Annotated in this window: 68 protein-coding genes, 1 rRNA gene and 1 other annotated feature (2 of these 70 running past the window's edge); of the genes, 2 read left to right on the top strand and 67 right to left on the bottom strand. The window is 49.7% G+C overall.

Translation table 11 applies throughout. The annotated features are described in order from the left end of the window. The 32 genes from ACTID9_RS01780 to rpsJ all read right to left on the bottom strand — a co-directional run. Positions 1–42, bottom strand: the start of a protein-coding gene (locus ACTID9_RS01780) for an energy-coupling factor transporter ATPase (protein WP_441069574.1). The gene continues 837 nt to the left of window position 1, outside the view; only the first 42 of its 879 coding nucleotides appear in the window; it begins with the start codon at positions 40–42; its stop codon lies beyond the left edge, outside the window. Then, entirely contained in the window at positions 18–869 is an 852-nt protein-coding gene (locus tag ACTID9_RS01775) for an energy-coupling factor transporter ATPase (protein WP_441069573.1), read from the bottom strand. The genes ACTID9_RS01780 and ACTID9_RS01775 overlap by 25 nt, the downstream gene beginning before the upstream one ends. Positions 870–993: 124 nt before the next feature. Beyond that, positions 994–1353 (bottom strand): 50S ribosomal protein L17, encoded by a 360-nt coding sequence (gene rplQ, locus ACTID9_RS01770; RefSeq protein WP_122921631.1) that lies wholly within the window; start codon positions 1351–1353, stop codon positions 994–996. A gap of 221 nt (positions 1354–1574) precedes the next feature. Further along, positions 1575–2519 (bottom strand): DNA-directed RNA polymerase subunit alpha, encoded by a 945-nt coding sequence (locus ACTID9_RS01765; RefSeq protein WP_122921630.1) that lies wholly within the window; start codon positions 2517–2519, stop codon positions 1575–1577. Between the two features lie 158 nt (positions 2520–2677). After that, positions 2678–3079 carry a 30S ribosomal protein S11 gene (rpsK, locus tag ACTID9_RS01760; protein ID WP_122921629.1) on the bottom strand — a complete coding sequence of 134 codons (402 nt, stop codon included), beginning with the start codon at positions 3077–3079 and terminating at the stop codon, positions 2678–2680. A gap of 16 nt (positions 3080–3095) precedes the next feature. Then, the gene (gene rpsM, locus ACTID9_RS01755; RefSeq protein ID WP_122921627.1) at positions 3096–3464 is read right to left on the bottom strand and encodes a 30S ribosomal protein S13; all 369 of its coding nucleotides are present in this window, start codon (positions 3462–3464) and stop codon (positions 3096–3098) included. Between the two features lie 25 nt (positions 3465–3489). After that, positions 3490–3603 (bottom strand): 50S ribosomal protein L36, encoded by a 114-nt coding sequence (rpmJ, locus tag ACTID9_RS01750; protein ID WP_003333770.1) that lies wholly within the window; start codon positions 3601–3603, stop codon positions 3490–3492. 50 nt (positions 3604–3653) lie between these two features. Further along, positions 3654–3872, bottom strand: coding sequence for a translation initiation factor IF-1 (gene infA / locus ACTID9_RS01745; RefSeq protein ID WP_003333772.1), 219 nt, complete (start codon positions 3870–3872; stop codon positions 3654–3656). A 36-nt stretch (positions 3873–3908) separates the two neighbouring features. Beyond that, positions 3909–4655, bottom strand: coding sequence for a type I methionyl aminopeptidase (map, locus tag ACTID9_RS01740; protein ID WP_122921626.1), 747 nt, complete (start codon positions 4653–4655; stop codon positions 3909–3911). 6 nt (positions 4656–4661) lie between these two features. Beyond that, on the bottom strand, positions 4662–5306 hold the full coding sequence (locus ACTID9_RS01735; RefSeq protein WP_441069572.1) for an adenylate kinase: 645 nt from the start codon (positions 5304–5306) through the stop codon (positions 4662–4664). Positions 5307–5341: 35 nt separating this feature from the next. Further along, complete coding sequence (gene secY / locus ACTID9_RS01730) at positions 5342–6643, bottom strand: preprotein translocase subunit SecY (RefSeq protein WP_441069571.1); 1302 nt, start codon at positions 6641–6643, stop codon at positions 5342–5344. Next, positions 6643–7083 (bottom strand): 50S ribosomal protein L15, encoded by a 441-nt coding sequence (gene rplO / locus ACTID9_RS01725; RefSeq protein ID WP_441069570.1) that lies wholly within the window; start codon positions 7081–7083, stop codon positions 6643–6645. The genes secY and rplO overlap by 1 nt, the downstream gene beginning before the upstream one ends. 29 nt (positions 7084–7112) lie before the next feature. Next, positions 7113–7301 (bottom strand): 50S ribosomal protein L30, encoded by a 189-nt coding sequence (gene rpmD, locus ACTID9_RS01720; protein WP_122921622.1) that lies wholly within the window; start codon positions 7299–7301, stop codon positions 7113–7115. 17 nt (positions 7302–7318) lie between these two features. After that, complete coding sequence (rpsE, locus tag ACTID9_RS01715) at positions 7319–7816, bottom strand: 30S ribosomal protein S5 (protein ID WP_441069569.1); 498 nt, start codon at positions 7814–7816, stop codon at positions 7319–7321. A 23-nt stretch (positions 7817–7839) separates the two neighbouring features. After that, complete coding sequence (gene rplR / locus ACTID9_RS01710) at positions 7840–8202, bottom strand: 50S ribosomal protein L18 (RefSeq protein ID WP_441069568.1); 363 nt, start codon at positions 8200–8202, stop codon at positions 7840–7842. 33 nt (positions 8203–8235) lie between these two features. Next, positions 8236–8772, bottom strand: a complete 537-nt coding sequence (rplF, locus tag ACTID9_RS01705) for a 50S ribosomal protein L6 (RefSeq protein ID WP_441069567.1) — start codon at positions 8770–8772, stop codon at positions 8236–8238. A gap of 31 nt (positions 8773–8803) precedes the next feature. Beyond that, positions 8804–9202: a 30S ribosomal protein S8 gene (gene rpsH, locus ACTID9_RS01700; RefSeq protein ID WP_441069566.1), complete on the bottom strand. Its 399-nt coding sequence runs from the start codon at positions 9200–9202 to the stop codon at positions 8804–8806. Between the two features lie 26 nt (positions 9203–9228). After that, positions 9229–9414: a type Z 30S ribosomal protein S14 gene (locus tag ACTID9_RS01695; RefSeq protein ID WP_122921617.1), complete on the bottom strand. Its 186-nt coding sequence runs from the start codon at positions 9412–9414 to the stop codon at positions 9229–9231. A 24-nt stretch (positions 9415–9438) separates the two neighbouring features. Continuing rightward, on the bottom strand, positions 9439–9981 hold the full coding sequence (rplE, locus tag ACTID9_RS01690; protein ID WP_441069565.1) for a 50S ribosomal protein L5: 543 nt from the start codon (positions 9979–9981) through the stop codon (positions 9439–9441). Between the two features lie 26 nt (positions 9982–10007). Beyond that, positions 10008–10322 (bottom strand): 50S ribosomal protein L24, encoded by a 315-nt coding sequence (gene rplX, locus ACTID9_RS01685; protein WP_441069564.1) that lies wholly within the window; start codon positions 10320–10322, stop codon positions 10008–10010. 45 nt (positions 10323–10367) lie between these two features. Continuing rightward, positions 10368–10736, bottom strand: a complete 369-nt coding sequence (rplN, locus tag ACTID9_RS01680; protein WP_441069563.1) for a 50S ribosomal protein L14 — start codon at positions 10734–10736, stop codon at positions 10368–10370. Positions 10737–10777: 41 nt separating this feature from the next. Then, complete coding sequence (gene rpsQ / locus ACTID9_RS01675; RefSeq protein WP_441069562.1) at positions 10778–11044, bottom strand: 30S ribosomal protein S17; 267 nt, start codon at positions 11042–11044, stop codon at positions 10778–10780. Positions 11045–11066: 22 nt separating this feature from the next. Continuing rightward, a complete protein-coding gene (gene rpmC, locus ACTID9_RS01670) occupies positions 11067–11264 on the bottom strand; it encodes a 50S ribosomal protein L29 (protein ID WP_122921611.1) in 198 nt (65 codons plus the stop codon). After that, positions 11254–11688: a 50S ribosomal protein L16 gene (rplP, locus tag ACTID9_RS01665; protein ID WP_122921610.1), complete on the bottom strand. Its 435-nt coding sequence runs from the start codon at positions 11686–11688 to the stop codon at positions 11254–11256. Before rplP ends, rpmC begins: the two co-directional genes overlap by 11 nt. 2 nt (positions 11689–11690) lie before the next feature. After that, positions 11691–12353: a 30S ribosomal protein S3 gene (gene rpsC / locus ACTID9_RS01660; protein ID WP_441069561.1), complete on the bottom strand. Its 663-nt coding sequence runs from the start codon at positions 12351–12353 to the stop codon at positions 11691–11693. A gap of 21 nt (positions 12354–12374) precedes the next feature. Then, positions 12375–12707, bottom strand: a complete 333-nt coding sequence (rplV, locus tag ACTID9_RS01655) for a 50S ribosomal protein L22 (protein WP_441069560.1) — start codon at positions 12705–12707, stop codon at positions 12375–12377. 30 nt (positions 12708–12737) lie between these two features. Beyond that, positions 12738–13019 (bottom strand): 30S ribosomal protein S19, encoded by a 282-nt coding sequence (rpsS, locus tag ACTID9_RS01650; protein WP_441069559.1) that lies wholly within the window; start codon positions 13017–13019, stop codon positions 12738–12740. Positions 13020–13069: 50 nt separating this feature from the next. Next, positions 13070–13900: a 50S ribosomal protein L2 gene (rplB, locus tag ACTID9_RS01645; protein ID WP_441069558.1), complete on the bottom strand. Its 831-nt coding sequence runs from the start codon at positions 13898–13900 to the stop codon at positions 13070–13072. Between the two features lie 32 nt (positions 13901–13932). Continuing rightward, entirely contained in the window at positions 13933–14223 is a 291-nt protein-coding gene (gene rplW / locus ACTID9_RS01640; RefSeq protein ID WP_441069557.1) for a 50S ribosomal protein L23, read from the bottom strand. Continuing rightward, complete coding sequence (gene rplD, locus ACTID9_RS01635) at positions 14223–14846, bottom strand: 50S ribosomal protein L4 (RefSeq protein ID WP_441069556.1); 624 nt, start codon at positions 14844–14846, stop codon at positions 14223–14225. The genes rplW and rplD overlap by 1 nt, the downstream gene beginning before the upstream one ends. A 16-nt stretch (positions 14847–14862) precedes the next feature. Then, the gene (gene rplC / locus ACTID9_RS01630) at positions 14863–15492 is read right to left on the bottom strand and encodes a 50S ribosomal protein L3 (RefSeq protein WP_441069555.1); all 630 of its coding nucleotides are present in this window, start codon (positions 15490–15492) and stop codon (positions 14863–14865) included. Positions 15493–15669: 177 nt separating this feature from the next. Then, a complete protein-coding gene (gene rpsJ, locus ACTID9_RS01625; RefSeq protein ID WP_005828858.1) occupies positions 15670–15978 on the bottom strand; it encodes a 30S ribosomal protein S10 in 309 nt (102 codons plus the stop codon). Positions 15979–16279: 301 nt separating this feature from the next. On the opposite strand from rpsJ, the gene ACTID9_RS01620 reads away from it, so the two are divergent. Beyond that, positions 16280–16687 carry a globin domain-containing protein gene (locus ACTID9_RS01620; RefSeq protein WP_441069554.1) on the top strand — a complete coding sequence of 136 codons (408 nt, stop codon included), beginning with the start codon at positions 16280–16282 and terminating at the stop codon, positions 16685–16687. Between the two features lie 13 nt (positions 16688–16700). Here the strand turns inward: ACTID9_RS01620 and ACTID9_RS01615 are convergent, their stop codons facing one another. From ACTID9_RS01615 to ACTID9_RS01490, 26 genes are all read right to left on the bottom strand, one after another. Further along, positions 16701–17654, bottom strand: a complete 954-nt coding sequence (locus ACTID9_RS01615) for a DMT family transporter (protein WP_441069553.1) — start codon at positions 17652–17654, stop codon at positions 16701–16703. 224 nt (positions 17655–17878) lie between these two features. After that, positions 17879–19069 carry an elongation factor Tu gene (tuf, locus tag ACTID9_RS01610; RefSeq protein WP_441069552.1) on the bottom strand — a complete coding sequence of 397 codons (1191 nt, stop codon included), beginning with the start codon at positions 19067–19069 and terminating at the stop codon, positions 17879–17881. Positions 19070–19204: 135 nt separating this feature from the next. Next, positions 19205–21283 (bottom strand): elongation factor G, encoded by a 2079-nt coding sequence (gene fusA, locus ACTID9_RS01605; protein ID WP_441069551.1) that lies wholly within the window; start codon positions 21281–21283, stop codon positions 19205–19207. A 149-nt stretch (positions 21284–21432) separates the two neighbouring features. Then, complete coding sequence (gene rpsG / locus ACTID9_RS01600; protein WP_441069550.1) at positions 21433–21903, bottom strand: 30S ribosomal protein S7; 471 nt, start codon at positions 21901–21903, stop codon at positions 21433–21435. A 53-nt stretch (positions 21904–21956) separates the two neighbouring features. Then, positions 21957–22400: a 30S ribosomal protein S12 gene (gene rpsL / locus ACTID9_RS01595; protein ID WP_441069549.1), complete on the bottom strand. Its 444-nt coding sequence runs from the start codon at positions 22398–22400 to the stop codon at positions 21957–21959. A gap of 120 nt (positions 22401–22520) precedes the next feature. Next, a complete protein-coding gene (locus tag ACTID9_RS01590) occupies positions 22521–22775 on the bottom strand; it encodes a 50S ribosomal protein L7ae-like protein (protein ID WP_122921594.1) in 255 nt (84 codons plus the stop codon). 155 nt (positions 22776–22930) lie between these two features. Continuing rightward, positions 22931–26566, bottom strand: a complete 3636-nt coding sequence (rpoC, locus tag ACTID9_RS01585; protein WP_441069548.1) for a DNA-directed RNA polymerase subunit beta' — start codon at positions 26564–26566, stop codon at positions 22931–22933. Between the two features lie 29 nt (positions 26567–26595). Next, a complete protein-coding gene (gene rpoB, locus ACTID9_RS01580) occupies positions 26596–30135 on the bottom strand; it encodes a DNA-directed RNA polymerase subunit beta (protein WP_441069547.1) in 3540 nt (1179 codons plus the stop codon). Between the two features lie 364 nt (positions 30136–30499). Next, positions 30500–31096 carry a class I SAM-dependent methyltransferase gene (locus tag ACTID9_RS01575; RefSeq protein ID WP_441069546.1) on the bottom strand — a complete coding sequence of 199 codons (597 nt, stop codon included), beginning with the start codon at positions 31094–31096 and terminating at the stop codon, positions 30500–30502. Between the two features lie 87 nt (positions 31097–31183). Further along, on the bottom strand, positions 31184–31546 hold the full coding sequence (rplL, locus tag ACTID9_RS01570; RefSeq protein ID WP_441069545.1) for a 50S ribosomal protein L7/L12: 363 nt from the start codon (positions 31544–31546) through the stop codon (positions 31184–31186). Positions 31547–31597: 51 nt separating this feature from the next. Beyond that, positions 31598–32113 (bottom strand): 50S ribosomal protein L10, encoded by a 516-nt coding sequence (gene rplJ, locus ACTID9_RS01565; protein WP_441069544.1) that lies wholly within the window; start codon positions 32111–32113, stop codon positions 31598–31600. A gap of 25 nt (positions 32114–32138) precedes the next feature. After that, positions 32139–32291 (bottom strand) — a sequence feature (ribosomal protein L10 leader region). A 49-nt stretch (positions 32292–32340) separates the two neighbouring features. Beyond that, positions 32341–33024: a 50S ribosomal protein L1 gene (gene rplA, locus ACTID9_RS01560; RefSeq protein ID WP_441072356.1), complete on the bottom strand. Its 684-nt coding sequence runs from the start codon at positions 33022–33024 to the stop codon at positions 32341–32343. A gap of 170 nt (positions 33025–33194) precedes the next feature. Next, entirely contained in the window at positions 33195–33620 is a 426-nt protein-coding gene (gene rplK, locus ACTID9_RS01555; protein ID WP_122921587.1) for a 50S ribosomal protein L11, read from the bottom strand. Positions 33621–33822: 202 nt separating this feature from the next. Continuing rightward, positions 33823–34359, bottom strand: coding sequence for a transcription termination/antitermination protein NusG (nusG, locus tag ACTID9_RS01550; protein ID WP_441072354.1), 537 nt, complete (start codon positions 34357–34359; stop codon positions 33823–33825). Between the two features lie 46 nt (positions 34360–34405). Then, on the bottom strand, positions 34406–34639 hold the full coding sequence (gene secE / locus ACTID9_RS01545) for a preprotein translocase subunit SecE (RefSeq protein ID WP_441069543.1): 234 nt from the start codon (positions 34637–34639) through the stop codon (positions 34406–34408). Positions 34640–34641: 2 nt separating this feature from the next. After that, positions 34642–34794 (bottom strand): 50S ribosomal protein L33, encoded by a 153-nt coding sequence (gene rpmG, locus ACTID9_RS01540; RefSeq protein WP_281275003.1) that lies wholly within the window; start codon positions 34792–34794, stop codon positions 34642–34644. A 298-nt stretch (positions 34795–35092) separates the two neighbouring features. Continuing rightward, positions 35093–35743 (bottom strand): RNA polymerase sporulation sigma factor SigH, encoded by a 651-nt coding sequence (sigH, locus tag ACTID9_RS01535; protein ID WP_122921583.1) that lies wholly within the window; start codon positions 35741–35743, stop codon positions 35093–35095. Between the two features lie 81 nt (positions 35744–35824). Then, positions 35825–36349, bottom strand: coding sequence for an NYN domain-containing protein (locus ACTID9_RS01530; protein ID WP_441069542.1), 525 nt, complete (start codon positions 36347–36349; stop codon positions 35825–35827). Between the two features lies 1 nt (position 36350). Continuing rightward, positions 36351–37106, bottom strand: a complete 756-nt coding sequence (gene rlmB, locus ACTID9_RS01525) for a 23S rRNA (guanosine(2251)-2'-O)-methyltransferase RlmB (RefSeq protein WP_441069541.1) — start codon at positions 37104–37106, stop codon at positions 36351–36353. After that, on the bottom strand, positions 37103–37513 hold the full coding sequence (locus ACTID9_RS01520) for a Mini-ribonuclease 3 (protein ID WP_441069540.1): 411 nt from the start codon (positions 37511–37513) through the stop codon (positions 37103–37105). The genes rlmB and ACTID9_RS01520 overlap by 4 nt, the downstream gene beginning before the upstream one ends. A gap of 9 nt (positions 37514–37522) precedes the next feature. Continuing rightward, on the bottom strand, positions 37523–38929 hold the full coding sequence (gene cysS, locus ACTID9_RS01515) for a cysteine--tRNA ligase (protein ID WP_441069539.1): 1407 nt from the start codon (positions 38927–38929) through the stop codon (positions 37523–37525). Continuing rightward, on the bottom strand, positions 38910–39575 hold the full coding sequence (gene cysE / locus ACTID9_RS01510; protein WP_441069538.1) for a serine O-acetyltransferase: 666 nt from the start codon (positions 39573–39575) through the stop codon (positions 38910–38912). The genes cysS and cysE overlap by 20 nt, the downstream gene beginning before the upstream one ends. A 301-nt stretch (positions 39576–39876) precedes the next feature. Continuing rightward, positions 39877–41355: a glutamate--tRNA ligase gene (gene gltX, locus ACTID9_RS01505; RefSeq protein ID WP_441069537.1), complete on the bottom strand. Its 1479-nt coding sequence runs from the start codon at positions 41353–41355 to the stop codon at positions 39877–39879. A gap of 41 nt (positions 41356–41396) precedes the next feature. Continuing rightward, entirely contained in the window at positions 41397–41879 is a 483-nt protein-coding gene (ispF, locus tag ACTID9_RS01500) for a 2-C-methyl-D-erythritol 2,4-cyclodiphosphate synthase (RefSeq protein WP_441072352.1), read from the bottom strand. 17 nt (positions 41880–41896) lie between these two features. Then, complete coding sequence (gene ispD / locus ACTID9_RS01495; protein ID WP_441069536.1) at positions 41897–42589, bottom strand: 2-C-methyl-D-erythritol 4-phosphate cytidylyltransferase; 693 nt, start codon at positions 42587–42589, stop codon at positions 41897–41899. 26 nt (positions 42590–42615) lie between these two features. Continuing rightward, on the bottom strand, positions 42616–43713 hold the full coding sequence (locus ACTID9_RS01490; protein WP_441069535.1) for a PIN/TRAM domain-containing protein: 1098 nt from the start codon (positions 43711–43713) through the stop codon (positions 42616–42618). A 286-nt stretch (positions 43714–43999) separates the two neighbouring features. Between ACTID9_RS01490 and ACTID9_RS01485 the strand changes: the two genes are divergently transcribed. Continuing rightward, positions 44000–44395, top strand: coding sequence for a DUF1573 domain-containing protein (locus ACTID9_RS01485; protein WP_441069534.1), 396 nt, complete (start codon positions 44000–44002; stop codon positions 44393–44395). Between the two features lie 105 nt (positions 44396–44500). Here the strand turns inward: ACTID9_RS01485 and pssA are convergent, their stop codons facing one another. The 9 genes from pssA to ACTID9_RS01440 form a co-directional block, all read right to left on the bottom strand. Beyond that, positions 44501–45232 carry a CDP-diacylglycerol--serine O-phosphatidyltransferase gene (pssA, locus tag ACTID9_RS01480; RefSeq protein ID WP_441069533.1) on the bottom strand — a complete coding sequence of 244 codons (732 nt, stop codon included), beginning with the start codon at positions 45230–45232 and terminating at the stop codon, positions 44501–44503. Between the two features lie 73 nt (positions 45233–45305). Beyond that, complete coding sequence (disA, locus tag ACTID9_RS01475; RefSeq protein WP_441069532.1) at positions 45306–46385, bottom strand: DNA integrity scanning diadenylate cyclase DisA; 1080 nt, start codon at positions 46383–46385, stop codon at positions 45306–45308. Positions 46386–46388: 3 nt separating this feature from the next. Beyond that, complete coding sequence (gene radA, locus ACTID9_RS01470; protein ID WP_441069531.1) at positions 46389–47756, bottom strand: DNA repair protein RadA; 1368 nt, start codon at positions 47754–47756, stop codon at positions 46389–46391. Positions 47757–47878: 122 nt separating this feature from the next. Beyond that, positions 47879–50326, bottom strand: a complete 2448-nt coding sequence (locus tag ACTID9_RS01465) for an ATP-dependent Clp protease ATP-binding subunit (RefSeq protein ID WP_441069530.1) — start codon at positions 50324–50326, stop codon at positions 47879–47881. 63 nt (positions 50327–50389) lie between these two features. Beyond that, entirely contained in the window at positions 50390–51445 is a 1056-nt protein-coding gene (locus ACTID9_RS01460; RefSeq protein WP_441069529.1) for a protein arginine kinase, read from the bottom strand. An 18-nt stretch (positions 51446–51463) separates the two neighbouring features. Further along, positions 51464–52003 (bottom strand): UvrB/UvrC motif-containing protein, encoded by a 540-nt coding sequence (locus tag ACTID9_RS01455; protein WP_441069528.1) that lies wholly within the window; start codon positions 52001–52003, stop codon positions 51464–51466. Between the two features lie 33 nt (positions 52004–52036). Then, the gene (locus tag ACTID9_RS01450) at positions 52037–52501 is read right to left on the bottom strand and encodes a CtsR family transcriptional regulator (protein WP_441069527.1); all 465 of its coding nucleotides are present in this window, start codon (positions 52499–52501) and stop codon (positions 52037–52039) included. Between the two features lie 282 nt (positions 52502–52783). After that, the gene (locus ACTID9_RS01445) at positions 52784–53887 is read right to left on the bottom strand and encodes an MGDG synthase family glycosyltransferase (RefSeq protein ID WP_441069526.1); all 1104 of its coding nucleotides are present in this window, start codon (positions 53885–53887) and stop codon (positions 52784–52786) included. 176 nt (positions 53888–54063) lie between these two features. After that, positions 54064–56011 (bottom strand): 23S ribosomal RNA (locus ACTID9_RS01440) (it continues 981 nt past the right edge of the window).

Raw genomic sequence — 56011 nt, 5'->3', positions numbered from 1 at the left:
TTTTCCATAGATGTGGCTTACCTGGTCAAAAGCAATCTGCATAGTTCTTCCACCATTCCCTCTTGGCGCAAGGATGGGCTAACGGTTACTCCTGCCTCAGCCAAGCGATGCTGCATGCGGACGGCAAACGGCACATCCAATCCAACTGCCCGCAGCGTTTCATATTCCTGATAAACCTGTCCTGGCGTCCCATCAAGCAGCACCTTCCCGCCGGACATTACGATGACCCGATCCGAGTCGATCGTCTCCTCTGGAAAATGCGTGATATTGAGAACCGTGACCCCATTTGTCCGATGCAGCTGATGGGCCAGCGCCATCACTTCTTTTCGCCCCTGCGGGTCAAGCATCGCGGTTGCCTCATCCATGATGATCACACTCGGCTTCAGTGCCATCACGCCGGCGATCGCCACCCGCTGCTTTTGTCCACCTGACAGCTTATGAGGCTGGCTTAGGGCAAACGACTCCATCTGAACGGAAGCGAGTGCCTCATTTACCCGAATCCTCATCTCGTCGGGAGGGACCCCCAGATTTTCAAGGCCAAAGGCGACGTCATCTTCTACGGTCGTGCCAATGATTTGATTATCAGGATTTTGAAAAATCATTCCGACATTCCGGCGGATTTCCCAAATCGATGCCGTATCCCGGGTATCCATCTGGCAAATTCGCAGGACCCCGCCAGTTGGAACATACAAAGCATTTAAGAGTTTCGCCAGCGTTGACTTGCCTGAACCGTTGTGGCCGATCACAGAGACGAACGACCCTTGCTCGATCGTCAAATCGACGTGGTCGAGCACCTTGGCGCCCTCGCCCTGCTCACCGCTGTAAACATACGAAACTCCCTCTACCTGAATGATTGGAGCACTGCTCATCACTGCTGCCACATCCTTCATGCATTGCATAGAATGTTGCGACAATCAGACGTAAAAAAAGGGCATGATCGAACCCGGTGTTGCACCGAATCCTACCCTCACCCTTTTTACGTCGATCCTTGAATTAAACCAATTCGATATAAGCCATAGGCGCTGCGTCGCCGCGGCGTGGGCCTACTTTGAGGATACGAGTGTATCCGCCATTGCGCTCCGCATAGCGAGGAGCAATGTCATCGAACAGTTTTTGTACAGCGTCGCGGCCCTCTTCAGTTGCTACTTCGTTACGAACGAAAGCAGCTACCTGACGGCGAGCATGCAAGTCGCCACGTTTCGCCAAGGTAATCATTTTTTCAGCAATGGAACGCAATTCTTTCGCTTTTGTCTCCGTTGTTTCGATGCGCTCATTGATGAACAAATCGGTTACCAAGTCGCGGAACAGCGCCTTACGAGCCGAGCTACGACGACCCAATTTACGGTATGCCATTTCCTTACCTCCTTCTTCCTTGCGAGCACTACGTCGAACCTGCTTCTTTGTTCGAGCAAGATACGAGTGCCCTCGGGTGCTTCTTCCTTGCGAGCACTACGTCGAATTTGCATCGTGTTCGAGCAAAATCCGGGTGCCCTCGGGTGCCTCTTACTCGCGAACACTTGAACGAATCACTCCGAATAGTCGAACGTGATTCTGATGTTCGCTAGGTGCCACTTCTACTCATCGTTACGCAAGGAAAGACCCAGTTCTTGAAGTTTTTCTTGAACTTCTTCCAGGGATTTGCGGCCCAGGTTGCGAACTTTCATCATGTCTTCCTCGGATTTTTGTGTCAGCTCTTGAACCGTGTTGATACCAGCACGTTTCAAGCAGTTATAGGAACGTACGGAAAGATCGAGTTCTTCAATCGTCATCTCCAGAACTTTTTCTTTCTTGTCTTCCTCTTTTTCAACCATGATTTCCGCATCTTTCGCCTCATCGGTCAGGCCGACGAACAGGTTCAAGTGCTCATTCATGATTTTTGCACCGAGGCTAACTGCTTCCTCAGGGCTGATGCTGCCATTAGTCCATACTTCAAGCGTTAACTTATCATAGTTCGTCATTTGCCCGACACGGGTATTTTCGACCTGATAGTTGACACGCTTGATAGGCGTATAGATCGAATCGATCGGTATTACACCGATTGGTTGATCCTCGGTTTTATTGCCATCCGCTTGAACATAACCTCGTCCGCGTCCAGCTGTCATGCGAATGTGCAGACGACCGCCTTTTGCAAGTGTAGCGATGTGGAGATCAGGGTTCAAAATCTCAACGTCGCTATCGGCACGGATATCTCCGGCCTTCACTGCGCCTTCGCCTTCCGCATCAATCTCGATGACTTTCTCTTCATCCGAATGGATTTTGAGAGCAAGGCCCTTGATGTTCAGGATGATTTCTGTGACGTCTTCCACAACACCCTCAACAGTCGAGAACTCATGCAGTACACCATCGATTTGGACCGAGGTCACAGCAGCACCTGGCAAAGACGACAGAAGGATGCGTCTCAGCGAGTTACCAAGGGTTGTGCCATAACCACGCTCAAGGGGTTCAACGACGAATTTCCCGTACAGGTTATTCTCGTCTACTTCCACAACCTCGATTCTTGGTTTTTCTATTTCTATCATTAAACAAACCCTCCTTCAAAACGTCGAAATTCGCGGGTGGGCTCATTCAAGCCCACTCATGAATTTCCTGCGGCGGTTTACCGTTTGCGTGCATGTCAAGCAAAATCAGCAGAATCTACCATTGTAGTATGGACATCTTCTGAACTTTATAAACCCGGTTACACGCGGCGACGTTTTGGTGGACGGCAGCCGTTGTGCGGAATTGGGGTAACATCTTTAATCATGTTAACTTCCAAACCAGCTGCTTGCAAAGAACGAATTGCTGCTTCACGACCGGCACCCGGTCCTTTTACCAGCACTTCGCAAGAACGCATTCCATGGTCCATTGCAACTTTAGCTGCAGTTTCTGCTGCCATTTGCGCTGCGAATGGAGTGCTCTTACGCGAACCCCGGAAGCCGAGGGCACCAGCACTAGACCAAGAAATTGCGTTACCGTGCGTATCAGTGATTGTTACGATCGTGTTGTTGAACGTGGAGCGGATATGTGCTACGCCGACTTCAACGTTTTTACGATCGCGACGACGGGTGCGAGTAGCAGCCGCTTGTTTTCTTTTCGCCATGTCAGTTTACCCTCCTTTACTTCTTCTTGTTCGCTACTGTACGGCGTGGACCTTTACGCGTACGAGCATTGGTTTTTGTACGTTGACCGCGAACAGGCAGTCCGCGACGATGGCGAATCCCACGGAAGCAACCGATTTCCATCAAACGCTTGATCGCAAGCGAGATGTCACGGCGCAGGTCACCTTCAACTTTAATGTTCTTATCGATGTACTCACGAAGTTTGCTAACTTCGTCTTCAGTCAGCTCGCGAACGCGAGTATCCGGATTCAGTCCGGTGGACGCAAGAATACGCTGGGAAGTTGGACGACCGATACCAAAGATATAGGTCAAAGCAACTTCAACGCGCTTTTCACGAGGCAAGTCAACGCCTGCAATACGTGCCATTCTTTAAAAGCACCTCCTTGAGTGTTTATCCTTGTTTTTGCTTATGCTTTGGATTTTCACAAATAACCATAACGTTACCTTTGCGACGAATGACCTTGCATTTTTCGCAGATCGGTTTCACCGACGGTCTCACTTTCATGGTTCTTGCCTCCCTTTTCTAGGGTCAAAAACGCTGCTTTAGCGTTCTGCTTATTTATAGCGGTATGTGATGCGACCGCGCGTCAAGTCATAAGGTGACAGTTCAACGGTAACTTTATCCCCCGGTAGGATGCGGATAAAGTGCATGCGAATCTTACCAGATACATGTGCCAATACCTTGTGGCCGTTCTCCAGTTCTACACGGAACATAGCGTTCGGCAAAGGCTCGATCACAGTACCTTCTACTTCAATGACATCGTCTTTGGCCATTCGTTCGGCTCTCCTTTCGTCTGTTGCCAGTCTGAACTAAAGTCTTGTCAGAATCTCATAGCCTTCTTCCGTAATGGCGACGGTGTGTTCGTAGTGAGCACAATTTTTCCCGTCAACCGTTACGACCGTCCATTTGTCCGCCAGGGTACGGACATAACGTTCGCCAGCATTCACCATCGGTTCAACTGCCAAAACCATTCCTGGTTTTAACCTAGGCCCTCTCCCCGGAGGACCGAAGTTCGGGATTTGCGGGTCCTCATGCAAATTGTGACCGATGCCATGACCGACATATTCACGTACTATCGTGAACCCTGCCGCTTCGGCATGGATTTGAATCGCATGAGAGATATCAGAGAGACGGGCACCGGGAACGATTTGTTCCAGGCCTTTGTAAAGCGACTCCTCTGTCACTCTCATCAAGCGCTTATCATCGTCGGAAATCTCACCGACTGCATAGGTCCACGCAGAGTCGCCGTGAAATCCTTCGAATAGAGCCCCGATATCAAGACTAATGATATCGCCTTCTTGCAGCGTCCGTTTGCCCGGTATGCCATGTACGAGTTCTTCATTGACTGAAGCACAGATACTACCTGAAAAGCCGCCGTAGCCTTTGAACGATGGTGCCGCACCTTTACTGCGAATAAAGGTTTCGGCCAGTTCATCAAGCTGTTTCGTCGTAACGCCCGGCTTTATTGCTTTGGCCAGCTCTTGGTGGGTTTGGGCGACGATCCGACCCGCCTCCCGCATCACATCAAGCTCCATTCTCGATTTCAGAATGATCATGCCGGGTTACCCTCGCAATAAGCTTGCAATATCGGTGAACACCTTGTCGATGTCCTGCTCACCATCGATTGTACGCAGAAGACCAAGCCCTGTGTAATAGTCAATCAATGGTTGCGTTTGTGCGATATTTACATCCAGTCGCTGTGTAACAACTTCCACCTTATCGTCATCACGTTGGTACAGCTCGCCTTGATCTTTGTCGCACACGCCAGCAACTTGCGGCGGATTGAACAAAGTATGGTAGCTTGATCCGCAAACTTTGCAGATCCAACGGCCCGTGAGACGATCGATGAGCAGCTCACGACGTACATCAATATTGATAACGTGGTCAATCTCGCGCCCCATATCCTTCAGCGTGGCAGTAAGTGCCTCAGCCTGTGGTACAGTGCGTGGGAAACCATCGAGAAGAAAGCCTTTTGCGCAATCATCCTCTGTCAAACGTTCCCGCACAATGCCGATCACAATCTCATCCGGAACCAACAAGCCTTTATCCATGTAGGATTTGGCTTCTAATCCAAGCGCCGTTTCGTTCTTAACGGCAGCTCGGAAAATGTCGCCGGTAGAAATATGCGGGATGTTAAAATCTTTTACGATCCGTTCAGCCTGGGTGCCTTTGCCGGCGCCAGGTAAACCCATCAGTATAATATTCACGTCCATCCCCCCGTCCATCTCTAAACAACCTTGGTCTATTTAATGAACCCTTTGTAGTGACGCTTAATCAACTGGCTCTCGATCTGCTTCATCGTATCCAGCACGACACCGATCACAATGAGAAGTGATGTACCGCCGATGTAAACCGACTGCGGTAACTGTGCCAATGCGCTGAAGAAGAATGGCAATACCGAGATAGCGGTCAAGAAAAGCGCCCCGGCCAAAGTCAATCGGTTCAACGTACGTGTAATGAAAACCTCGGTGTTTTTGCCAGGTCGGATACCAGGAATGTAACCGCCATTTTTCCTCATGTTTTCTGCCAGTTGCACAGGGTTAATCTGTACAAACGTGTAGAAATACGTGAAGCCGATAATCAGGATGGCGTACAGCGTCATGCCTAACGGAGCTGTAACCTGGAAGTTATGATAAATCCAGTTTGCAATCCCTTCACCAGACGCATCTGCCCAAAAGCTAGCGATTGTGGACGGGAAAATTACCAATGAGATCGCGAAGATCACAGGGATAACGCCCGCCGAGTTAATCTTTAATGGAATGTGAGTCGATTGTCCGCCGAACATTTTACGCCCGACAACACGCTTCGCATACTGTACAGGGATCTTACGAACACCCTGCTGCATAAAGATAACACCGACAATAATTCCGACAATAACCGCCAAAATTACAACCAATTTTACAATCGTAAAGAAGAGGTTAGCCGTCGGATCGGTAAATTGGGTTTGATAAACCGTCGCAATATGATTGTGGATATTGGCAACGATCCCGGCAACGATGATAATCGATATCCCGTTCCCGATCCCTTTTTCCGTAATTTGCTCACCGAGCCACATCAGGAAAGCAGTACCTGCCGTCAGCGTAACCGCAATCAGCGCGTAGCTCCAAATGGAGGTGTCGGTCAGCAAACCTTTGTACATGTTATTGAAACCGTACGTCATCCCAACGGACTGGACAAAGCCGAGCACAACCGTAAAGTAGCGAGTAACCTGCGCGATTTTACGACGTCCGACTTCACCCTCGCGTGCCCATTGCGTGAACTTCGGAACAACCTCCATGGAGAGAAGCTGCATGATGATCGAAGCAGTGATATACGGCATGATACCCATCGCAAAGATCGAGAAGTTCTTGATCGCTCCACCGGAAAAGGTATTGAGCAGACCCAGCAAGTTGTTCGAAGCCGAACCTTGCTGCAGAAGTTCTACGTTTACGTTGGGTACTGGTACGAAGCTCCCAATTCGGAAGACGACAAGCATCAAAAGGGTAAAAACAACCTTTCGACGCAAGTCGCCTATCTTAAAAATGTTCGAGAGGCTCGCTAACATTAGATCACCTCGGTAGTTCCACCGACTTGAGCGATCTTTTCAGCAGCACTAGCAGAGAACTTGTGTGCTTTCACAGTCAATTTTGCAGTCAATTCGCCTGTTGCCAGAACTTTAACGCCATCGCGCAGAGCGCTGATTACGCCAGTTTCTTTCAACAGTTCCGGGGTTACTACCGTGCCATCTTCAAAACGATTCAACGCATCGAGGCTGACGATTGCATACTCTTTGCGGCTGATGTTTGTGAAGCCTCGCTTAGGCAGACGACGGTACAATGGGTTTTGACCACCTTCAAAGCCCAAGCGTACACCACCACCGGAACGTGCGTTTTGACCTTTGTGACCTTTACCTGCAGTTTTACCAGTTCCGCTCGCGATACCGCGTCCGATACGTTTACGTTCTTTACGGGAACCTTCTGCTGGTTTCAGTTCATGCAATTTCATAAGTCGCACCTCCTCACTGTTACAACTGTTTATGCTTCGATTTCTTTAACTTCAACGAGATGTTTCACTTTAAAGATCATACCGCGCATTGCCGCATTGTCCGGCTTAACAACGGTTTGGTGAATCTTACGAAGACCGAGTGCTTGAACTGTTGCTTGTTGATCAACAGTGCGACCAATCAGGCTGCGCTTGAGGGTGACTTGAAGAGATTTCGCCATGTTCAATTCCCTCCTTCTTAACCTAACAACTCGTCAACAGTCTTACCGCGCAACTTCGCGACATCTTCCGCTGTTTTCAGGCGGCCGAGGCCTTCCAGCGTTGCGTTGACCATGTTGATCGGATTGTTGGAACCTAAAGACTTGCTCAAAACATCGCCTACTCCAGCCAATTCAAGAACCGCACGAACAGGGCCACCTGCGATTACACCAGTACCTTCAGCAGCTGGTTTAATCAACACACGACCTGAGCCAAAATGGCACAGAACTTCATGTGGTACAGTTGTTCCTTTCAGCGGAACGCGGATTAACTTTTTCTTAGCGTCATCAATTGCTTTACGAATTGCGTCTGGTACTTCTTGGGCTTTACCCATACCAGCGCCTACGTGGCCGTTACGGTCGCCAACTACAACCAAGGCGCTGAAGCTCATACGGCGACCACCTTTAACCGTCTTAGCTACGCGGTTAACGGCGACTACTTTCTCTTCCAGCTCTAACTTGCTAGCGTCGATACGCATTCCTTTACCTCCTTGTGCAATGATTAGAATTGCAGACCAGCTTCACGTGCTGCGTCAGCAAGAGCTTTTACACGTCCGTGGTACAGATAACCACCGCGGTCGAAAACTACCTCAGTCAGTCCTTTACCTGCTGCGCGTTGAGCGATCAGGGTACCTACTGCTGCAGCAGCTTCTACATTGCTTCCGTTTTTCAAGCTCAGTTCTTTATCCAGCGAAGATGCGGAGGCAATTGTTGCACCTGTTGCATCATCGATCAGTTGTGCATAAATGTGTTTGGATGAACGGAATACGTTCAAACGTGGGCGGAGCCCAGTACCTGCCAAGCGTTTACGGATACGCAGATGGCGTTTTTTCCGTGCTTTGTTTTTATCGCCTTTTGTAAACATCACGCGGCCTCCTTTCTCAAAAAACTACGCGGTTTATTTACCCTTTTTACCTTCTTTGCGACGAACAACTTCGTTGCTGTATTTGATACCTTTGCCTTTGTATGGCTCAGGTTTACGCAGCGAACGGATTTCGGCAGCAATTTGGCCAACACGCTCTTTATTGATACCTTTGATAACCAAAGTAGTTTGGTTAGGTACATCGATTTCGATTCCCTCTTCAGGAGTAACCTCTACTGGATGAGAGAAACCGAGAGACAAAGTAATACCATTGCCAGATTTGGCAGCACGGTACCCGACGCCCACCAGTTCCAACGTACGGGTAAATCCTTCAGACACACCAGCCACCATATTTGCAACAAGTGCGCGAGTCGTACCGTGCAAGGAACGATGAAGTTTATTGTCGCTTGGACGCTCAATGTTAACTTCGTTTTCAGAAATGTTGATAGTGATATCTGGGTGGAAACTGCGAACCAGAGTACCCTTAGGGCCTTTTACCGTCAGCTCAGAACCATTCAGGCTGAGTGTAACGCCTGCAGGGACCGCTATCGGCTTTCTACCGACACGAGACATGTCTTGCACCTCCTGGATTATCTAAAAAGCATTACCAAACGTAAGCGAGCACTTCTCCACCTACATGTGTTTGACGAGCTTGTTTGTCAGTCATCAGTCCAGCAGAAGTGGAGATGATCGCCAAACCAAGTCCGCCCAAAACGCGAGGAATTTCGTTGTTTTTCGCGTAAACGCGAAGCCCAGGCTTACTGATGCGTTTCAGTCCTGTAATTACGCGCTCGTTGTTCGGGCCGTATTTCAGGAACACACGGATAATGCCTTGCTTGTTATCTTCAACGAACTCAGCATCGCGGATGAAACCTTCTTCTTTCAGTACGCGAGCGATTTCCTTCTTGATTGTGGATGCAGGGATTTCAACTTTCTCCATACGCACCATGTTGGCGTTACGGATACGAGTCAGCATATCTGCAATTGGGTCAGTCATAACCATGAGAATAAACCTCCTTCCCGTCTAAATTACCAGCTTGCTTTCTTCACGCCTGGAATTTGGCCTTTGTATGCCAGTTCACGGAAACAAATACGGCACAGCTTAAATTTGCGAAGAACGGAATGCGGACGGCCGCAACGTTCGCAACGAGTGTATGCTTGAACAGCAAATTTAGGCTTTCTTTGCTGTTTGACGATCATTGATTTTTTTGCCACGTTTTTCCCTCCTAACGATAGGGTTTATTTACGGAATGGCATACCCATCTGCGTCAACAGTTCGCGACTTTCCTCGTCTGTTTTTGCAGACGTTACGATTACGATATCCATACCACGAACTTTATCGATTTTATCGTACTCAATCTCTGGGAAGATGAGCTGCTCTTTCAAACCGAGTGTGTAGTTGCCGCGACCATCAAATGCTTTCGAGGAGATACCACGGAAGTCACGTACGCGAGGCAAGGATACATTCATCAGTTTGTCGAGGAAGTGGTACATACGCTCGCCGCGCAGTGTCACTTTCGCACCGATAGGCATATCTTCACGCAACTTGAAACCGGCGATGGATTTCTTCGCACGAGTAACCACCGGTTTTTGACCAGAGATCAGTTGCAGATCCTCCAGGGCAGTATCCAAAGCTTTGGAGTTAGCTACCGCTTCACCAACACCCATGTTGATGATGATTTTTTCTACTTTAGGCACCTGCATAACGGAAGAGTAGTTGAACTTCGCCATCAGAGCAGGCACGATTTCTTGCGTGTACTTTTCTTTCAATCTTGTTGCCATTTAGGACATCCTCCTTTCCGACCTGACTACTTGTCAATTGTTTCGCCAGATTTTTTTGCAACCCGAACTTTTTGACCGTTATCCAGTACCTTGTACCCGATACGAGTAGCAGTGCCGGACTTTGGATCGATATGAGCAACGTTGGATACATGGATCGGCGCTTCTTGCGTTACAATGCCGCCTTGCGGATTGGATTGCGAAGGGCGAGTATGCTTTTTGATCAAGTTCACGCCTTCAACCAGAACGCGATCCTTTTTCGGATAAGCAGCCAACACACGACCTTTTTTACCTTTATCTTTACCGGAGATTACGATAATGGTATCGCCTTTTTTAACGTGCATCGCTTGGTGCACCTCCTATCGAAGAAACTACAACACTAGCGGCTCTTACAATACTTCTGGAGCCAAGGAGATAATTTTCATGAAATCTTTATCACGGAGCTCACGAGCAACCGGTCCAAAGATACGAGTTCCGCGTGGGGATTTATCTTCTTTGATAATCACCGCTGCGTTCTCATCAAAACGAATGTAAGAACCGTCGTTACGACGTACGCCGTTAGAGCTACGAACGATTACTGCTTTAACAACTTGGCCTTTCTTGACAACGCCACCGGGTGTAGCGGATTTTACAGAGCACACGATAACATCACCGATGTTAGCCGTTTTGCGACCGGAACCACCCAGTACCTTAATGCACATAAGTTCTTTCGCGCCGGAGTTGTCGGCAACAGCCAGTCTCGTTTGAGTTTGGATCACTTATAGTCCCTCCTTTCGGATTTTCTCATCCGAAATCTTACTTATACGATAACTGCCTCTTGGACGATAGAAACCAAACGGAATCGTTTATCTTTCGAGAGCGGACGAGTTTCCATGATCTCGACGATATCACCGATTTTTGCCGAGTTGTTTTCGTCATGAGCCTTAAATTTCTTCGAATACTTTACACGTTTACCGTACAAAGGATGCTTTTTGTAGGTCTCAACCAGTACCACGATGGTTTTATCCATTTTGTCGGATACTACGCGACCTTGCACCGTTCTACGTGCGTTGCGTTCTGCGGTCATCGTTCCAACCTCCTTCCTTAAATTAGCCGATTCCTAATTCTCTCTGGCGCAGGATGGTCTTCGCGCATGCGATGTCCTTACGCACCAGTTTAATACGAGAGGTGTTCTCCAGTTGACCGGTAGCCAATTGGAAACGAAGGTTGAACAGCTCCTCTTTCAAGGAAGCGATGTTTTGCTCGATTTCGGCAGTGGTCAAGTTACGGAATTCATTAGCCTTCATGTGCGTCACCACCCACTTCTTCGCGCTTCACGAACTTGCATTTGATCGGCAGTTTGTGCATTGCAAGACGCATAGCTTCGCGCGCTACTTCTTCAGATACACCGGCAATTTCAAACATGATCTTGCCTGGTTTAACAACAGCTACCCATTTCTCAGGCGAACCTTTACCGGAACCCATCCGAACTTCCAACGGCTTTTGCGTGATTGGTTTGTCAGGGAAAATCTTGATCCATACTTTACCGCCACGGCGCATATAGCGAGTCATCGCAATACGAGCGGATTCGATCTGACGGTTGGTTACCCAAGATGGTTCAAGAGCTTGTAAACCGTATTCACCAAACGCCAAGGTAGTGCCGCCTTTTGCGTTACCGGTCATGCGACCGCGATGTTGCTTACGGTGTTTTACGCGTTTAGGTACTAACATGTTTACTTGCCTCCTTCCTGAGCTTCAACATTCTTTCTCGCAGGAAGCACTTCACCACGGTAGATCCACACTTTTACGCCGATGCGGCCATAAGTTGTGTGAGCTTCTGCAGTACCGTAGTCGATGTCAGCACGCAGCGTGTGAAGTGGAACTGTACCTTCGCTGTAACCTTCGGAACGAGCGATGTCCGCTCCGCCCAAACGGCCGGAAACCAGCGTTTTGATACCTTTCGCGCCTGCACGCAGTGTGCGAGTGATCGTTTGTTTTTGTGCTCTACGGAAAGAAATGCGGTTTTCCAATTGACGAGCGATATTTTCAGCTACCAGAGTAGCATCCAAATCAGGTTTTTTCACTTCATTGATGTTGATGTGAACGCGTTTGCCAGTCATATCACTGAGGGTTTTGCGCAGGTTTTCAACCTCAGCTCCACCTTTACCAATTACCATGCCAGGCTTAGCGGTGTGAATCGACACGTTTACGCGATTTGCAGCGCGTTCGATTTCAATCGTAGATACAGCAGCGTCTTTTAGACGGCCTTTAACATACTTGCGGATGCGAAGGTCTTCATGCAACAGGGCTGCGAAATCTTTGTCTGCGTACCACTTGGATTCCCAGTCGCGGATAACGCCGATGCGAAGACCTACCGGGCTTACCTTTTGACCCACACGTAATCCCTCCTTTAGCTATTATTTCTCTTTTAATACCACCGTTACGTGGCTAGTGCGTTTATGGATACGGCTAGCGCGTCCCATAGCACGCGGACGGAAACGTTTCAAAGTAGGACCTTGGTCAACGAATACTTGACCAACCACCAGGCTGTTAACGTCCATTTCGTAGTTGTGCTCAGCGTTAGCGATAGCAGACTTCAGAACTTTTTCCACAACTGGGGAAGCGGCCTTCGGCGTATGCTTGAGAATCGCCAAAGCCTCACCAACTTGCTTGCCTCTGATCAGATCAACAACGAGTCGAACTTTACGAGGAGCAATGCGAATGTAGCGAGCAATCGCTTTGGATTCCATAATTGTACCTCCTCTCTACTGAAGAGAAAATTAGCGCTTCTTGGATTTCTTGTCGTTATCTACGTGACCTTTGAAAGTACGTGTTGGAGCGAATTCGCCCAACTTGTGACCTACCATGTCCTCTGTCACGTAAACCGGTACGTGCTTACGGCCATCATAAACCGCAAACGTGTGACCGATAAAGTCAGGGAAGATTGTCGAACGACGCGACCACGTTTTCACAACGCGTTTCTCGTTTTTCTCGTTCAAAACCTCAACCTTTTTCATCAAATGGTCATCAACGAAAGGGCCCTTTTTCAAGCTGCGTCCCATACGTTAACCTCCCTTCGCATTCATGAGTTCGGTTATGCGTTCATCCTACCTTACTTTTTACGGCGGCGGACGATGTATTGATTGCTCTTGTTCTTTTTCTTGCGAGTTTTGAGACCCAAAGTAGGTTTACCCCATGGAGTAACTGGTGCTTTACGTCCGATAGGAGCGCGACCTTCACCACCACCGTGCGGGTGATCATTCGGGTTCATTACGCTACCGCGCACAGTTGGACGAACACCCAACCAACGGGAACGACCAGCTTTACCGATGTTGATCAATTCGTGATCCAGGTTACCCACTTGGCCGATTGTTGCACGGCACTCTTTGTGGAAACGACGGATCTCACCGGAGCCCAGACGAACGATTACGAAATCGCCATCGCGACCCAGCAATTGAGCTTCTACACCAGCAGCGCGAGCGATTTGTCCGCCTTTGCCAGGTTTCAACTCGATGTTATGGATGGTAGTACCAACTGGAATGTTTTCCAATGGCAACGCGTTACCTGTTTTGATGTCCGCATCTGCGCCGGAGAAGATTTGATCTCCTACTTTCAGGCCGAGTGGAGCCAGGATGTAACGTTTTTCACCATCTGCATAGTTGATCAGAGCGATGTTAGCAGAACGGTTTGGATCGTACTCGATCGTTGCAACGCGGCCTGCGATACCATCTTTGTTACGTTTGAAGTCAATAATGCGATATTTACGCTTATGACCGCCACCTTGATGACGAACGGTGATTCTACCTTGGTTGTTGCGACCAGCATTTTTGTTAAGTGGCGCTAACAGAGATTTCTCCGGGGTGGAGGTTGTGATCTCTTCAAATGTAGAAACCGTCATTTGGCGACGACCAGGAGAAGTTGGTTTAAACTTTTTGATACCCATTTAATTTCCCTCCTTATCGGTAGTCGTCGAGGTTATACGCCTTCGTAGAATTCCAGCTCTTTGCTGTCAGCAGTCAGTGTTACGATTGCTTTTTTCCACTCGGAAGTATATCCGGAATATTTACCGTAGCGTTTTGGTTTCGCAGGAACACGAACTGTGTTGACTGCAGCCACTTTCACGCCGAATACTTTCTCAACGGCTTGTTTTACTTCGGTTTTGTTGGCTTTCAAAGGTACTTCGAAAACGTACTTCTTATCTGCCATCATGTCAGTGGTGCGCTCCGTAATGACAGGGCGCTTGATTACATCGTGAAGGCTCTTCATTAGGCGAGCACCTCCTCTACTTTCGCAACCGCTTCTTTGGTTACGATCACTTTGTCATGTGCGACCAGATCCAGAACGTTAACGCCTGCAGCATCAACAAACTTGGCACCTGGGATGTTACGAGCGGAAAGAGCTACGTTTTGATCATACTCGGAAGTAACGATCAGAACTTTGCGATCCACTTTCAAGCTGTTCAGTACGCTTGCCATTTCCTTGGTTTTAGGAGCAGCCAGGCTCAATGCATCGAGTACGAACAGTTCGTTGTTTTGTACTTTGGAAGACAGCGCGGATTTCAGAGCCAGACGACGCACTTTACGGTTCAGTTTGTAACCGTATTTGCGTGGAGTTGGTCCGAATACAACGCCACCGCCTTTCCATTGCGGAGCACGGATAGAGCCTTGACGGGCACGACCTGTACCTTTTTGTTTCCAAGGTTTACGTCCACCACCAGCAACTTCCGAACGGTTTTTCACGTCATGAGTACCTTGACGTTGGGACGCTTGCTGCATAACGATCGCATCAAACAGTACAGCTTCGTTTGGCTCGATACCAAAAACGCTGTCTGCCAATTCGATCTCACCAACTTGCGCTCCTGTTTGGTTATAAAGAGCTACTTTTGGCATGTCAGTTCCTCCTTTCTTACTTGCTCTTAACAGCCGTACGAACGACTACCAAGCTGTTCTTTGGTCCAGGAACAGATCCTTTTACCAAGATAAGATTGCGGTCAGTGTCGACTTTCACGACTTCAAGGTTTTGAATCGTTACGTTGTCGCCACCCATTTGACCAGGCAAAGTTTGACCTTTGAAAACGCGGCCAGGGTTGATAGAACCGAGGGAACCAGGACCACGATGGTAGCGCGAACCGTGAGCCATAGGACCGCGAGCTTGATTGTGGCGCTTGATCGCACCTGCGAATCCTTTACCTTTGGTTACGCCGGCAACGTCGACGATTTCTCCTTCGGCGAATACATCAGCTTTCAACTCTTGACCAACCTCGTAGCTTGCGAGGTCTACACCGCGAATTTCGCGAACGAAGCGCTTAGGAGCCGTGTTGGCTTTAGCTGCATGACCTTTTTCAGGTTTGTTCGCGCGGTGATCTTTTTTGTCTTCAAAACCGAGCTGGATCGCTTCGTAGCCATCGTTATCAGCATCTTTCTTTTGAAGAACAACGCACGGACCAGCTTCGATTACAGTTACAGCGATCGCCGTGCCGTTCGGTGCGAATACCTGAGTCATACCCAGTTTCTTCCCTAAGATTCCTTTGGTCATTATTGCCACCTCCTGTGAATAATTCGTAAACAGTGTCGTTTACATGTGTTCATTGTAATGAGTGTTGTATCAAGTCCCTACCGATGCGCAGGGGTGCAGTTACGGGAATTACTGAAGAATTTGCGATTACAGCGGGCTTGTCAAGACAACGCCTGCGTGTGTGTCGCGTTTTCTTGCTTACAGTTTGATTTCGATATCTACACCAGAAGGCAGATCCAGACGCATCAGAGCATCAACTGTTTGTGGTGTTGGATTCAAAATATCGATCAGGCGCTTGTGTGTGCGCATTTCGAATTGTTCGCGGGAATCCTTGTACTTGTGTACCGCACGCAGGATTGTGTAAACCGCTTTTTCGGTAGGAAGCGGAATCGGACCAGATACATTAGCACCGGAACGTTTCGCTGTGTCTACGATTTTCTCAGCGGATTGATCGAGGATTTTGTGATCATACGCTTTGAGACGGATACGAATCTTTTGTTTTGCCATTTTAGTCCCTCCTTTTTCGCCCATTTTATAACGGACATTTCTCCGTGGAAATATCCTGAACCCCAGCCATGGCAAAGGGGCCGGGTGTGTCAGCAACCTCCCACATCATCGCAAGTCCATGACCAACATTCACTATTGTACTAAAAACAGATAGGCAACGCAAGTTTTTTTAATCAAGAATCGCAATTCCTTTTTCTTCATCTATAATAGACTTGTTTTGCGCCCGATAAACCCTCGGTGCCACTAGCTATTTTACAACAAACGCGGTACAGTTTCCTTAGCAAAGAAAGGAGAAATGACGATGCCTGAAATCATCGGCAACCCCTACGACATGATCGGCGGTGCTCCAACGGTCGCTCGATTGGTCGATGTCTTTTATAATTATGTCAAACAGGACCCGTACCTGTCCCCGATCTTCCCGGACGATTTGACCGAGACAAAAGCGAAACAATATAAATTCCTCACGCAGTTTCTCGGCGGACCGACCTTATATAACGATGAGTACGGTCATCCCATGCTGCGGGCACGGCATATACCTTTCCCCATTACACCAAAGCGCGCGGAGGCATGGCTGTCTTGCATGAACGCAGCCATGGACACGATCGGACTCGAAGGCCATGTGCGCCATGCAATTTTTGAACGACTGACTTTAACAGCTCATCATATGGTGAATCGCCGGGAAGACGAAAATGAAAAAGCGAAGGACTAACCCTTCGCTTTTTCTATTTTATTAGCGGGACTGTCTTGCTTCCATTTGTGCGTACCGCATGGATGACCTGGCTGTCTCTTTCCGACTGCGGTTGCTTAATTCCCAAGTAAACCCCCGCCACAATCAGGACGACCGCCACCCCATGCACCCACTGTAACTGCTCACCCAACAGGATGGCTGCAAAAATCAGGCTCGCGAACGGCATGCCATTTAAAAAGATCGCCGTTCTACTTGCACCTAATCGACGAATTCCGTAGTTCCATCCTAATGCGCCGAGACCCGTTGCGAAAATTCCCGATGCCAAAATGACCAGCCACGTGAATGGTTCCGTATTAATAGAAGAAAAGACACTCCATGGGTAAATGATTGCGGCAATCACCCATAGCAAAACCGCTGCGATGATTTGCGAGTAAACCGTGATCATAATGGTGGGAACCCCGTGTTTGGCTGCTGCACGGATCACCAATCCACCCAACACATAAGAGATCATCGAGAAAAACACCAATGCATCTCCCCAACCGCTTAAACCGACCTGTCCGTTCTCCCTTGATAGCACAACAAGCAGCACACCGCCAAATCCCAGCAGCACGCCAATCAGCTTACGCCCTGTCAGTTTTTCACCCAGGAGCGGTACAGCCAACAAGGATGTTACCAACGGATTCAAACCGAGCAGCAATGACGTATTGCCCGCTGTTGTCGAGGTAATCCCGTTGGCGAGCAACGTTTGGTGGAACACGATCGAAAATAAAGCTGCGCCGATGATCAAAAACCAGCCCTTCCTTCCAATTGACACCTTTTCCTTTTGCCAATAAATCACTGGCACAAGAACAAGTGCGGCCACCGTCATGCGAATGGCGGCGATCAGCACCGGCGGAAAAAACGAGAGGTATTTGACCATCACCACGTTCAAACCCCAAATCGCAATCACGCCGACAAGCAAACCGTACACATACTTCTCTCTACCCATTTTGCACATCGCCTTTTCTCGAAAAACGCACGCCTGTTTTTCGGTAATGTTCGTTCCGATAAGGGAGTCTTTCCCTCGTTGCATTACGTATTGTAGCACGGACCCGACCATTGCAGCATTGAATCATTTTGATAAGTATGATGTAAGTTTTCGATTACACGCCTGCACCCATTCAAAACAAAAAACCCGACAGCTTTTGACGGCTGTCGGGTTGTAAGAAAAAACTATTCGATGATGGAAGCTACTACGCCTGCACCTACAGTGCGGCCACCCTCACGGATAGCGAAACGAGTACCTTGCTCCATCGCAACTTTGGAGATCAGTTCTACAGTGAACTCAGTGTTGTCGCCTGGCATTACCATTTCAACGCCTTCTGGGAGTTGGATGATACCAGTTACGTCAGTTGTACGGAAGTAGAATTGTGGACGGTAGTTAGCAAAGAAAGGAGTGTGACGGCCGCCCTCTTCTTTGGACAGAACGTAAACTTCTGCTTTGAACTTGGAGTAAGGCTTAACGGAAGCTGGTTTCGCCAAGCATTGTCCACGCTCGATGTCTTTACGCTCAACACCGCGCAGCAGTGCGCCGATGTTGTCACCAGCTTGAGCTTGATCCAGCAATTTGCGGAACATCTCAACGCCAGTTACAGTTGTTGTGCGAGTTTCTTCAGCCAGACCAACGATTTCTACTTGGTCACCAACTTTAACGATACCGCGCTCAACGCGACCAGTAGCAACTGTACCACGACCAGTGATCGTGAACACGTCCTCTACAGGCATCAAGAAAGGTTTGTCAGTTGCACGCTCAGGAGTTGGGATGTAGCTGTCAACAGCGTCCATCAGTTCGATAACGCGTTGAGCCCATTCGCCAGTAGGATTGTCCAAAGCTTCTTTAGCGGAACCTTTGATTACTGGGATATCGTCACCTGGGAACTCGTATTGGGAGAGCAGGTCACGGATTTCCATTTCAACCAGTTCCAACAACTCTTCATCGTCAACCATGTCGCATTTGTTCATGAATACAACGATGTAAGGAACGCCTACTTGGCGGGACAGCAGGATGTGTTCGCGAGTTTGTGGCATTGGGCCGTCAGCTGCGGATACAACCAGGATTGCGCCGTCCATTTGAGCAGCACCAGTGATCATGTTTTTAACATAGTCAGCATGGCCTGGGCAGTCTACGTGAGCGTAGTGACGGTTGTCAGTTTCGTACTCAACGTGTGCAGTGTTGATTGTGATACCGCGCTCTTTTTCTTCTGGAGCAGCGTCGATGGAAGCATAAGCCATAGCTTTTGCTTTACCTTGTTGTGCCAATACAGTTGTGATAGCAGCAGTCAGGGTAGTTTTACCATGGTCAACGTGGCCGATGGTACCGATGTTTACGTGCGGTTTATTACGTTCAAACTTTTCTTTTGCCATGAGAGTTTAATCCTCCTCAAAAAGTGAAATTGAGTAAGTATATTGATCGGAAAGGTCTACTCAAACCAAGATGTTAATCCAAGCTATATTGTAAACCTTTCCTACTTGAAGATAAAGAGTGGAATCGTTAAGAGATTAGTCGCCTTTGGACTTTTTGATAATCTCTTCTGCGATGAACTTCGGCACTTCTTCGTAGTGATCGATTTCCATCGAGTAGGTTCCGCGACCTTGGGTACGGGAACGCAATACTGTGGAATAACCGAACATCTCGGACATTGGCACCATTGCACGGATTGCTTGTGTGTTTGCACGAGCTTCCATACCTTCGATGCGACCGCGACGGGAGTTCAGGTCACCCATTACGTCACCCATGTACTCTTCAGGTACTTGTACTTCTACTTTCATGATTGGCTCAAGCAGAACCGCTCCACATTTTTTCGCAGCTTCTTTCAGTGCCAAGGAACCTGCTACTTTAAACGCCATCTCGGAGGAGTCAACGTCATGGTAGCTACCGTCTACGATTGTCGCTTTGATATCAACAAGCGGGAAGCCTGCCAGAACACCATTTTTCATGGATTCTTCGATACCAGCTTGAACAGCAGGGATGTATTCTCTTGGTACTACGCCACCCACGATTTTGTTCTCGAACTCAAAGCCTTTACCAGGCTCGAGCGGCGCGAACTCAACCCATACGTGACCGTATTGACCGCGACCACCAGACTGACGGACGAATTTACCTTCGACCTTAGCAGGCTGACGGAATGTTTCACGGTAAGCAACTTGCGGAGCACCTACGTTTGCTTCTACTTTGAATTCACGTTTCATACGGTCAACGATGATTTCCAAGTGAAGCTCACCCATACCGGAAATGATCGTTTGACCAGTTTCTTCGTCGGTATGTGTTTTGAACGTTGGATCCTCTTCCGCCAGTTTGGAAAGAGCGATACCCATCTTGTCTTGGTCCGCTTTGGACTTAGGCTCGATGGCAACAGAGATAACTGGCTCTGGGAATGTCATGGACTCCAGAATAACTGGAGACTTCTCATCGCAGAGAGTATCGCCTGTTGTTGTATCTTTCAAACCTACAGCAGCAGCGATGTCACCGGAGTAAACCGTTGTGATCTCTTCACGGTGGTTTGCGTGCATTTGCAGGATACGACCTACACGTTCACGTTTACCTTTTGTGGAGTTGAGTACATAGGAACCGGAGTTCAATGTACCGGAGTAAACGCGGAAGAATGTCAATTTACCAACATAAGGGTCAGTCATGATTTTGAACGCAAGCGCCGAGAATGGCACGCTGTCGTCAGATTCACGGACAGTTTCTTCCTCAGTGTCAGGCAGAGTACCTTTGATTGCAGGGATATCGATTGGAGCTGGCAGGTACGCTACAACAGCGTCCAGCATAGGCTGAACACCTTTGTTGCGGTAAGAAGAACCGCACAGAACCGGAACCAGCGTTACATTGATTGTCCCTTTGCGCAGAGCAGCTTTGATCTCTTCAGTCGTCAGCTCTTCGCCTTCCAGGTACTTCATCATCAGCTCTTCATCTTGCTCGGCAGCTGCTTCAACAAGTTTCAAGCGAAGTTCTTCACACTTGTCTTTCAGGTCTGCCGGGATTTCAGTAGCGTCAGAAGTTTTGCCCAAGTCGTCAGTATAGATGATTGCTTTCATTTCGACCAAGTCAACCATACCAACGAATTTGTCTTCGGCACCGATCGGGTACTGGATCGCTACTGGGTTTGCACCCAGGCGGTTTTTGATTTGCTCAAGGCACATATCAAAGTTAGCACCGATGATGTCCATTTTGTTTACGTAACAGATACGCGGTACGCCGTAACGGTCAGCTTGACGCCAAACTGTTTCGGTTTGCGGTTCCACGCCACCTTTAGCGTCAAAAACGGTTACCGCACCATCAAGTACGCGCAGGGAACGTTCTACCTCAACGGTAAAGTCTACGTGACCTGGTGTATCGATGATGTTGATGCGGTGACCCGCCCATTGAGCGGTAGTAGCAGCGGAAGTGATCGTAATACCGCGCTCTTGTTCTTGTTCCATCCAGTCCATGGTAGCTGCACCTTCGTGCACCTCACCAATTTTGTGAACGCGACCGGTGTAGAAGAGAATACGCTCGGTAGTGGTCGTCTTACCAGCATCGATATGAGCCATGATACCGATATTGCGCGTATTCGCCAGAGAGAACTCGCGAGCCATTAGGTATGCCCCTTCCATACTCGTATGTGAGAATAGGCAAAAAACGGCCAAAACCGTTTTTTGCTAGAAAACAAGCGGTCACATTCAAATTCCACAAGAGACGCCGCAACGTTTCTTGTGGAATTAAAGCAGAACGCCTGCGTTGGATTCTACCAACGATAATGCGCGAACGCTTTGTTGGCTTCAGCCATTTTGTGAGTGTCTTCGCGTTTTTTCACGGCTGCACCAGTGTTGTTGGCTGCATCCAAGATTTCATTCGCGAGACGCTGTTCCATCGTCTTCTCACCGCGGTTGCGGGAGTAGTTAACCAACCAGCGGAGACCAAGCGTCGTACGGCGCTCAGGTTTAACCTCGATTGGAACTTGATAGTTAGCACCACCGACACGGCGAGCTTTAACTTCCAGAACAGGCATAATGTTTTTCAAAGCTTCTTCGAACACTTCCATCGGATTGCGACCAGTGCGCTCCTGGATGATGTCGAATGCGCTGTAAAGAATATTTTGTGCTGTACCGCGTTTACCATCCAACATCAGACGGTTGATCAAACGAGTAACCAACTTGCTGTTGTGAATTGGATCTGGCAATACGTCGCGGCGAGTAACTGGACCTTTACGTGGCATCTTATTCCCTCCTTCTTTGATTGATGTCTAACCAATCAGACCGTTAACCGATCTTACTTTTTCTTAGCTGCTGCAGCTGCTTGACCTGGTTTTGGACGTTTCGTACCATATTTGGAACGACCCTGTTTACGGTTGTTCACACCAGCTGTGTCAAGCGCACCACGAACGATGTGGTAACGTACCCCTGGCAAGTCTTTTACACGACCGCCGCGTACAAGTACGACGCTATGCTCCTGCAGGTTGTGGCCGATACCACCGATGTAAGCAGTAACCTCGATACCGTTAGTCAAACGTACACGAGCGTATTTACGCAACGCGGAGTTTGGTTTTTTCGGTGTCATCGTACCTACACGAGTGCACACACCACGTTTTTGAGGGGAGCTTTGGTTCGTTTGAGACTTCTTGAAGCTGTTGTATCCTTTTTGGAGAGCAGGAGACTTCGACTTCACGATTTTGTCTTCGCGACCTTTGCGAACAAGTTGGTTCATTGTAGGCATATTTGTACCTCCTTCCTGATTACCTTCATTCAAGACCACAGATCCAGGTGAGTCATTTTTGGTCAAATAGAAAGTCTTTGTCGGACAAGCTGCACGCGCACCTCGTCAACAAAAACATTGTTAACCGTTTTTCTTGATCGCAGCTGATGCTGCGCCTACCTCAATGCCACATGCTTTGCCGAGGCGCCGCATGGAATCGACGGTAATGACTGGGACACCCTTCTCTTTGCATAGGTTAGCAATCTTTTGAGTCAAACGTTTTTCCGCATCCTTCGCTATATATACTTCCTCAGCTTTGTCAGCTTCAATCGTTTTGATCGTTTGGTTAATCCCAATTGCTAACTCTTTTGCCCGCTCTACTTTTTCATAAGACATGATTCTCATATCCTCCAAAGCAAAGAATATCAGGCGCACTTGAACATCTTATCAGCTTTATAGGCTAATGTCAACACATTATCAAAAAGAAATTTTGCAAGGTGTTCATCCTCCCTGAAGTAGAACACCTTGCTACTCTCTCTTTCCTTGCCTGATTACGATTCGATCGCAGTTACTGCTTCACGCTCGTTCTCGGACTGACCATTCAGACCTGCTTCATAGTCAGCCAGCGTTTGCACGATTGTGTTGCGGTAACGGGACATACCTGTTCCGGCTGGAACCAGTTTTCCGATAATAACGTTCTCTTTCAGACCCAGCAGCTTGTCGACTTTGCCTTTGATCGCAGCATCGGTCAACACGCGGGTGGTTTCCTGGAAGGAAGCCGCGGAAAGGAACGAGTCTGTTTCGAGAGATGCCTTGGTAATACCGAGCAGTACAGGGCGGCCGACAGCAGGACTGCGTCCTTCCATGAGAACTTTGGCGTTGGCCATTTCGAACTCATGTACTTCCACAAAGGAGCCTGGCAGCAAATCGGTTTCACCGCTGTCCATGACACGGATTTTACGCAGCATCTGACGGATCATTACCTCAACGTGCTTATCGTTAATTTCTACCCCTTGCATACGGTACACTTTTTGTACCTCTTGCAGGATGTAGTTGGATACGCCGCGCAAACCGCGAACTTTGAGCATTTCTTTCGGGTCAACAGAACCCTCGGTCAGCTCATCACCCGCGTTCAGCTTGGCACCAACGCTAACTTTGATACGAGCACCATATGGCGCAGCGTACACCTTGTTCTCTGCATCACCGCGAACCTCGATCTCACGGCGGTCTTTGCCTTCGCGAATATCAACGACTTCACCGTCGATTTCCGTGATAACCGCTTGACCTTTCGGATTACGTGCTTCAAACAGCTCTTGGATACGCGGCAAACCTTGCGTAATATCGTCTCCGGCAACCCCACCGGTATGGAACGTACGCATCGTCAGCTGTGTACCAGGCTCACCGATCGATTGAGCCGCGATGATACCGACAGCTTCCCCGATCTCCACTTCCGCACCTGTCGCCAGATTGCGGCCGTAGCAGCGTTTGCACACGCCGTGGCTGGTACGGCAGGACAGGACGTTACGGATGTAAACATCTTTAATGCCCAGACGAGTGATTTCTTCCGTCATTTCCTCGGTGATTTCCTCATTGCGGTGAATCAGGATTTCACCTGTTTCCGGATGACGAACCGTTTCAAAGCACGTACGTCCGATCAAACGGTCAGCAAGTTTTTCGATTTCTTCCTTACCGTCGCGAATAGCCGTGACGCGAATTCCTTTATCCGTACCGCAATCGACTTCGCGTACGATAACGTCCTGTGCCACGTCAACCAGACGACGAGTCAAGTAACCCGAGTCAGCTGTACGCAGCGCCGTATCCGCCAAACCTTTACGCGCACCGTGCGTGGAGATAAAGTATTCCAATACCGTCAGACCTTCGCGGAAGTTGGACTTGATCGGCAACTCGATAATTCGTCCAGTTGGGTTCGCCATGAGACCGCGCATACCGGCCAGTTGGGTGATCTGCGATACGTTACCGCGGGCACCGGAGTTGGCCATCATGAAGATCGCATTGAACTTATCCATGGATTTCATCAAAACATCGGTTACTTGATCTTTTGCTTTGGACCAGATGGAAATGACGCGGTCATAGCGCTCATCGTCCGTGATCAGACCGCGGCGATATTGCTGCATAACCTTCGCAACGTCTTCATCCGCTTTCGCGAGAATTTCTTTTTTCTTCTCTGGTACAACGATATCATGCACGGCAATGGTGATACCGGCTTTTGTGGAATAGGTAAAGCCCAGTTCCTTGATTTTGTCCAAGATCACCGATGTGTACATCGTGCCGAAACGGCGGAAGCACTCGGAGATGATGGTGCCCAGGAAGCCCTTCTTCACTGCACCGTTCTCAGGAAGTGCCTTCACAAATGCTTTGACATCCACACCTTTATCAAAGATAAAGAACTCATCAGGCACCTGTGTTTGCAGGTTGGACTTGGACGGTGTATTAATGAACGGCAGCTCTGGCGGGAAGATCTCGTTGAAGATGATTTTCCCTACGGTCGTTACCAGCAGTGCGTTCAGTTGTTTTTCGGTAAACGATGTTTTGTTCAACCGCTTCGCCGGAATCGCGATGCGCGTGTGCAAGCCGATATAGCCGTTTTGATAAGCTGCAATCGCATCAGGAGCATCACGGTAAACGTTACCCTCGCCTTTGTCGCCTTCGCGCTCAAGCGTCAGATAGTAAGAACCGAGCACCATGTCCTGGGACGGTGTTACAACCGGCTTGCCATCTTTCGGGTTCAGGATGTTTTGCGCAGCCAGCATCAGGATGCGGGCTTCCGCTTGTGCTTCAGCAGAGAGAGGCACGTGGACGGCCATTTGGTCACCGTCGAAGTCAGCGTTGTACGCTGTACATACAAGCGGGTGCAAACGGATCGCGCGGCCTTCGACCAGGATCGGTTCGAATGCCTGGATACCCAGACGGTGAAGGGTAGGAGCGCGGTTGAGCAGTACCGGATGTTCGCGGATGACTTCTTCCAAAACGTCCCAAACTTCAGGCTGCACGCGTTCTACTTTGCGTTTCGCACTCTTGATGTTGTGAGCGAGTCCTTTTGCGACCAGTTCTTTCATCACGAAAGGCTTGAACAGCTCCAACGCCATTTCTTTCGGCAAACCGCATTGGTACATTTTCAGGTTCGGTCCGACAACGATTACGGAACGACCGGAGTAGTCAACGCGTTTACCCAGCAGGTTTTGACGGAAACGACCTTGCTTCCCTTTCAGCATGTGGCTGAGCGATTTCAACGGGCGGTTACCTGGTCCCGTTACCGGACGGCCACGGCGACCGTTGTCGATCAGCGCATCCACAGCTTCCTGCAGCATACGTTTTTCATTTTGTACGATAATATCGGGCGCTCCCAGCTCCAACAGGCGCTTCAAGCGGTTGTTACGGTTGATCACGCGGCGGTACAGGTCATTCAGGTCGGATGTTGCGAAACGTCCGCCGTCCAGCTGTACCATCGGACGCAATTCAGGAGGGATTACCGGCAATACATCCAGCACCATCCAATCAGGACGGTTGCCGGAGTTGCGGAATGCCTCGAGCACTTCCAGGCGCTTGATCGCACGGTTGCGACGTTGCCCCTGGGACGTTTTGAGGTCTTCTTTCAGGAAATCCACTTCTTTATCCAGATCGATTTCAGCGAGCAGACGCTTGATCGCTTCTGCCCCCATCATCGCTTGGAACGAGTAGCCGTATTTCTCGCGATAGTTACGGTACTCTTTTTCAGACAAGAGTTGTTTTTTATCCAAAGGTGTGTCGCCGGCATCCGTTACGACATAAGAAGCAAAGTAGATGACTTCTTCCAGCGAACGAGGCGACATGTCAAGCACGAGGCCCATACGGCTAGGAATACCTTTGAAATACCAGATGTGCGATACAGGAGCCGCCAATTCGATGTGGCCCATACGCTCACGACGAACTTTGGCGCGAGTAACCTCTACTCCGCATCGGTCGCAGACTACGCCTTTGTAGCGAACGCGTTTGTATTTACCGCAATGGCACTCCCAGTCCTTCGTTGGACCGAAGATACGCTCGCAGAACAAACCGTCCTTCTCTGGTTTCAGTGTACGATAGTTGATTGTCTCCGGCTTTTTAACCTCACCGAATGACCAAGAGCGAATCTTGTCCGGCGATGCCAGACCGATCTTCATATATTCAAAGTTATTTACATCTATCACAGGGCACTACCTCCCTTTGCAACGGAATCTTACTCTTCATCCATACTTCCTGTTTCGAGTACGAGATTCAGTTTTTCACCTGTTCCTTCGTCCTCATCGTCAATCTCGCGCATTTCGATTTCCTGCTCATCACCGGACAAGATCTTCACGTCCATACCCAAGCTTTGCAGTTCCTTGATCAATACTTTGAAAGACTCTGGAACGCCTGGCTCCGGAACGTTTTCACCTTTAACGATGGCTTCATAGGTCTTCACGCGACCCACCACGTCATCCGATTTGACAGTAAGAATTTCCTGCAAGGTATAAGCGGCCCCGTATGCTTCGAGCGCCCAAACCTCCATCTCCCCGAAACGCTGACCACCGAACTGAGCTTTACCGCCCAGCGGCTGCTGCGTAACGAGCGAGTATGGTCCAGTAGAACGCGCATGGATCTTGTCATCAACCAAGTGAGCCAATTTCAGCATGTACACGCAACCTACCGTTACGCGGCGATCAAACGGTTCACCTGTCCGACCGTCAAACAGCAACGTTTTACCATCGCGGTCCAAACCGGCTTCTTCCAACGTCTTGAAGACATCCTCTTGGCGCGCACCGTCAAATACCGGTGTAGAAACGTGGATACCCAAGACTTTGGCAGCCATCCCCAAGTGAGTCTCCAGTACCTGACCGATGTTCATCCGGGACGGAACGCCCAACGGGTTCAACACGATCTCAACAGGAGAGCCATCTGGCAGGAACGGCATATCTTCCTCGGCCATGATCCGGGCGATAACCCCTTTGTTACCATGGCGTCCGGCCATTTTATCGCCGACGGAAATTTTACGTTTTTGTGCAATATAGACACGTACCAGCTGGTTTACGCCAGGAGGCAATTCATCACCGTTGTCACGGGTAAATACTTTTACATCCACGATGATACCGGAACCGCCATGCGGCACACGCAGGGAAGTATCGCGCACCTCGCGCGCCTTCTCACCGAAAATCGCATGCAACAGACGCTCTTCCGCAGTCAGCTCGGTCACACCTTTAGGCGTTACTTTCCCAACCAGAATATCGCCGTCTTGAATTTCCGCACCGATGCGAACGATACCGCGCTCGTCGAGGTTTTTCAGAGCGTCCTCACCCACGTTCGGAATGTCACGGGTGATTTCTTCCGGCCCCAGCTTGGTGTCGCGCGCTTCCGATTCATATTCTTCGATATGAATCGAGGTGTAGACATCGTCTTTCACCAGTTTTTCACTGAGCAAAATCGCATCCTCGTAGTTGTAACCTTCCCACGTCATAAACGCGACGATCACGTTGCGTCCAAGAGCCAATTCGCCCTTCTCTGTGGATGGTCCATCCCCGATAATATCGCCCGGAACGATCCAGTCGCCTGTTTTGACGATCGGACGCTGGTTGATACATGTCCCTTGGTTGGAACGGATGAATTTGTGCAATTTATATCGATCCAGATCGCCTGCGATCTTTTTGCCGTCGATTTCTTTGTAACGACGCACCAAAATTTCACGGGCAGTAACTTTTTCTACCTGACCAGGCCATTTAGCAACGATCGCAACACCGGAGTCTTGCGCCGCTTTGTGCTCCATACCTGTACCTACGAATGGCGCCTGCGGAATCAACAGTGGAACCGCTTGACGCTGCATGTTCGAACCCATCAGCGCGCGGTTGGCGTCATCGTTCTCAAGGAACGGAATCAGCGCAGTCGCAACGGATACAACCTGTTTCGGCGAAACGTCCATGTAGTCTACCTTGTCGCGCGGTACGCTCAACGGCTCACCTTTACGACGGCAGATTACCATTTCATTCTGGAAGAAACCTTCTTCCGTCAATGGCTGGTTCGCTTGCGCCACGTTATACACATCTTCCTCGTCAGCCGTCAGGTATTCAACTTCATTGAGTACACGACCGGTTTCCGAGTCGATTTTGCGGCGAGGCGTTTCGATAAAGCCATAGTCATTGATACGCGCAAAGGAAGACAACGAGTTGATCAACCCGATGTTCGGACCCTCCGGCGTTTCAATTGGACACATACGACCATAGTGAGAGTGGTGAACGTCGCGCACCTCGAAGCCTGCGCGCTCACGGGTCAAACCACCTGGTCCGAGTGCAGACAGACGGCGTTTGTGCGTCAATTCAGCAAGCGGGTTGGTTTGGTCCATGAACTGGGAAAGCTGCGAGCTGCCGAAGAATTCCTTGATCGATGCAATAACCGGACGGATATTGATCAAGGCTTGCGGCGTGATTTGGTTTTGGTCTTGGATCGACATACGCTCGCGCACAACGCGCTCCATACGGGACAGACCGATGCGGAATTGATTCTGCAGCAGTTCCCCGACGGAACGGAGGCGGCGGTTACCCAAGTGGTCGATATCGTCTGTCGTACCTACTCCGTGGAGCAAGTTGATAAAGTAGTTGATAGCCGACACGATATCCGCTGGCGTGATGTTTTTGATCGATTTATCTACATTGCCGTTTCCGATGACTTTAATCACTTTGCCATCTTCATTCGGAGAGAAAATATTGATCGATTGCAGGCGCACGTTCTCTTCTTCCAGGACGCCGCCATGCGTGCGCACATCAATAAAGCCCACGCTCTCTTCCAGCATCGGCAAAATGCGATCAAGCAGACGGCGGTCGATGATTTGACCTGCTTCCGCAATGATCTCGCCTGTGTTCGTGTCCACAAGCGTTTCAGCCAAGCGCTGGTTGTACAAGCGATTTTTGATATGCAGCTTTTTGTTCATTTTATAACGACCTACAGAAGCCAGATCGTAACGTTTTGGATCAAAGAAACGGGACACCAACAAGCTTTTCGCATTGTCAACGGTTGGCGGTTCGCCCGGACGCAGACGCTCGTAGATTTCAATGAGCGCTTTCTCGGTCGAATCGGTGTTGTCTTTTTCCAACGTATTTTTGATATATTCATCCTCACCCAGCAGCTGGAGGATCTCCACATCGGAACCAAAGCCCAATGCACGCAAAAGAACCGTCACCGGAATTTTACGCGTACGGTCGATACGGACATAAATGATGTCTTTGGCGTCCGTCTCGAGCTCAAGCCATGCTCCGCGATTCGGGATCACCGTAGCTGTGTAAGTTTGCTTACCATTTTTGTCCATCTTATTGTTATAATAAACACTAGGAGAACGAACAAGCTGGCTGACGATTACACGTTCCGCTCCATTAATGACAAAGGTACCGGTTTCAGTCATCAGCGGGAAATCACCCATGAAGACTTCCTGTTCCTTCACTTCGCCTGTTTCCTTGTTCAACAAGCGGACTTTCACACGAAGTGGCGCCGCAAATGTAACGTCGCGTTCTTTGGATTCATCCACATCGTATTTTGGCTCACCCAAGCTGTAGTCAATGAACTCCAGCACCAGGTTGCCCGTGAAGTCTTGAATAGGCGAAATATCTTGGAACATTTCGCGCAGACCTTCATCCAAGAACCATTGGTAGGACTTTTGCTGAATCTCAATCAAATTAGGTAGACCCAGCACCTCGTTAATACGTGAATACGTACGACGCTGGCGGTGTCGGCCGCACTGAATCAGATTACCTGCCAACTCATTCACCCCTCATGTCTGTGTTACATGAAAAACGCAAAACGCTTTTCATACCGAGAAAACCATGCTACGCCAAGCCTTTCAGCGGAGTCGTGGTTTTCTTGAAGCTGGATAGAAACGGTACTAAATTCCTATCTGTAAAAATAAAAATGGGTTAAATGGTTAACCTCATTTTTAACCCAGAGAATCTCTATTCTAAAAGAATTCCCATCTTTTTACACCTACATTCCTCCCTTTGCTAGAAAAAGAAAGAAAAATGCGGATTTAAATAGGAATTACATAAAAATGACAAATAACCCATATTGACATTTTATAATACTAACACAACCAAAATTTAGCGTCAAGAGTAAGTTACACATTCACGCTACTTTGTCGCCCGGAAAATGAAATACCCTTTGCTGCGCTCGACTTCCTCAACATCCCGGTAAATCTCCTGCAGCTTTTTCAACGCAGATGGCGCTCCCTGCTTTTTCTGAATCACGACCCACATCTCGCCGCCCTCACGCAGCAGTTCATGCCCCTCGGTAAAGATGCGGTGAACAGTCTCTTTTCCCGCGCGAATCGGCGGATTGGTCAAAATCACATCAAAAACGCGCCCCTTCACTGCTTCGTAAATGTCACTCTGCAGAATCTCTACATTCTTGATCTGATTTCGCTCCGCATTCCCACGCGCAAGTCCAACCGCCCGCTCATTTACGTCAATCATCGTAACGTGCCCTTGATTCGCCAATTTCGCTGCGCAGAGTCCGATCGGTCCGTACCCACAGCCAACGTCAAGCACGCGCGCCGTTTGGGAAATTCGCATCGTTTCAATTAATAACAAGCTGCCAAAATCCACTCTGTCACGCGAAAACACTCCAGCGTCTGTCATGAAGCGGAACTCATGGTCTCGCAAAACAAAATCAAAGATCCGCTCATCATGAGCTGCACCAGGCTTTTGGGTATAGTAATGATCGGCCAACGCGCACACACCTTTCAAAATATAGCTGTACGTTGAAAATCCCCCTGCCACCGGCAAGGGGATTTAACAATCTTACAAAAGAAGCGATTACTTTACTTCTACAGTAGCGCCGGCTTCTTCCAATTTTGCTTTCAAAGCTTCTGCTTCGTCTTTGGAAATGCCTTCTTTGAGTGTTTTTGGAGCGTTGTCTACCAGGTCTTTTGCTTCTTTCAGACCCAAGCCAGTCAGCTCGCGAACAACTTTGATAACGTTGATTTTGGAAGCTCCACCGCTAACGAGGTTAACAGTGAACTCAGTTTGCTCAGCAACCGCTTCAGCAGCGCCACCAGCAACTACAGCTACTGGAGCAGCAGCAGTTACACCAAATTCTTCTTCAATTGCTTTTACCAGGTCGTTCAGTTCGAGAACGGACATACCTTTGATCGCTTCCAAGATTTGCTCTTTGCTCATCTTAAATATCCTCCTGTTCATAAAAACGCCAATGCGTTTTTCGTTTTTAAATTAAGCGCCTTGTCCTTCTTTTTGCTCTGCAACAGCTTTGACCGCAAGCGCAACGTTGCGCATAGGAGCTTGCAGAACGGAAAGAAGCATAGACAGCAGACCTTCGCGGGATGGCAGGGATGCGAGTTGTTTAATTTGCTCCGCACCTACTACTTTACCCTCGATGATACCACCTTTTACTTCCAGCTTGTCGTTTTTCTTTGCGAAATCTACCAGGATCTTCGCAGGAGCGATCAGATCGTTAGGTGAAAACGCGATTGCGTTTGGACCCAGCAGATGTTCATCAAGATCAGACAAACCTTCTTGCTTCGTAGCCAGTCGAGTCAGAGTGTTTTTCAAAACTTTGAATTCAACACCTGCTTCGCGCAGTTGCTTACGAAGTTCAGTAACTTGAGCTACAGTCAAACCGCGGTAGTCAGCAACAACTGTTGTTTGGCTTTCACGCAATTTGGTTGCGATCTCGTTAACAGCTTGTACTTTCTCCTCGCGAATGACGGTTGGACGAATTTCAGCCATGGTTACACCTCCCGTACGTAATTCCTCAAACAATGAATAATGCCCTCGCAGACACGAGGGCATAATGTATCGCAAAAGAGAAAACTCTTTTTTGGTATCCATTACACGCCTCTGAGGGATATTAAGCTAGCTCAATGAGCTGAGCACCTTCGGTCTACGGCATGACATTATTCGTTTCATCAACAGCGATAATCATATCACGGTTGATGCGGTAAAGTCAAGTGCTATTATTTTACAGCAACGCGTACGCCAGGACCCATAGTGGAGCTGATCGTTACGTTTTTCATGTAAACACCTTTAGCAGCTGCCGGTTTTGCACGGTTCAGCGCGTCAGTCAATGCAGCCAGGTTCTCTGCCAGTTTCTCTGCTTCGAAAGAAACTTTACCGATTGGCGCATGGATGTTACCTGCTTTATCAACACGGTACTCGATTTTACCTGCTTTGATTTCGTTCACAGCTTTGGTTACATCGAACGTAACGGTACCGGTTTTCGGGTTAGGCATGAGACCTTTAGGACCCAATACGCGACCCAGTTTACCTACTTCACCCATCATGTCAGGTGTAGCTACTACTACGTCGAATTCAAACCATCCGCCTTGGATTTTCGCGATCATGTCTGCATCGCCTACATAATCAGCGCCTGCTGCTTCCGCTTCTTTCGCTTTTTCGCCTTTTGCGAAAACGAGAACGCGTTGTACTTTACCAGTACCGTTAGGAAGAACAACAGCACCACGGATTTGTTGGTCAGCACGTTTAGGGTCTACACCCAAACGGAAAGCTGCTTCAACGGATTCATCGAATTTTGCGCTCGCAACCTTTTTAACCAGTTCGATCGCTTCGTTTACTTCGTATACTTTATTTTTATCAATCTGCTTGATCGCTTCTTGATATTTTTTACCATGTTTCGGCATCATGCATTCTCCCTTCAATGTGGTCGTAGCGGTTTAATCCTCCCACAGAACAAAACGTAACCTACCGTTTTGTTGACCGCAAGCGGTCATCTCAAACTCTATGATCAACGTCTTGACATCTCTCAAAAAGAGGGGGGCACGCAAGCGTACCCCGCTCGGATTATCGTTAATTAGTCAACGATAACGATACCCATGGAACGTGCAGTTCCTTCGATCATGCGCATAGCTGCCTCAACGTCAGCAGCGTTCAGGTCTGGGCGTTTCAGTTCAGCGATTTCGCGAACTTTATCACGCTTCAGCGTAGCTACTTTCGTTTTGTTAGGCACGCCAGAACCGGACTCGATGCCTGCAGCTTTCTTCAACAGAACAGCCGCTGGAGGAGTTTTGGTAATGAACGTGAAGGAACGATCTTCAAACACGGTGATTTCAACCGGGATGATCATACCTACTTCACTTTCTGTGCGAGCGTTAAACTCTTTGCAGAAGCCCATGATATTTACACCAGCTTGACCGAGGGCCGGACCTACTGGAGGCGCAGGATTCGCTTTACCTGCTGGGATTTGTAGTTTAATTACGCGGATAACCTTCTTAGCCACGTAAAACACCTCCTTACATCTATTGTGGTAATTAGCGGGGAAACTCCCCTCCCACTTGCTCCGAGAAAGCCTATGTAGCAGGACTTTCAGTTATATACAAGAGTGTGGGAACCGCAAATTGGTGCGGATTCCAAAAACGGCGCAAGCCGCTTTTAAACAAATTGAAATGTATCATATTAGGAGATACTTTTCAAGATGCATCCTAATCCAATTTGTCAACTTGTGTAAAATCCAATTCAACCGGCGTTTCTCGACCGAAAATGTCCACAAGAACGCGAACCTTTTGCTTGTCCGGCTGAATCTCGATGATTTCGCCAGAACGGTTCGCAAACGGACCGTCCTTAACGCGAACCATGTCACGCAGCGCGAAATCAACCCTGACCTTCGGCAGCTCAATCCCCATGTGACGCAGGATGGCATCCGCCTCTTGCGGCAACAGCGCGGTCGGCTTGGACCCGGCTCCCGTGGACCCTACAAAGCCTGTCACTCCAGGGGTATTCCGTACGACATACCAAGAGTCGTCGGTCATGACCATCTCAACAAGGACGTATCCGGGAAACACCTTCTTGGTGACGGTACGCTTTTTGCCATCCTTGGTTTCTACCTCTTCTTCGGTAGGAACGAGAACGCGGAAGATTTTATCTTCCATTCCCATCGACTCGACGCGTTTTTCCAGATTCGTTTTTACCTTGTTTTCATACCCAGAGTACGTATGAACAACATACCACGCTTTTTCCATATCCACGAGGACGATAACCCGTCCGTCCCTCCCAGGTCTTGAAATATTACTTGCCTAAAATCAGATCGATCAAGCGCGAAATGCCCAAATCAATCACAAAGAAATACACAGCCAGCAGTACCACCGTAATGAGCACAACGCTTGTGTAATTGATGAGCTCTTTACGGTTTGGCCAGCGAACTTTCTTCAATTCGGACCAAACATCACCAAAGAATTCGCCAAAACGACGAAACCTCGAAAGAAAACTCACAGAGCTACCCCCAGACTTCGTGACTTGCATAATTACTTGGTCTCACGATGTGCTGTTTGCTTTTTATCGCGGGAGCAATACTTTTTCAGCTCGATGCGTTCAGGATTCGTACGCTTATTCTTGGTGGTGATATAGTTACGCTCTCCGCACTCAGTGCATGCCAACGTTACATTTACTCGCATCATTGCCACCTCCATCTCAACTGATACATTACGTAATAAAAAAGTAAAAAGCAGTAGGAAATTCGACAGAGCCAAACTTCCGGTATAACCTTAGTTAACGGCTTGGCCGCCGCTCTAAACAGTACAGGAAAAAACCGCTACTTTCTTTCCGGTGACCATTTAAAAGAAGCAACCATAGAATAGGCCTCTACGGCTACCTAAACAAATTTATCATACAGGAATCTTCATGTCAATAAAACGTCTTGACAAAAGTAAGTGGATTTGTTCCAGTTTTTACGAACAAAAAAAGAGAGCTCATTTTTTACAAATGAATCTCTCTGCCTTCCAGATACTTTTCCAGTTTCCGTTTTACGCGCTGAAGCGCATTGTCGATCGATTTGACATGGCGTTTCAACTCAACAGCGATCTGCTGATAGGATCGTCCATCCAAATAGAGCATCAGCACCTGACGTTCCAGCTCACTCAAAATCTCGCTCATCTTGCCTTCGATGTCGTCAAATTCCTCGCGATTGATAAACAGCTCTTCCGGATCTGTCACTTTCGTGCCGCAGATAACATCCAGCAAGGTACGATCGGAATCTTCGTCGTAAATTGGCTTGTCCAACGATACGTAAGAGTTCAGCGGAATATGCTTCTGCCTCGTGGCCGTCTTGATCGCTGTGATAATTTGGCGCGTGATGCACAGCTCAGCAAACGCTTTGAACGATGTGAGTTTGTCACCGCGAAAATCACGAATCGATTTGTACAGCCCGATCATGCCCTCCTGCACAATATCTTCGCGATCCGCTCCGATCAGAAAATACGATCGGGCCTTCGCTCGCACGAAATTTTTGTATTTATTGATCAAGTATTCCAACGCCTCGGCGTCATTATCTCTTACCAAATCTACTACTTCTTCATCGGACATCAGTTCATACTGGGTATATTTCAACTCCTTGAGGTCAACGCTCACGATTATCCCTCCGACAACTGATTTCCCATAAACTATGGTTATTATACATGAATCGCCAAAATAGCGTCAACCAAGTCTCGTCTACTCCCTTCGCCATTTTTCGAAAATTTTCGCTATTTCATCACTCAATGGTATCTTTGAAGTAAAGCGGTCTTCCCGGGTTTTGGCGACTTGTTCCTTGATCTCTTTCCCTGCAACTTCTATATCAAGCAATAACTCCCGCGCTGATTTTCGCAAGGCTCCTTGTCCAAAAATGACCCGCTGCGACGTGTAGTCAGAGGTCGCTACATAGATTTGTCGATTTTTTTGGTAATATTGCGAGACGATTTTTTCGATGCGCTCGTCAGCCGTCTCTTTTTCCTTTGTGAACAAGATTTCAATTTTGTATTCAGATTGCTTACGGCCGATTCCCGGCACCGTATAGGCATCGAATACGACGATGACCTGAATCCCGTAATAGCCTTGGTATTCGGCCAGCTGGGCGATGAGGAGATCGCGCGCGTCATCGATCCGATCCTCATCCTTCAACGCGCGCAATTTCGGCCAAGCCCCGATAATATTATAGCCATCCACAATCAGCAGGGATTTGTCTTTCTTCTTTGCCATTTCATTTCACCCGGGCCGTAAGCGGACTCCTTACCCGGAACACTTCGTACATCAAGAGCGCAGCGGCCACAGACGCGTTCAGTGACGTCACCTGACCCGCCATCGGTATGTGGAAGAGGAAATCACAGTTCTCCCGTACCAAACGGCTGATGCCCTTTCCTTCGCTGCCGATCACGAGCGCTAACGGCATGCTGAAATCGCCCTCGCGAAAATCTTGCTTGGCAGAAGCGTCCGTACCGGCAATCCACACACCTTGCTCCTTCAGCTCTTCCATTGTTCTGACCAGATTGGTGACGCGGGCGACCGGTACATATTCAATCGCACCCGCAGAAGCTTTCGCTACCGTCGCGGTCAGAGAGACCGAGCGGCGCTTCGGGATGATAACCCCATGTGCGCCTACCGCATCGGCTGTGCGCAGGATCGATCCGAGGTTGTGCGGATCTTCCAGCTCGTCGAGGATCAACAACAGCGGCGCCTCGCCCTTTTCCTTGGCGCGTGCAAGCATGTCCTCCACTTCCACGTAATCATAAGCCGCGACGGAAGCGATGATGCCTTGATGATGCTCCGTATTGCTCAGCTGATCCAGCTTTTTGCGGTTGGCTGTCGTGATGACAACGCCTTGCTCTTTCGCCAGGCCCGGAATCGGTCCCAGCTGGTTTTTGTTGATCCCTTCCGCCATCCAGATTTTATTGATGGTGCGGCCGGATCGCAGCGCCTCTATAATCGGGTTTTTCCCGACAATCCATTCCTCGCTCATCCTTCATGTGCTCCTTCCACAATGGCAAATGCCTTTTCCAGTAATTCCGCCATTCTTGTTTCCTCGCCTGTCAGGGAGAGATAGCCAATCAAAGCCTCAAACGCTGTCGCATGGCGATAGTCGATGATGCTGGCGTTCTTTGCCGTAGAACCCGACTTCGAATTGCGCCCGCGCCTGACGATCGCCGCCTCTTCCTCCGTTAGCATCGGCATGAGCTGCAGCAGGATATTCGCCTGTGCAGCTGCCGATACGTAGCGATTCGCTTGCTTGTGCAGCTGGTTTGGTTTTACCAGACCTTTTGCGATCAAGTGAAAGCGCACGAAGTGAGCGTATGTCGCGTCCCCCAGAAACGCAAGGACAAGGGGGTTCGTTAATTTCGGGTCATTTTTCAGTTGTTCTCTGTGCATGCCTGCTCCTTACTTGCGGCGCCAGCGGACGCCCTGCGGTGTATCTTCCAGCAAAATGCCTTTTTCCGTCAAGAGGTCACGGATTTCATCCGCTCTGGCGAAATTCCGCGCTTTGCGGGACTCCGTCCGCTCCACAATCAACGCTTCAATCTCTTCGTCCAACAGCGCGCTGTCTTCCTCCAGCTCGAGGCCGAGAACGGCAGCCAGCTCCAGGAACAGGTCGCGGTATGCTTCCAGCTGCGCTTTGCCGACATTTTCATGGCGCAAGTACAGGTTCACTTCTTTTGTCAGGTCAAACAAAACCGTGATGGCATTGGCCGTGTTGAGGTCATCGTCCATCTCACGGATAAACTTTTGACGAAGCTGGTCAATGATCGCAGCTTGCTCCTCAGCCGCTCCATTCGGCTCTTCAGGACGCGCGGTCGCCAGTCGATGCTTGGCGTTCGCATAGGCAATCCGGATGCGCTCCAGCCCATTGCTCGCCTGCTCCAGCATCTCTTTGCTGAAATTGATCGGGCTGCGGTAATGCCCCGACAGCATGAAGAAGCGAATCAGCTGGCCGCCATATTCGTTGATCAAATCACGGGCAAGCTTGAAGTTCCCGAGCGATTTGGACATCTTTTCATTATCGATGTTGAGCATGGCATTATGCAACCAATAGCGCGCAAACACCTGTCCGGTCATGCACTCCGACTGCGCGATCTCATTTTCATGGTGAGGGAAGGTAAGGTCAGAACCGCCAGCATGGATGTCGATGGACTCGCCCAAAAACTTCAGCACCATCGCAGAGCATTCGATATGCCAACCGGGACGGCCCAGTCCCCAAGGGCTTTCCCATGTAATTTCACCCGGTTTCGCCGCTTTCCACAGCGCAAAGTCGAGGGGGCTCTCCTTCTTTTCGTTCACTTCAATCCGTGCACCGGCTTGCAAATCGTCGATCGGCTGGTGCGACAGCTTGCCGTATTCCTTAAATCTGCCGGTGCGGAAGTATACATCGCCTTCGCTTTCATAAGCGAATCCTTTTTCAACCAGCGCTTCCACGAACGAAATGATTTCCGGGATCGTCTCCATGACGCGCGGCTGAATATCCGGCGGCAGCACGTTCAACGATGCCAGATCCTCGTTATATGCCTTCATGTATTTATCGGCCAATTCCTTGACGGTCGTGTTCTCTTCATTCGCCGCCCGAATGAGCTTGTCATCGACATCGGTGATGTTTTGCACGAATGTGACCTGATACCCGCGGTAGCTCAAATAGCGGCGCAGCGTATCGAACACGATCGCCGGGCGGGAGTTCCCGATATGGATATAGTTGTACACGGTCGGCCCGCATACATATATTTTTACTTTCCCTGGTTCCAGCGGTTTAAACTCCTCATTTTTCCGCGACATGGTGTTATATAGGTGAATGCTCATTTTGTTTCGCGCCCTCCTTCAAAAGCTGCACTTCATCGCGAAGCGTTTCAATTTCACGTTGCATTTGGCGAATCATGTCTGCAATCGGGTCAGGAAGATTGACCAAGTCGAAATCCTGGGCGACGCGCTTTCCGTCCTGAATGACAATTTTGGCCTTCATCCCCACAACCGTCGCATTCGGCGGAACCTCCTGCAAGACGACAGAGCCCGCACCGATTTTGGAGTTGTCGCCGATCTTAAACGAACCGAGCACTTTCGCTCCGGTAGCAATGATTACATTATTTCCAACTGTCGGGTGGCGCTTTCCTTTTTCTTTACCGGTCCCCCCCAGTGTAACTCCTTGGTAAATGGTCACATTGTCACCGATTTCACAGGTCTCCCCGATCACAACCCCCGAGCCATGGTCAATAAACAGCTTTTTGCCAATGCGTGCGCCCGGATGGATTTCGATGCCGGTTAAAAATTTGGCGAACTGGGATACTACGCGAGCCAGCGTATACCATTCCGCCTTCCACAGCTTGTGAGAAATGCGATGCGCCCAAATCGCATGCAATCCCGAATAGGTGAGCACCACTTCAAACGTGCTTCGGGCAGCCGGGTCCCGTTCGAAAATGGCTTCGATGTCTTCCTTTAATTGTTTCCACATGATGAATTCACCCCCTGCAAGTGTACAAAAAGAAAAGACCGCCTCACGCCTTGATCACAAGGCGCAGAGACGGCCATAACCGTGGTTCCACTCTGCTTAGGCCAAGCCTGGTGACAAACGGCTCAACCTCGCTTTTCGCCCATGATAACGGAGGGCTTCCCGATCCATCCTACTCCCGCACAGCAGCGGTTTCAGACAATAGCTCCCAGGGGCATTTCTACGAGTTCCCGCCGGATGGCTCTCACCTTTCCATCCTCTCTGTCAGACGGCACACTGCGTGTACTTCACCTGTTCAACGCATTTATTTTGCAATCGCTTCGCGATTTTCCAACAATTGATCAATACGGGACAACACGCGCTCTTTCCCCAAGAGGTAGAGCGATTTTACAAGGTCAGGCCCATGAATCTGTCCGGTTGCGGCAACGCGAACTGGCATAAACAGCGCCTTTCCTTTGTGCCCGGTTTCTTTTTGTACGGACTTGAGGATCGCTTGGATCGTATCCACATTGTATTCCGCACTATTGATGATGTGATTTTTGAGGGCGCTTAGCACTTGCGGCACTTGCTCTTCGATCACGACGCTTTTCGCATCTTCATCGTACACCACATCATTCAGGAAGAAAAGGGCAGCCAACGGTACAATTTGCGCACAGTAGGACATTTTTTCCTGATGAAGTTCCACGATTCCGCGCACCCATTCGTAACGCTCAGGCGACAGCTCTTCTTCGATGAAGCCGGCCTTTTGCAGATGCGGCAGGCACAGTTCCGTGATTTTATCGACGGATTCCTGCTTGATGTAATGGTTGTTCATCCAGTTCATCTTGATGGTATCGAATACCGCTGGCGATTTGTTGACGCGTTCCAGGGAGAAGAGCTTGATCAGTTCTTCTTTTTGGAAAATCTCTTCTTCACCGCCCGGGGACCAGCCCAGCAGGACGATGAAGTTCACGATCGCTTGCGGCAGGAAGCCGAGGTCGCGGTATTGCTCGATGAATTGAATGATGCTCTCGTCGCGTTTGCTCATCTTTTTGCCGTCTTGGTTCAAGATCAGGGCAAGGTGGGCAAATTGCGGCGGCTCCCAGCCAAATGCTTCATAAATCATCAGCTGGCGCGGCGTGTTGGACAAGTGCTCCTCCCCGCGGATTACATGCGTGATATCCATCAGGTAGTCATCGATTACGACCGCAAAGTTGTAGGTCGGAATTCCATCAGGGCGACAGATGACAAAGTCACCCATCTCTTTGGATTCAAACGTGACTTGGCCGCGAATGACGTCATTGACGACATACACGCGATCGTCTGGCACGAGGAAATGAATCGACGGAACGCGTCCTTCTTGCTCGAACTGGGCACGCTGTTCTGCCGTCACATTGCGATGCTTTTCCAGAATCCGCGGCGTTTCCCCGCGAGCGAGCTGTTCTTCCCGCTCAGCATCCAGCTCCTCTTTGGTCGCATAACAGTAGTATGCCTTGCCTTCTGCCAGCAGTTGGTCAATATATTTACGGTAGATGTCCAGGCGCTCCATTTGGCGATACGGAGCATGAGGACCTCCTACGTCGGTACCTTCATCCCATTCGACACCCAACCACTTGAGGTTTTCCATTTGCTTTTCTGCAGCATTCTCGATGTTACGTGTTTGGTCCGTATCTTCGATACGCACGATGAACTTGCCGCCATTGCGGCGAGCCAGCAGATAGTTAAACAGCGCCGTGCGCGCACCGCCGATATGTAAATGACCAGTTGGACTTGGTGCATACCGCACTCGGGTTTCCTTAGACATGTGACACCATCCTTATTCGCCTTTGATTCATTATGTTACTACTACCGAGTCGACTTGACAAGCAAGCAAACCGCCTGAGCAGCGATTCCTTCCCCTCTGCCGGTGAAGCCCAGCTGTTCCGTTGTCGTCGCCTTGACATTCACCTGTGACAGCTCCGATGCCTCCAAGGCGCGGGCGATCACTTCCTGCATTTTGGGAATGTATGGAGCCATTTTGGGCTTCTGCGCAATGATCGTCGCATCGACGTTGCCCAGCTCATAGCCTTTTTCCTTGACCAGCTTCCAAACGTGAACGAGCAGTTTCAGGCTGTCCGCGTCTTTATACTCCGGATCGGTATCCGGAAAATGCTTGCCGATGTCACCTTCACCGATCGCGCCGAGCAGCGCGTCACTGATGGCATGCAGCAGTACATCCGCATCGGAATGCCCCAAAAGTCCTTTTTCGTACGGAATCGTCACGCCGCCGATAATGCACGGGCGCCCTTCCACCAACTGGTGTACATCAAAGCCTTGTCCAATTCGCATCAACGTTATTCCTCTCCTCAATCGCTGCCTAGTCTTTTTCGCAAAATTTCTTCCCCGAGCCACAGATCGTCCGGTGTCGTGATCTTGATGTTTTCATAGCTGCCCATCATGACGGAAACCCGGTGGCCCATCCATTCCACAAGCATCGCATCATCCGTGCCTGTTTTGCCTGCGTCACTCGCCTGCCTGTGCGCATCCTGCAAAAGAGCAAGACGAAAAGCTTGCGGGGTTTGCACAGCCCACAAGCTTTCTCTGGCAGGTGTTGATTCGACATAACCATCGTCGCCAACAATCTTGATTGTATCCTTGACCGGGACCGCCAGAATGGTGGCTTGATCCTGCTGTACCCGCTCGACTACAGCCGTCAGCTGCGCTGCTGTGAGGAACGGACGCGCCGCATCGTGCACCAGCACATACTCACAGGATGCCGACAAAGCCGCGAGACCATTTTGCACGCTCTCCTGCCGCTCTGCACCGCCTGCAACCAGCTTGATGTTGCGATAGCCGTGCCGCTCGATCAGTTCGGCAATGTCCGCGCGGTCTGCCCCGCTCACGACGAGGACCGTTTCAGCGATCATCGGATGGGAAACAAATAATTCAATTGTGTGACAAAAGATCGGTTTGCCGGCAAGCGGGAGCCAGAGCTTGTTACGCTCTCCTCCCATGCGCTTGCCGGAACCGGCTGCCACGATTACGGCACCCGTATTCACCTGTCAATCCTCTCCATGCCTATCGTCTACAATGCTTTTTCCAACAGCTTTGGCTTCGCGAAGATCATTCGTCCAGCCGAGGTTTGCAGTACGCTCGTGACCAGCACATCCAAGTCGCTGCCGATAAACTCGCGTCCGCCCTCCACGACGATCATCGTGCCGTCATCGAGGTATGCCACGCCTTGACCATACTCTTTCCCGTCCTTGATCACCTGGACGTTCAGCTCTTCGCCTGGAAGGACAACCGGCTTGACCGCATTGGCCAAATCGTTGATGTTCAACACAGGCACGCCCTGCAATTCACAAACCTTGTTCAGGTTGAAGTCGTTGGTCACCACTTTACCATTCAGCACTTTCGCCAATTTGACCAGCTTGCTGTCCACCTCGGAGACGTCTTCAAAGTCACCTTCGTGAATCTGGACTTTGACCTTCAGCTCTTTCTGGATTTTGTTCAAAATGTCCAGTCCGCGTCTGCCGCGATTACGCTTCAGCGCATCGGAAGAGTCTGCGATGTGCTGCAATTCCTCCAGCACGAAGCGCGGGATCACCAGCTCGCCCTCGATAAAACCGGTACGGCATATATCAGCGATGCGCCCATCGATGATCACGCTGGTGTCGAGAATTTTATGCTCGACATTGGCCGCAATTCCTCCGCTTCCCTTTTTCGCCTTTTCCTTACGCCCGATTGAAAAAATGGACATAAGCTCATCTCTCTTGCGAAAGCCCACCTGAAAGCCCAAATAGCCAAGTAGTCCCGAGACAACCAACGGAAGGAAATCTCGCAATACCGGAATCGGAATGCTGTTGATGGGAAGGTATAATAAAAAGCCAGGAATAAGACCAATAATCAGCCCCATCGCACCAAACATCACATCAATAATCGGCAGTTTGAGAAGCGTATCCTCGCCCCAATGAATGGTATTTACGATGTAATCAACCAGCCAGTTCGCCAGAAGGAAAAACAATCCCGCGCCGACAACCGCACCGATATACGATTGCAATGGCTCAAGCACCTGTCCGAAATTCAATAGCGAATTAAGCAAGTCGAACAAGGCGGGACCAAACTGATAACCCAGGCCTCCACCGACCACTACAAACAAAATGGTAAACACCTTTTTTAACATGCCTTCACCTCCTGCTATTAATATGGACGAAAGTTGGTAAGAAAAACCCTGTATGAAAAAACAACATGTAGTTTTTCTTATGCGACTTTCCACCACTATAGCAAATATTTTTTTCACGTGTCAAATGGCCAAAAATTTTACCACATCAAGCAAATTAAAGTCAATATTTTGACAGTATGGCAATCAACTCCTTATAATATTCAATAAATTGGTAACGAAAAATTCAGACGATTTCCCGAGGTTGTCGGATTCTTTTTACCCATATTACAAGCCGAGGTGATTCAGAATGGGCAAAATTTCGCTGGAAGCGTTTCAGGATCAAGTGTCACAGCTGTTGATTCGTCATCGCAGCGTGCTTGATGTTCTTTCCAAGACCCAAGAGAGTACCGCGCGTGTAAATCGTGCCCTTACCAAAGCCGTTACCGAGTGCGGGTGCGTCGAGGTAAGTGCTCGCAAGCAACCGTATGATACTGACAAAAGCCTGAAGGAGCATCAGTCCCACTTGGATACCCACTATTCCGGACCGCTGTGCGAGCACTGCAAGGATGTGCTGACAGCAGAGCTGGGCAAAAATCTGTTTTACCTGACGGCACTGTGCAACATCGCTGACATCAAGCTCGCAGACGTTCTCGAGACGGAAGCTAAACGGTTGAATACCCTAGGCGTTTTCAACTTATCCTAGTTATTTGTAGTACGAATCACAGGTGAAAAGGTTGCAAAAAAAAACGGCCCGAGGCCGTTTTTTTACTGACAATAAACGATTCTGTTCGTCGCGTTCCTGTCGAGATCAGTCGAAAGGAAAGGTTTTTGTTTTCCGTTCTTCGCGCCGCGCTTTGAGCTTGCGGAACAAAAACTCAACGTTTTTTTTTATGCCGTACAGCGCATAGAGCGCAAGCGGGAGAAAGACGATTTTGGGAAACTGGCTCGGGAACTTGACCGCTACCACAACAACCACCAGCACGATGATCGGCGTGATCCAGTAGGCCGCTTTCGGAATGCCCACTTTTTTGAAGTTCGGGTATTTTACATTGGATACCATGAGGAACGCCAAGAGCAGCATGCTCAGCAGCAACAGCCCGAGATGGAACACTTCATGATACAGTGCCAGCGTGGCCAGCACACCGCCTGCTGCCGTAATCGGCAAACCGGTGAAATAGCCGGGTACTCCGGCCTGCACGTTGAATCTGGCAAGGCGCAGCGCCCCGCAGATCGGAAAAATCGCTGTGATGATAATGCCGATTACATCCAGCTGCTGCAATGCTACCACGTACATAATAAAGGCTGGCGCTACTCCGAATGTAATGACATCCGACAGCGAATCCAGTTCTTTTCCGAACTCGCTTTGGGCATTCAGCATCCGGGCAACCCGCCCGTCCAATCCATCCAATAACATCCCGACAATTACCGTAATCGCTGCATAATCAACATATTGATTCCCCTGAAAAGCAAGGATCATTGCCACGACCCCAAGGAACAGATTGCCTACAGTCAACATGTTCGGCAATGCTTTCACGAACATAGGCTACCTCCTGTATGATGGGTTAACAAACCAATAATTCCTAAAATGCTTGACCATCCTTATACTATTTGACTTAAATGTGCCTGTCAATGAACACCTGCTCCTGAATCCGTCGCAGCCCTTCCTTGATCGAGCGTGCGCGCACCTCTCCGATCCCTTCAACCTCATCAAGTTCCTCGATGGTAGCCATCATGATGCGCGGCAAATGGTGAAAATGATTCACCAGGTTTTGCGTAATCGACATCGACAAACGCGGAATTTTATGTAGCAATCGATACCCCCGGGGAGAAACCGATTCTTCCGTCAGCGTGAGGGAGGCCGAATAGCCGAGCGGCTTTAAAAAGGAGTGCACTTCCAAAATTTCGTCGGCCGACAGCTTTTTCATATCACGCAACACTTGTTCTGGTGAGCAGTCGGCGTTACGGACATAATCGCGGATCAACATGCTGGCGTCATCCTCGATGTTGGCGATCAGCTCTGCCAGCTGCATGCTGATGAGCCGACCTTCAGTACCCAATTCATTGATGTATTTCATGATCTCTGCTTTTATACGCAAAACCATCTCGATTCGTTGCAACACGCTGGCGATTTCGTTGATTGTGACCAATTCTTCGAACTCCAGTGCGCTCAGATTGGTTAACGATTGGTCCAACACGGTTTTGTATTTTTCCAGCGTATGAATCGCCTGATTGGCTTTTTCCAAAATAACGCCCAAATCTTTGAGCGCATAGCGGAAATTGCCTTTGTACAAGGAGATAATGTTCCGACGCTGTGAAATCGCGACGACCAGATGGTTCGTCTGCTTTGCCGTGCGTTCCGCTGTCCGGTGCCGCGTCCCTGTTTCGGTGGTCACTACCGCTGGCGACGGGATCAGCTGTGCATTGGCGAACAAAATCCGTTTTGTGTCTTCACTGATTATGATCGCCCCATCCATCTTCGCTAATTCATACAAATGAGCGGGGGTAAAGTCGCAATTAATGGAAAAGCCGCCATCTACGATCCCTTTCATCTCTTGACCGTACCCCACGACGATCAGCGCGCCTGTTTTCGCGCGAAGGATGTTTTCCAACCCTTCACGAAACATTGTTCCCGGTGCAACCAATCTCAAAACCTCACTGATGCTTCCATCTTTTTTCGAGGTCGCCTCAAGCATCGCTTATCCCCCCAAAACCTCATGCAATGCATCTTCTACTGTTTTCACACCAACTACTTGTATGTCAGGGGGTAATTCGAGGCCACGAATATTTTTTTCCGGAACAATCACCCGCTTAAAGCCCAGCTTCGCCGCCTCACGGATCCGCTGCTCGATTCGGGAAACGGCTCTCACTTCACCAGTCAACCCGACCTCGCCAATCACGACATCAGATGGATTGGTCGGATGATCCCGAAAGCTGCTCGCAATACTCACAGCAATCGCCAAATCGATCGCTGGCTCATCGAGACGCACGCCCCCTGCTACATTTACATATGCATCTTGGTTTTGGAGCATGAGTCCGATTCTTTTTTCCAATACTGCCATAATCATCGCAACGCGCTGATGATCGACGCCGGTCGCCATCCTCCTCGCAGTGACAAAGCCCGTGGGCGCTACCAGCGCCTGCAATTCAACAAGCATCGGGCGCGTGCCTTCCATGCTGGCCACAACCGTGGAGCCCGCCACGCCGACAGGGCGCTCAGCCAAAAACAGCTCCGACGGATTCGCTACTTCGGCCAATCCTCGGTCCTTCATTTCAAAAATGCCGATTTCGTTCGTTGAGCCGAACCGGTTCTTTACCGCGCGCAAAATGCGGAATGTATTATGCCGTTCTCCCTCAAAATACAGTACGGCATCCACCATGTGCTCAAGCATGCGCGGACCGGCAATTGCCCCTTCTTTCGTTACGTGGCCGACGATAAACGTGGCAATCCCTTTCCCTTTGGCAATTCGCATCAGCTGGGCTGTCGTCTCTCGCACCTGCGCAACGCTACCGGCTGCTGACTGAATCGCGGGGTGAAACACCGTTTGTATCGAGTCGATAATGAGCACATCGGGTTCAATCGCCTGGATCTGTTCCTCGATCAGCTCCATGTCATTCTCTGCCACGACATACAAGGGAGGAGTCTTTGAGTCGAGTCGATCAGCGCGGAGTTTAATTTGTTTCACGGATTCTTCACCCGAGGCGTACAAGACTTTGTACCCGTTCAACGCCAACGCAAACGAGGTTTGCAACAACAGTGTGGACTTGCCGATCCCCGGATCTCCACCGACCAAAACGAGCGATCCAGGTACGAGACCGCCGCCCAATACGCGGTTCAATTCCCCGATTGTCGTGTCGAAGCGCGGCTCTTCTTCGCTTGCCACTTGCGTCAACGGCAACGCCGCCTGTTTTACACCGCTCCCAATAGTATTACGATTGGGCGCGGATTTCGTTTCTATCTCTTCTACCATTGTGTTCCAGCTGTTGCATCCCGGACATTTGCCCATCCATTTCGGACTCTCATATCCGCAAGACTGACATGCGTATTTTGTTTTGATCTTGGACATACTCGCAACCCCTAGAATTGGAAATTAAATACAAAGAATTCGTTAACGCAGCAGCTTTCTCCTGCTATCCGCAGGAAAACGCGAAGGGATACCTTCCCAAAGGAAGATACCCCTCATTGCTTTTATGTGTTGCTTGTTTCCAAACGTTTTACGGTCAATTTGCCTTCCTCGGCATCAATGTTAACCGTGTCGCCTTTGCTGATTGTGCCTTTTAGCAGCTCTTCGGAAAGGCGGTCTTCGATGTTGCGCTGGATGGCACGGCGCAGCGGACGCGCTCCGTAAGCCGGATCGAAGCCTTCCTTGGCCAAAACCTTTTTGGCTTCGTTTGTGAGCTGGAAGTCGATGCTTTGCTCTTTCAGGCGCTTGCGCAGCTCATCGGTCATGAGCGAAACGATTTGCTCGATGTGCTCCTGCTCCAGGGAGTGGAAGACGATGACCTCGTCAATGCGGTTGAGGAATTCAGGACGGAAGCTGCGCTTCAATTCGTCCATCACTTTGTCTTTCATATCCTGGTATTTCTTCTCGGTATCGCCAGTGGTGAAGCCGAGCGATGTATTTTTCTTGATCATATTGGCACCGACGTTGGATGTCATGATGACCACCGTATTGCGGAAGTCGACGGTGCGCCCTTTGGAGTCGGTCAGACGTCCATCGTCGAGAACTTGCAGCAAGATGTTAAATACATCCGGATGCGCTTTTTCAATCTCGTCGAGCAGGATGACCGAGTATGGCTTGCGGCGGACTTTCTCGGTGAGTTGACCGCCTTCGTCATATCCCACATACCCCGGAGGCGCCCCAACCAAACGGGAGGTCGAGTGCTTCTCCATGTATTCCGACATGTCGATGCGGATCATCGAATCTTCATCGCCAAACAGCGTTTCTGCCACTGCACGCGCCAGTTCGGTTTTCCCTACACCTGTCGGGCCGAGGAAAATGAACGAACCGATCGGACGCTTCGGATCTTTCAGGCCTGCACGCGCACGGCGTACGGCACGAGAGATGGATTTGACAGCTTCATCTTGCCCGATCACGCGATCATGCAAAATTTCTTCCATTTTCAGCAAGCGCTCGGTCTCTTCTTCCTTCAGCTTGACGACCGGTACTCCCGTCCAGTTCGCGACGACGTGTGCAATATCTTCCGGCGTCACTTCCATGTTCAGTTTGCCCTGGCGCTCTTTCCAATCCTTTTTGGTGCGGTCCAGCTCTTCGCGCAGCTTTTGTTCCTGATCGCGCAACGCAGCAGCTTCTTCGAACTCCTGCGATTGCACCGCTGCGTCTTTTTCCTTGCGCACCTCTTCCAAACGCACTTCAAGCTCTTTCAAGTTAGGCGGTACGGTGAATGACTGCAAGCGCACTTTGGACGCTGCCTCATCCACCAGGTCGATCGCCTTATCCGGCAGGAAGCGGTCTGTGATATAGCGATCGGAAAGGCGAACCGCTTGATCAATCGCCTCATCCGTAATTTTTACGCGGTGGTGCGCTTCATAACGATCGCGCAAGCCGTGCAAAATTTTGATCGCGTCCTCAACGCTCGGCTCGTCAACCTGGATCGGTTGGAAACGACGCTCAAGCGCAGCATCTTTTTCGATGTACTTGCGATACTCATCCAGCGTGGTCGCGCCCACGCATTGCAGCTCGCCGCGCGCCAGAGCAGGCTTCAGGATATTGGAAGCATCGATCGCTCCCTCTGCTCCCCCTGCGCCAATCAGGGTGTGAAGCTCATCGATAAACAGGATGATGTTGCCCGCCTGGCGGATTTCATCCATGATTTTTTTCAAACGATCCTCGAATTCACCACGATATTTGGTTCCTGCTACCACGGTTCCCATATCAAGCGTCATGACGCGCTTGTCGCGCAACGTTTCGGGAATCTCGTTGTTTACGATCTTTTGCGCCAAACCTTCGGCGATTGCCGTTTTCCCTACGCCTGGCTCCCCGATCAATACAGGGTTGTTTTTGGTGCGTCGGCTCAATACTTGAATGACGCGCTCGATCTCTTTTTGGCGACCGATAACCGGGTCGAGGCCGCCCTCTTTCGCAATCGCGGTCAGATCGCGGGCAAGACCGTCCAATGTTGGCGTGTTCGCCGATGCGCTGTTATTTGCCGGCTGATGGGATGCCATCATTTCGGAGCTGCCGAGCAGCTGCAGAACCTGCTGACGCGCTTTGTTCAGGCTTACGCCAAGATTGTTCATGATGCGTGCTGCGATGCCTTCTCCCTCGCGGATGAGGCCAAGCAGGATGTGTTCGGTACCGACGTAAGTATGGCCCAGCTTGCGGGCTTCATCCATCGACAGTTCGATTACTTTTTTTGCACGCGGTGTGTAGTTCGGTGTGTAATTTCCGCTTTGCTCGGTTCCTCTGCCGATCAGCGCTTCCACTTCGCTTTGGATTTTATCGAGTCCCAAGCCAAGGGATTGCAGCGCTTTTGCAGCGATACCCTCGCCCTCGCGGATCAGTCCCAAAAGGACGTGCTCTGTACCGATATCCTTATGTCCCAAACGTACGGCTTCTTCCAAAGCCAACGCCAAAACTTTTTGTGCTCGTTCTGTAAATCGTCCAAACATCATAGCATGACACCTCCAGCGGTTCATTCATAGGGTACGAAACAATGTATGAAGGATGGAATTGCTTTAGGCAAGCCGCTCGCGGATCAGTCGCGCTCTCCGCTCATCCCGCTGTTCAGGGCTGAGCTTCTGGCCGGCATTCTGCTGTAAAAATCCCGGTTGACTAAGCACGAGCATTTCGTTTAAGACAAGCGGCGACACATCGGGAATGAGTCCCAGATCGACCCCGAGGCGCACATCAGACAAGCGCTGGGCCGCTTCTTTGGTCTCTACGGTTCTGGCGAATTTGAGAATGCCATAGGACCGGTAGATACGGTCTTCTACAGCCATCCGCGAATGCTCCTCCAAATAACGGCGGGCCACGCGTTCCTGCTCGATAATCTGGTTCGCAACACCGTACAGGTTGGAGAGAATATCACCCTCGGACATTCCCAGCGTCACCTGATTGGACAGCTGGAACAGGTTGCCGAGCGCTTCGCTGCCTTCGCCATATAGGCCGCGGACCACCAATCCGACTTGGTTGATCGCCTGCAAAATCCGGCTAATTTGTTGCGTCATCACCAATGCGGGCAAATGGAGCATCACAGATGCACGAATGCCGGTTCCTACATTTGTCGGGCAGCTGGTTAAGTACCCGCGTTTTTCATCAAAAGCATAATTCAGTTGCTTTTCAAATATATCATCAATCTTTGTTCCGGTTTCCCATGCTTCTTTTAGCTGACAACCAGATAAAAGCACTTGTATTCGTATATGATCTTCTTCGTTCACCATGATGCTGATCGATTCGTCTTGATTAAGCAATACCGCGCCTTTTCGCGACTCCTCTGCCAGATTCGGACTGATCAAGTGCTTTTCTACCAACACGCGCTTTTCCAGGGCAGACAGATCATCCATCCGAATGGGTTCAAATGGTCCAAGCTGCGCCATCGCTGCGCTTTGGCTGGCATCAATTACTTTATTCAGCACCTCCTCGGCTTGCGAATCGGTTGCTAACAGTGGAAACGGATGATGGCGCAAGTTGCGAGCAATCCTTAGCCGCGTGCTGATCACGATGTCAGCTTCCGGTCCGTTTCCTTTCATCCAATTGCTCCAAGGCTGTTGCATAAATTGCTGTTTGGACACCGCCGCCTCACCTCCTTGTTAGGATTGCGCAATCTTTTGCTCGAGAGATCGAATGCGGTCGCGTATTTCCGCAGCCTTTTCGAACTCTTCGGTCGCGATGAATTGCTGTAAGGATGCTTTCAACTGATCCAGCTCTTTGCGTATTTTGATCTGGCCTCCTGTGCGCTCCGGAACTTTCCCGAAGTGGACGGTGTTGCCATGAATACGGCGGAACATCGGATCGAGTTTTGAACCAAACGCCTGATAGCAGTCACTGCAGCCGAAACGGCCGCTTTTGCTGAACTGGGCATAGGTGAGTCCGCACGTTTCGCAGCGTTGTATTTTTACCTGGGATGCTGCTTGGCTGGATGGTTGCCCAGCGGGGTTGCTTTTGCTCATTGGATCAAAATTCAGCAGGCCGGAGAGAAGATTATGGATGCTGAAATTGTTGAAGCCACCCATAATGTCGCCCTTTTCTTTGGCGCATGCTTCACAGATGTGGTACTCTGTTTTCTCTCCATTGACGATTTTGGTCAGGTGCAATGTGGCGGGCTTTTTACCGCATTCTTCACAGGTCATGAGAATTCCTCCCTACAACCAGCTTTTTGAAGGTTATTTAAGCAAAATCGAAGCAATCATCTGCTTGAGGATGGTTGCTCGCAGGCGATCACGCAACTCTGTGTCCACAAGAAGCACATTTCGCGAAGTGGCAATTTTCATCAATGCCGCCTCACGCACATTGATCAATCCTTCTTCGAGCAGACGGTCGACGATTGCGTAGCCGACTCCTTGTGAAATGCTTTCGCCGATCAGCTCCTCTGTCAACAATTCCTGTAGACGAGTCTTGTTGACGATTTGCACTTTTCGTATGCGAATATAGCCGCCGCCCCCTCGCTTGCTCTCCACAATGTAACCTTTTTCAATGGTGAACCGCGTGTTGATGACGTAATTGATCTGTGATGGTACACATTGAAACATGTCGGCTATCTCGCTACGCTGAATCTCGATCCATCCATTGGGACTCTCTTGCAAGATATTCTTCAGATGATGTTCAATAATGTCCGAGATGTTTCGCAAAGTTTCGCCTCCTTGTTCCGTAATACACACCAAAACTGACTTTGACTATCTTTGACTTTGATTATAATCCTTACGATATCGCAATGCAAGCATGTGTGTGACTCTCTCCTGCTTATTTTTGTCAAGATTGTCTGCATTAAAACCCGCCATTTGCTGGACAAAAACCCCCACTTCGCGAGGAAATGGGGGGTTTTTGGTGGAGTATGGGTTACCGTGTCGAACATGTTGGGCTTTCTCATCGATGACCATGGTGGATTTACTGGGCTTTCCCTTGATCGGTCCTCACTTTTCCATGTCATGCACAATAAATGTCGCAATGTCGTCTGCGGCGAATGGCTTGGCTATTCGGCTTGCCGACTCCTTCATGTGTTCCACCTTCGTTTGGTTTTGCAGCAGTTCTTCGATAAAGTACATCAACTGCTCTGTGACGGTGGCGTGCACGGCACAGCCGTTATTCAGCAAGAAATGGCTGTTGCGCTCCTCCTGCCCGGGCAGCGGGTTGTAGATGATCATGGGGACTTGCTTGCTCATGACCTCCGCCGTCGTCAATCCGCCGGACTTGGTGACGATCAGGTCGGCCACCGTCAAATATTCGTGAAAATTGTCGATGAATCGCAGTGGCACAACTTCCTGGGCATAGGTTTTGTTGGACACCCTGCGGTACAATTTGTCATTTTGGCCCGTCAAGACGAATGTTTTGCATGGTGTATCGATTTTATCCAAACCGGAGAGCACCTGCTCCATCGGCCCCAAGCCCAAGCCGCCCCCGGACAGAATCACACATTTTTGCTCCGGGCGAATGTTCAGCTTTTCCCGGATTTCTTCCGCATTCACCGGCATTCCATATTTTTTCATGATGGGAATGCCCATGGGCTTGTATTTGCGATATTCTTGCCGGTAAATGTCGACAAGGTAATACAGCTGCTCATGCGCGATAAAGTAGTAGTTGATGTGATGGTTTATCCATGAAGGATGAATCGTGTAATCCGTGATGATGGTATAAATCGGTTCCTGCCATTCATTCCGGCCTTTCAGCACCGACAGCATGCAGCTGGCAAACGGATGCGTGGCAATGAACGCGTCAGGCTTCACATTTTCGATCAGTTTTTTCAACTGATTGGCTAATAATTTATTCATCAGTACGTTCATATCAAAAAAACGGGTTCTCTCTGTGTTGTGATAAATTCTTCCCCATACCTTAGGCGATAGCTTTAGCAGTTTGGTATATCCCTCTAATAAGATCTTGTGAAACGTTGGGCTGATGTATTCCAGCGTGTCAATGATCATCGATGTATAGCCCTTTTCTGCTAAATGCTCCTGCATCGCCCTGGCTGCTTGATTGTGCCCGTTTCCAATCGAGGCGGAAAAGATTAGAATTTTTTTCATTTCCGTTCTCCTATCCTCCAACTCATTTCACTTCTGATGTTAGACTAGGATATATGTATTCTCAAGTCAGAAAACAAAAAACCTCAACCAGCAAAGTTGAGGATTGTTTTATTATGTAGTTTACACAAGTTTTGTTCCCTGAAAACTGGATACGCAAGTCATTGCTATGGATTGTTGTGGATAAGCCCTCGACCGATTAGTATTCGTCAGCTCCACGCGTTACCGCGCTTCCACACCGAACCTATCAACCTCATCGTCTATGAGGGGTCTTACCAGATTGACTCTGTGGGAAATCTCATCTCAAGGGGGGCTTCACGCTTAGATGCTTTCAGCGCTTATCCCGTCCATACATAGCTACCCAGCTGTGCTCCTGGCGGAACAACTGGTGCACCAGCGGTATGTCCACCCCGGTCCTCTCGTACTAAGGGCAGCTCCTTTCAAATTTCCTACGCCCGCGACAGATAGGGACCGAACTGTCTCACGACGTTCTGAACCCAGCTCGCGTACCGCTTTAATGGGCGAACAGCCCAACCCTTGGGACCTACTTCAGCCCCAGGATGCGATGAGCCGACATCGAGGTGCCAAACCTCCCCGTCGATGTGGACTCTTGGGGGAGATAAGCCTGTTATCCCCAGGGTAGCTTTTATCCGTTGAGCGATGGCCCTTCCATGCGGAACCACCGGATCACTAAGCCCGACTTTCGTCCCTGCTCGACTTGTAGGTCTCGCAGTCAAGCTCCCTTGTGCCTTTACACTCTACGAATGATTTCCGACCATTCTGAGGGAACCTTTGGGCGCCTCCGTTACTTTTTAGGAGGCGACCGCCCCAGTCAAACTGCCCACCTGGCATGGTCCTCGCACCCGATAAGGGTGCCGAGTTAGAAACTCCGTACATCAAGGGTGGTATCCCACCGACAGCTCCACAGAGGCTGGCGCCCCTGCTTCTCAGCTTCCCACCTATCCTGTACATGATGCACAAAGTTCCAATACCAGGCTACAGTAAAGCTCCATGGGGTCTTTCCGTCTTGTCGCGGGTAACCTGCATCTTCACAGGTATTATGATTTCACCGGGTCTCTTGCCGAGACAGCGCCCAAGTCGTTACGCCTTTCGTGCGGGTCGGAACTTACCCGACAAGGAATTTCGCTACCTTAGGACCGTTATAGTTACGGCCGCCGTTTACTGGGGCTTCGGTTCAAAGCTTCGCTTGCGCTAACCCATCCCCTTAACCTTCCAGCACCGGGCAGGCGTCAGCCCCTATACTTCGCCTTGCGGCTTCGCAGAGACCTGTGTTTTTGCTAAACAGTCGCTTGGGCCTTTTCACTGCGGCCCCCTCGGGCTTTAACACCCTACCGAGGCGCCCCTTCTCCCGAAGTTACGGGGCCATTTTGCCGAGTTCCTTAGCAAGAGTTATCCCGCGCACCTTAGGATTCTCTCCTCGCCTACCTGTGTCGGTTTGCGGTACGGGCACCAGATTGCTCACTAGACGCTTTTCTTGGCAGTGTGAAATCAGGGACTTCGGTACTAAAATTTCCCTCGCCATCACAGCTTGCCCTTACGATGTGCGGATTTGCCTACACATCAGGCTTACTGCTTAGACGGCCATCCAATAGGCCGCTCACCCTATCCTCCTGCGTCACGCCATCGCTCAAACGCAATCACGGTGGTACTGGAATATCAACCAGTTGTCCATCGCCTACGCCTTTCGGCCTCAGCTTAGGTCCCGACTAACCCTGGGAGGACGAGCCTTCCCCAGGAACCCTTAGGCTTTCGGTGGACAAGATTCTCACTTGTCTTTTCGCTACTTACACCGGCATTCTCACTTCCAAGCGCTCCACCGCTCTTTCCAGTACGGCTTCACTGCTGCTTGGAACGCTCCCCTACCCAGTCCGTTAGGACTGCCATAGCTTCGGTGGTATGTTTAGCCCCGTTACATTTTCCGCGCAGAGTCACTCGACCAGTGAGCTATTACGCACTCTTTAAATGGTGGCTGCTTCTAAGCCAACATCCTGGTTGTCTGGGCAACTCCACATCGTTTCCCACTTAACATACACTTGGGGACCTTAGCTGATGGTCTGGGCTGTTTCCCTTTTGACGACGGATCTTAGCACTCGCCGTCTGACTCCC

Origin of the sequence: Brevibacillus fluminis, from assembly GCF_052072235.1 — a bacterium.
In the GTDB taxonomy this organism is placed as follows: domain Bacteria; phylum Bacillota; class Bacilli; order Brevibacillales; family Brevibacillaceae; genus Brevibacillus_D; species Brevibacillus_D fluminis_A.
The sequence above is the reverse complement of the archived record's forward strand: the minus strand, read 5'-3'. Positions and strand labels throughout refer to the sequence as shown.

Bases quoted from the DNA above. Each gene is read 5' to 3' on its own strand.
- ACTID9_RS01775 (WP_441069573.1), bottom strand. From the start codon at position 869: ATGAGCAGTGCTCCAATCATTCAGGTAGAGGGAGTTTCGTATGTTTAC.
- rplQ (WP_122921631.1), bottom strand. From the start codon at position 1,353: ATGGCATACCGTAAATTGGGTCGTCGTAGCTCGGCTCGTAAGGCGCTG.
- ACTID9_RS01765 (WP_122921630.1), bottom strand. From the start codon at position 2,519: ATGATAGAAATAGAAAAACCAAGAATCGAGGTTGTGGAAGTAGACGAG.
- rpsK (WP_122921629.1), bottom strand. From the start codon at position 3,079: ATGGCGAAAAGAAAACAAGCGGCTGCTACTCGCACCCGTCGTCGCGAT.
- rpsM (WP_122921627.1), bottom strand. From the start codon at position 3,464: ATGGCACGTATTGCAGGCGTTGACTTGCCTCGTGAAAAGCGCGTTGAA.
- rpmJ (WP_003333770.1), bottom strand. From the start codon at position 3,603: ATGAAAGTGAGACCGTCGGTGAAACCGATCTGCGAAAAATGCAAGGTC.
- infA (WP_003333772.1), bottom strand. From the start codon at position 3,872: ATGGCCAAAGACGATGTCATTGAAGTAGAAGGTACTGTGATCGAGCCT.
- map (WP_122921626.1), bottom strand. From the start codon at position 4,655: ATGATCATTCTGAAATCGAGAATGGAGCTTGATGTGATGCGGGAGGCG.
- secY (WP_441069571.1), bottom strand. From the start codon at position 6,643: ATGTTAGCGAGCCTCTCGAACATTTTTAAGATAGGCGACTTGCGTCGA.
- rplO (WP_441069570.1), bottom strand. From the start codon at position 7,083: ATGAAATTGCATGAACTGAAACCAGCAGAAGGTTCCCGTAAAGAACGT.
- rpmD (WP_122921622.1), bottom strand. From the start codon at position 7,301: ATGGCGAAATCTCTTCAAGTCACCCTCAAGCGCAGCCTGATTGGTCGC.
- rpsE (WP_441069569.1), bottom strand. From the start codon at position 7,816: ATGCGTATCGACGCTAGCAAGTTAGAGCTGGAAGAGAAAGTAGTCGCC.
- rplR (WP_441069568.1), bottom strand. From the start codon at position 8,202: ATGTTTACAAAAGGCGATAAAAACAAAGCACGGAAAAAACGCCATCTG.
- rplF (WP_441069567.1), bottom strand. From the start codon at position 8,772: ATGTCTCGTGTCGGTAGAAAGCCGATAGCGGTCCCTGCAGGCGTTACA.
- rpsH (WP_441069566.1), bottom strand. From the start codon at position 9,202: ATGGTTATGACTGACCCAATTGCAGATATGCTGACTCGTATCCGTAAC.
- rplE (WP_441069565.1), bottom strand. From the start codon at position 9,981: ATGGCAACAAGATTGAAAGAAAAGTACACGCAAGAAATCGTGCCTGCT.
- rplX (WP_441069564.1), bottom strand. From the start codon at position 10,322: ATGCACGTTAAAAAAGGCGATACCATTATCGTAATCTCCGGTAAAGAT.
- rpsQ (WP_441069562.1), bottom strand. From the start codon at position 11,044: ATGACCGCAGAACGCAACGCACGTAGAACGGTGCAAGGTCGCGTAGTA.
- rpmC (WP_122921611.1), bottom strand. From the start codon at position 11,264: ATGAAGGCTAATGAATTCCGTAACTTGACCACTGCCGAAATCGAGCAA.
- rplP (WP_122921610.1), bottom strand. From the start codon at position 11,688: ATGTTAGTACCTAAACGCGTAAAACACCGTAAGCAACATCGCGGTCGC.
- rplV (WP_441069560.1), bottom strand. From the start codon at position 12,707: ATGGAATCCAAAGCGATTGCTCGCTACATTCGCATTGCTCCTCGTAAA.
- rpsS (WP_441069559.1), bottom strand. From the start codon at position 13,019: ATGGGACGCAGCTTGAAAAAGGGCCCTTTCGTTGATGACCATTTGATG.
- rplB (WP_441069558.1), bottom strand. From the start codon at position 13,900: ATGGGTATCAAAAAGTTTAAACCAACTTCTCCTGGTCGTCGCCAAATG.
- rplW (WP_441069557.1), bottom strand. From the start codon at position 14,223: ATGAAGAGCCTTCACGATGTAATCAAGCGCCCTGTCATTACGGAGCGC.
- rplD (WP_441069556.1), bottom strand. From the start codon at position 14,846: ATGCCAAAAGTAGCTCTTTATAACCAAACAGGAGCGCAAGTTGGTGAG.
- rplC (WP_441069555.1), bottom strand. From the start codon at position 15,492: ATGACCAAAGGAATCTTAGGGAAGAAACTGGGTATGACTCAGGTATTC.
- rpsJ (WP_005828858.1), bottom strand. From the start codon at position 15,978: ATGGCAAAACAAAAGATTCGTATCCGTCTCAAAGCGTATGATCACAAA.
- ACTID9_RS01620 (WP_441069554.1), top strand. From the start codon at position 16,280: ATGCCTGAAATCATCGGCAACCCCTACGACATGATCGGCGGTGCTCCA.
- ACTID9_RS01615 (WP_441069553.1), bottom strand. From the start codon at position 17,654: ATGGGTAGAGAGAAGTATGTGTACGGTTTGCTTGTCGGCGTGATTGCG.
- tuf (WP_441069552.1), bottom strand. From the start codon at position 19,069: ATGGCAAAAGAAAAGTTTGAACGTAATAAACCGCACGTAAACATCGGT.
- fusA (WP_441069551.1), bottom strand. From the start codon at position 21,283: ATGGCTCGCGAGTTCTCTCTGGCGAATACGCGCAATATCGGTATCATG.
- rpsG (WP_441069550.1), bottom strand. From the start codon at position 21,903: ATGCCACGTAAAGGTCCAGTTACTCGCCGCGACGTATTGCCAGATCCA.
- rpsL (WP_441069549.1), bottom strand. From the start codon at position 22,400: ATGCCTACAATGAACCAACTTGTTCGCAAAGGTCGCGAAGACAAAATC.
- ACTID9_RS01590 (WP_122921594.1), bottom strand. From the start codon at position 22,775: ATGTCTTATGAAAAAGTAGAGCGGGCAAAAGAGTTAGCAATTGGGATT.
- rplL (WP_441069545.1), bottom strand. From the start codon at position 31,546: ATGAGCAAAGAGCAAATCTTGGAAGCGATCAAAGGTATGTCCGTTCTC.
- rplJ (WP_441069544.1), bottom strand. From the start codon at position 32,113: ATGGCTGAAATTCGTCCAACCGTCATTCGCGAGGAGAAAGTACAAGCT.
- rplA (WP_441072356.1), bottom strand. From the start codon at position 33,024: ATGCCGAAACATGGTAAAAAATATCAAGAAGCGATCAAGCAGATTGAT.
- nusG (WP_441072354.1), bottom strand. From the start codon at position 34,359: ATGGAAAAAGCGTGGTATGTTGTTCATACGTACTCTGGGTATGAAAAC.
- secE (WP_441069543.1), bottom strand. From the start codon at position 34,639: ATGCAAGTCACGAAGTCTGGGGGTAGCTCTGTGAGTTTTCTTTCGAGG.
- rpmG (WP_281275003.1), bottom strand. From the start codon at position 34,794: ATGATGCGAGTAAATGTAACGTTGGCATGCACTGAGTGCGGAGAGCGT.
- ACTID9_RS01530 (WP_441069542.1), bottom strand. From the start codon at position 36,349: ATGGCAAAGAAGAAAGACAAATCCCTGCTGATTGTGGATGGCTATAAT.
- rlmB (WP_441069541.1), bottom strand. From the start codon at position 37,106: ATGAGCGAGGAATGGATTGTCGGGAAAAACCCGATTATAGAGGCGCTG.
- ACTID9_RS01520 (WP_441069540.1), bottom strand. From the start codon at position 37,513: ATGCACAGAGAACAACTGAAAAATGACCCGAAATTAACGAACCCCCTT.
- cysS (WP_441069539.1), bottom strand. From the start codon at position 38,929: ATGAGCATTCACCTATATAACACCATGTCGCGGAAAAATGAGGAGTTT.
- cysE (WP_441069538.1), bottom strand. From the start codon at position 39,575: ATGTGGAAACAATTAAAGGAAGACATCGAAGCCATTTTCGAACGGGAC.
- gltX (WP_441069537.1), bottom strand. From the start codon at position 41,355: ATGTCTAAGGAAACCCGAGTGCGGTATGCACCAAGTCCAACTGGTCAT.
- ispF (WP_441072352.1), bottom strand. From the start codon at position 41,879: ATGCGAATTGGACAAGGCTTTGATGTACACCAGTTGGTGGAAGGGCGC.
- ACTID9_RS01490 (WP_441069535.1), bottom strand. From the start codon at position 43,713: ATGTTAAAAAAGGTGTTTACCATTTTGTTTGTAGTGGTCGGTGGAGGC.
- ACTID9_RS01485 (WP_441069534.1), top strand. From the start codon at position 44,000: ATGGGCAAAATTTCGCTGGAAGCGTTTCAGGATCAAGTGTCACAGCTG.
- pssA (WP_441069533.1), bottom strand. From the start codon at position 45,232: ATGTTCGTGAAAGCATTGCCGAACATGTTGACTGTAGGCAATCTGTTC.
- disA (WP_441069532.1), bottom strand. From the start codon at position 46,385: ATGCTTGAGGCGACCTCGAAAAAAGATGGAAGCATCAGTGAGGTTTTG.
- radA (WP_441069531.1), bottom strand. From the start codon at position 47,756: ATGTCCAAGATCAAAACAAAATACGCATGTCAGTCTTGCGGATATGAG.
- ACTID9_RS01465 (WP_441069530.1), bottom strand. From the start codon at position 50,326: ATGATGTTTGGACGATTTACAGAACGAGCACAAAAAGTTTTGGCGTTG.
- ACTID9_RS01455 (WP_441069528.1), bottom strand. From the start codon at position 52,003: ATGACCTGTGAAGAATGCGGTAAAAAGCCCGCCACATTGCACCTGACC.
- ACTID9_RS01445 (WP_441069526.1), bottom strand. From the start codon at position 53,887: ATGAAAAAAATTCTAATCTTTTCCGCCTCGATTGGAAACGGGCACAAT.